This is a genomic window from Pseudomonas sp. No.21, from assembly GCF_054558415.1.
This window is the reverse complement of the sequence record NZ_BAAJNO010000023.1, coordinates 1-47709: the sequence shown is the minus strand read 5'-3', so window position 1 is coordinate 47709 and position 47709 is coordinate 1. Positions and strand designations below refer to the sequence as shown.

Sequence of the window (47709 nt, the reverse complement as noted above, 5' to 3'; positions counted from 1 at the left end):
TTTCCATCCACCAGGGGGTTGCCGGCAGCTCCGATGGTGGGCTGAAGCCCACCCTACGCTCTAAGAATACCGGCCGTAGCCCGGGCTTCAGCCCGGGAAGGCGGCCATCAGAACCCCAGGGTCGCCGACACCAGCCAGGTGCGTGGGGTGGAGAGGGTGAGGCCGGTGGCGGTGCCGTCGGGGACGTTGGCGGAGGCCCAGTAGGCCTTGTCCATGACGTTCTCCACGCTGGCGCGCAGGGTCACGTCCGTCTCGCCGACGCTGAAGGCGTAGCGCGCGCCCAGGTCGTAGCGCTGCCAGGCGTCGGCCTTCTGGGTGTTGGCCGGGTCCAGGTACTGGGCGCCGGTGTGGATGGCCCGCGCGGTCAGGGTCAGCCCCTGCACCTGGGGCAGGTCCCATTCGACGCCGAGGTTGGCGTTGAGGACCGGCGCGCCGATGGCGCGGTTGCCATCGTTGCTGCCATTGGCGGTGCGGGTCAGCTCGGCGTCCAGCAGCATGGCGCCGCCGAGGATGCGCACGCCTCCCAGCGGCTCGCCGAACAGGTTCAGCTCCAGGCCCTGGTTGCGCTGCTCGCCGTCGGGGCGCAGGTAGCCGTTCTCGGTGTAGTAGGCGGGCTTCTCGATGCGGAAGACGCTGAGGGTGCTGGTCAGGTTGCCCATGTCGTACTTGATGCCGGCTTCCACCTGCTTGCTGCGGTAGGGCGCGAACACCTGGCCGGCGTTGCTGGCCGTCTCCGGGGCGGTCTGGCCCTGGGTCAGGCCTTCCATGTAGTTGGCGTACAGCGACAGCGCCTCGGTGGTGCGCCAGACCACGCCCAGGGCCGGCGAGGTGGCGCGCTCGTCATAGCGCTGGTCGGGCTCGCCCGGCTCGGAGCTGTCCACCTCCACCCGCTGCAGGCGCGCCCCAAGGGTCAGCAGCACGCTGTCACCGGCGAAGCTCAGAGTGTCGGCCAGCGCCAGGCTGGAGAGCACGCTCCGGGTGTGGGTCGGGTTGTCGGCGGCCGTGGGCGTGACCGGCTCCGGCAGGGTCGCCGGGTCGAACAGGTTGCTCACACCGTTGGCGTAGCGCGCACCGCTGTTGTCGAAGGTCATGTCGAAGCGGTTGAGGCTGAGGTTGAGGGTGTGCCCCACCGAACCCGTGGAGAACCAGTTGCGCAGGCCGACCGTGGCGGTGCGTACCTCCTCCTCGCGCTGGAAGGCGCGCGGGCTGACCACGAAGCGCCCGGCGTCGTTGGTCAGTTGCACCGCGTGGCGGAGGAAGTCGTAGTCGCCCCGGCGCGCGCCGGCGGCGGCATAGACCATCAGCGACTCGCTCAGGTCGTACTCGCCGCGCAGGGCGCCGAAGGTGTCCTTGGCCCGGGAGTAGGTCCAGGGCTGGGCGAAGTTGTGGTGGATGTCCTCGGCGTCCGGCACCTTGACCCCGGCGTTGAGGCCGACCCGCTCCATGGGCCCGTCGACGTCGCGCTCCTGTCGTCCGAGATCGAGGGACAGGCGCACGCGCTCGGCGCGCAGGTCCAGCCCGAGCACGGCGGAATCACGCTCCAGGCTCTGGTGGTCCCACTCGGTGTCGCCGGATTGCTTGACGCCGTTGAAGCGCAGGCCGAAGCGCTGGTCGTCGCCGAAGCGCCGGCCGATGTCCACGTGCCCACCCAACTGGCCGGAAGAGGCGTGCATGGCGGTGAACTCGGTGGTCGGCTCGTCGCCCGCGCGCTTGGGCTCGATGTTGACGCTGCCACCGACGCTGCCGTTGGGTGCGAGGCCGCCGAGCAGGGCACCCGGGCCCTTGAGGATGTCGACGCGCTCGGCCATCTCCATGTCGTTGGAGTAGGTCGGCAGTACGCCGTAGAGGCCACCGTAGGCGACATCGCTGTTGTAGAGGCTGTAGCCACGGATGGAAAACTGCTCGAAGCGCCCTGCCGACGGGTTGGTAGTACGCACCGAGGGGTCGCTGGCGACCACGTCGGCGAGGGTACGGGCCTGCTGGTTCTTCACCGCTTCGCTGGTGTAGGAGGTGAGGTTGAAGGGCGTCTCCATGAAGTCGCGCTCGCCCAGCATGCCCAGCCCGCCACGCCGGGAAACCTGGCCGCCGGCGTAGTGATCGGCGGCGGCGCCACTGCCCTGCCCGGTGATGGCGATCGGTTGCAGCTGCTGCACGCGGCTCCCCTCCTCGGGCATCGGCAGCAGGGTGTAGCTGCCTTCTCCGGCCGGCTGCAGCATCAGCCCGGAGCCCTGGAGCAGGCGGGCGAAGCCCTCTTCCACGCCGAAGTCGCCGTTCAGCCCGGCGCTGCTGCGCCCTGAGACCAGCGCCGGGTCGACGGACAGGCTGACGCCGGCCTCGCCGGCGAAACGGGTCAGCGCCGCGCCGAGGCTGCCGGCGGGGATCTCGTAGCTGCGACGCGTGCCGTCATCGGCCCAGCTGGGCGCGGCAAGGCCGGCGCAGCCCAGGGCCAGGAGCAGGGGCATCGCGAAAGGACGGAAGGAGGGGGACGAGGACATCGGAGGCTCTCTTTTTTCGTTCTGTTGCCTGTGATGACAGGCGAGCCGGAAAAAAGGGACAGCCTTCAGCCAACGGAGGGCCGCGGCACCAGCGACACCCAGTAGCGGGTACGGTAGTGCACCTCGATGGGCAGGCTGGCGGCCAGCAACGCCAGGGCCTTGTCGGTGTCTTCCAGGCGGAAGGTGCCGGTCACGGCGAGCCTCTCCAGCACCGGGTCCCAGCGCAGCACGCCGGGTCGGTAGCGATCCAGCTCGCGCAGCACGGCGCCCAGGGCGCGGTTCTCGACGATCAGCACCCCCTGCTGCCAGTCGGGCTGGCGCGTATCGAACGCCTCTACCCGGCCCACGCCCGATGCGCTCATGCCGGCGCGCTGGCCCGCCTGCAGGGTGACCGGGCCGCCCTGGGCGGGCTCCAGGCGCACCACGCCGCGCGCCACCGAGACCAGGCAACCCTGGTCGAACTGGCGCACGCAGAAGCGCGCCCCGGAGGCCAGCAGGCGACCGTCACGGGTCTGCACCCGCAGGCCGCCCGCGCCGTCCACGGCGATCTCGCCTTCGACCAGGGCGAGCCGGCGGCGGCCTCCATCGAAGTCGAGGTTCACCGCACTGGCGGTATTGAGCTGCAGCCGCGTGCCGTCGGGCAGGTCCAGCGAACGACGCTCGCCGGTGGCGGTGCGCAGGTCGGCGCTCCAGTGGGCGATGGGCATCTGCCGCCAGGCGAGCCAGCCGGCAGGAGCCAGGGCGCCGAAGGCGAGCAGGCGCTTGAGACTCTTGCGTCGCGCGAGGTCCGGCCGGTCGAGGCTGGCCAGGGCCAGGGCGCCGGGAAGCTGGGCGAAGCGCTGGCGCAACGCCTGGGCCTTCTGCCAGGCCTGCTCGTGGTCACTGCTGCGGGCCCGCCAGCGTTGCAGCTCGGCATGGTCGGCCTCGCGGGCACCGCCGGATTCCAGCAGCGTCAGCCAGTGCGCTGCTTCCCGCGCGACCTGGCGCGCCAGGGGCGATGGCTGGCCGCTCACAGGTCCACCAGCAGGCAGTGTTCGTAGGCCTTGGCCATGTAGCGCTTCACCGTGCGTTCGGACACCTCCAGGCGCCGGGCGATGCTGGCGTAGTCGAGGCCTTCGAGCTGCGCCCAGAGGAAGGCGCGGCGCACTGCCAGCGGCAGGCCGTCGAGCAACTCGTCCAGCGCTTGCAGGGTCTCCAGCAGCAGCCAGCGCTGCTCGGGCGAGGGCGCTTGCGCCTCCGGCAGGCTGGCCAGGGCGTCCAGGTAGGCGCGCTCCAGGCTGCGGCGCTGGTGGTGGTTGATCAGCAGGCGCTTGCCAACGGTGAGCAGGTAGGCGCGGGGCTCCTGCAGGCGCGGCAGCGGCTTGTCCTGGTGGGCGGCGAGGACGCGGACGAAGGTGTCCTGGGTCAGGTCGGCGGCATCCCAGGCGTTGCCCAGGCGGCGCCGCAACCAGCCTTCCAGCCAGCTGCGGTGTTCGCGATAGAGGGTGTTGAGGGTGGGTTCGGGTGCCGCGGCTGCATCGTTCATGGGTGGCACGCCGGAAGGTAAATGGAATCAAATGCGAGTGATTCTATTTACTTTTCATTGACATTCCAACTGCCGAGCGCGGCGCTCCCTCAGGCCTCAACCTCGGCGAAGCCGGCGCGGATGCGCGCTTCCGGCAGGTTGTCGCCGATGAACACGATCACGCTCTCGCGTGCCTCGCCCTCCGCCCACTCCTTGTCCCAGTCGAAGCCGTAAAGGCGCAGCACGCCCTGGAACACCATGCGCCGGTCCTCGCCGGCGATATCCAGCACGCCCTTGTAGCGCAGCAGGGCGTTGCCGTGCTCTTCCAGCAGGCCTTCCATGAAGGTGCTGAGCTTGTCGAGGTCCAGCGCCCTGTCGCTCTTGAGCACCAGGGTGGCGATGCGGTCGGTGGAGCCGGCCGGGGTCAGCGGACGCAGGCTCAGGGCCGGGCCGATGTCGGCATTGAGGTTGAAGCCGCGCACGTCGAGCAGCTCGGCCAGGTCGATGCGGCCGTGGTCGACCACACGGATCGGCGCGCGGCGGTTGATCCGCGACAGCCGCTGGCTGAGGGCCTCGAAGTGGGCGTCGTCCACCAGGTCGCGCTTGCTCACCAGGATGCGATCGGCGAACCCGACCTGGGCCTGGGCGATGGTCTCGGCCAGGTGGCGCTCGGCGTTGGCGGCGTCCACCAGGGTGATGATGCCGTCCAGCACGTAGCGCTCGCAGAGCTCCTCGTCGGCGAAGAAGGTCTGCGCCACGGGCGCCGGGTCGGCCAGGCCGGTGCACTCGATCACCAGGCGGTCGAAGGCCAGCTCGCCGGCGTCCAGGCGTTCCAGCAACAGGAACAGGGCCTTTTCCAGCTCGACGTGGATGGAGCAGCAGACGCAGCCGTTGGCCAGGGTCATCACCTGCACCGGCTCGCTGCCGAGCAGTTGGCCGTCGATGGGCGTCTCGCTGAATTCGTTTTCGATCACCGCGATCTTCAGGCCGTGCTCGGCCTTGAGGATGTGCTTGAGCAGCGTGGTCTTGCCGGCGCCGAGAAAGCCGCTGAGCACGGTGACGGGGATGGGGGTCGGGTACATCGTGATCTCCAAAAGACACGCGCCACGACGAGTCGTGGCGCGTGGGTAACTGTCAACCTGTCTCGCCAGGCGTCGCGAGCGCAGCAGCCTGGTGGCGACCAGCACGCAGGAACCGCAATGTACTCCAGTACATGAGGATTACTCGCGTGCGCTCGCCCTTCAGGCCGAACTGAAGTTCGTTCAGCGGGCAAGCCCGCTGTCCGAGCACTGCCCGCTTCCAAGATGCCAAGCGCAGCAGCCTGGCGGGTCAGGTTTCAACAGCAGCGGATGGGTCGCCCCTTCCCGCCTCCGTAACGCGCCTCCTGGCGCTCGCGGAAGAACTCCTCGTAGCTCATCACCGGCTTGTCCGGGTGCTTGCCACGCATGTGCTCGACGTAGTTGTCGTAGTCGGGCATGCCGACCAGCATGCGCGCGGCCTGCCCCAGGTACTTACCCATGCGGCTCAGGTCATTGAACATGCGCGTTCACTCCTCAGGCATCCGGGATCGGCTGGAAGGGCGATTCCTTGTCGGTGCGCTCGGGCTTGGCCCAGGCCGCGCGTCCCACCTTGATGGCGTAGAACAGGATGCTGAGCACCACGAAGAGGAAGAGCACGGTCAGGGTCGAGTTGGTATAGGCGTTGAAGATCACGTGCTGCATCTGCGCCATGTCCTTGGCCGGGGCCAGGATCTGGCCGGCGTCGGCGGCGTCGCTGTACTTCTTGGCCAGGGCCAGGAAGCCCACCGCCGGATTCGGGTCGAGCAGCTTGATCAGGCCCGCGGTGGTGGTGCAGATCAGCAGCCAGGTGGCCGGCACCAGGGTGACCCAGACGTAGCGCTGGCGCTTCATCTTGATCAGCACCACGCAGCCGAGCATCAGGGCGATGCCGGCGAGCATCTGGTTGGAGATGCCGAACAGCGGCCACAGGGTGTTGATGCCGCCCAGCGGGTCGATCACGCCCTGGTACAGCAGCCAGCCCCACATGGCCACGCAACCGGCGGTGGCGATGACGTTGGCGGTCCAGGACTCGGTGCGTTTCAGCGCCGGCACGAAGTTGCCCAGCAGGTCCTGCAGCATGAAGCGCCCGGCACGGGTGCCGGCGTCCACCGCCGTGAGGATGAACAGCGCCTCGAAGAGGATCGCGAAGTGGTACCAGAACGCCATGGTGTTCTCGCCCGGCAGCACCTGGTGGAGGATCTGCGCGATGCCCACGGCCAGGGTCGGCGCACCACCGGCACGGGCCAGGATGGTGTGCTCGCCGATGTCACGGGCGGTGGCCTCCAGCACTTCCGGGGTGATGGTGAAGCCCCAGCTGCTGACGGTGGCCGCCACGGCGGCGACGTCGGTGCCGACCACGGCCGGCGGGCTGTTCATGGCGAAGTACACGCCCGGCTCGATCACCGAGGCGGCGACCATGGCCATGATGGCGACGAAGGATTCCATCAGCATGCCGCCGTAGCCGATGTAGCGGGCGTGGGACTCGTTGGCCAGCAGCTTGGGCGTGGTGCCGGAGCTGATCAGCGCGTGGAAGCCGGAGACGGCGCCACAGGCGATGGTGATGAACAGGAAGGGGAACAGGCCGCCTTTCCACACGGGGCCGGTGCCGTCGACGAACTGGGTCAGCGCCGGCATCTTCAGCTCGGGCATGGTCACCAGGATGCCGATGGCCAGGGCGATGATGGTGCCGATCTTGAGGAAGGTCGACAGGTAGTCGCGCGGCGCCAGCACCAGCCACACGGGCAGCACGGCGGCGACGAACCCGTAGCCGATCAGCATCCAGGTGATCTGCACGCCGGTGAAGGTGAAGGCCGGCCCCCAGACCGGATCGGCGGCGACCTGGCCACCCAGCCAGATCGACAACAGCAGCAGCACCACGCCCACCAGCGAGATTTCGCCGATGCGGCCCGGGCGGATGTAGCGCATGTAGATGCCCATGAACATCGCGATGGGAATGGTCGCCATCACGGTGAACATGCCCCAGGGGCTCTCGGCCAGGGCCTTGACCACGATCAGCGAGAGCACCGCGAGGATGATGATCATGATCAGGAAGGCGCCGAACAGCGCGATGGTGCCGGGGATCTGGCCCATCTCCTCGCGCACCAGTTCGCCCAGGGAGCGGCCGTTGCGGCGGGTGGAGATGAACAGGACCATGAAGTCCTGCACCGCCCCGGCCAGCACCACGCCGGCGATCAGCCACAGCGTGCCGGGCAGGTAGCCCATCTGCGCCGCGAGCACTGGCCCCACCAGCGGGCCGGCGCCGGCGATGGCGGCGAAGTGGTGGCCGAAGAGGATGTGCTTGTTGGTCGGGACGTAGTCCAGGCCGTCGTTGTTGAGCAGCGCGGGGGTCGCGCGGGTCGGGTCCAGCTGCATCACCCTGGTGGCGATGAACAGGCTGTAGTAGCGGTAGGCGACCAGGTAGAGGGCAACGGCCGCGACCACGATCCACAAGGCGTTGATCGCCTCGCCGCGGCGTAGCGCAACCACACCCAAGGCACATGCGCCGACCACCGCCAGCACTGCCCAGGGCAGGTGGCGCGTGACGCTATTGTTATTGTTCATAGGGAACTCCGAATGGATAGACAGACAAGCTGCCGCACAAGCTTAGCCGCTCCCCGGCGAAACTGAAGTCAGACCTTGGTCTAGAGCCTTCGGCCGCTGTCGTCGGGGTGGTCGGACGCTGTCTATCCGGGGCATGGAGTGTGCCCTGCCAGCCCCCGTGCACGGGCATGACCGCTGTGTAGGGTGGAGGTCGCTTTTCTGCCTCCACCAGGCGGTGTGGAGGACGGGGAGAGCGGTGGGCTGAAACGGAGCGCCGCCCGGCCCACCCGGTGCCCAGACAGGTCCACCTGCGAGCCTGGGTCCGCTGCATGGGTAGGTCGGGTGCACGCCGACATTGCGGCCAGGCCGCCTGATCACCGGGCATGAAAAAGCCGGGCATCGCCCGGCTTCCTCGTTACCGCTGCCGATCAGGCCGGCTGCTTGGCGTAGCGCGCCAGCTGCTGGTCACGGCTCATCACTTCCAGGGTGTTGGCCAGTACCTGCTCACCGGTCACGTCCGGGGCGGAGAAGATGGTGGAGAAGTTCTCCTGGGCGACCTTGGCGAAGTGCGCGCGGTCGGATTGTTCGACCCCCAGCAGGGTCGCGTAGGCGTCCAGCGCCTCGCCCTGGCCCTGGGCCATGTCCTCGGCGATGTTGTCGAGCATGCCGTTCATGGCCAGCATCGAGCGGCCGCCATAGCCGATCTTGGCGTTCACGTCGCAGCCGTTGGTGCCGGAGGTCATGCCGAAGGTGGCGTTACCCGAGGTGCCGTTGGTGGTGGTTGCCAGGAAGTGCGGGGCGAAGCCTCGCTGGCCGTCGAAGAGCATGTTGCCCCAGCCACATCCGTTGCCACCGGCAGCATCGGCATGCGCCGCCACGCTACCCACGCTCAGAAGTCCCACAATCAAGCCTTTGACCAGCAGTCGGTTGTCCATTAGCTGCACTCCAGAAATCAACAAAGGGGTTAAATCGCCTAAGCAGCTTTGGCGACACTTGGCGAACTGTCAAACCGCAACGGACCGACGCACCGCCCAATGGCGACGCCGCTTGCACGGATGTGAACGGGTTGACGCGCGCCCCTTGCCGGGCATCGGGATTGGGAGTCTAATCCGCCGCGAACGAGCCCCGGCGCCCAGTCCCTCCCTGATGACGACCATGTACGGCCTCCCCCGCCGCAGGATCGCGGCCCTTTTCTGTCTCCTCGCCCTGGCCACCGGTTGCCGCGAAGCGGTGTCCCCGCCTCTCGATCAGCAGCTCTACATCTGGCAGCGCCAATGGCTGCCCGCCCATTCCGACGCCCTGGCCCGCAGCCGCAACGACTTCTCCACCCTGCGCGTGCTCGCCCTGCAGGCCCACCCCGGTGCCGGCTGGTCGCGCATCCGCGTCGACGCCCCGCTGCTGCGCGCCGATGGCCGGCCACTGGTGGCCGTGGTCCGCCTCGACGGCCAACTGCCACAATTGGACGCGCAACGGGCACGGGAGGAAATCACCGCGCTGCTGGCCCACTGGCAGGCCGCCGGCCTCACCCCCCAGGCGCTGGAGATCGACCACGACTGCGCCAGCGCGCGCCTGCCCGGCTACACCCGCTTCCTCGCCGAGCTGCGCCAGGCCCTGCCACCGGGCCTGCGCCTGGGCATCACCGCCCTGCCCGCCTGGCTGTCCAGCCCGGAGCTTGACGCACTGCTGGCCCAGGTGGACGGCAGCGTGCTGCAGGTCCACGGCGTCAGCGCTCCCGAGCAGGGGCTGTTCGATGCCGACAAGGCGTTCGCCTGGGCACAGCGCTGGGCCGAACGCAGCGAGCGCCCCTTCCTGCTCGCCTTGCCCGCCTACGGTGCCGGCCTCATCAGCAGTGCCAGCGGCACCCGGGTGGAAAGCGAAGCGCCGCTGAGCCTGGCCGGCGAGCGCCGCGAACTCAGCGCCGATCCGCAGCAGGTCGCCGCCCTGGTCCATCGCCTGCGGGATGAGCGCCCCGCCCACCTCGCCGGGCTCATCTGGTTCCGCCTGCCCCTGCCGGGCGACCGCCGCGCCTGGCCCCTGGCGACCTTGCGCGCCGTGGCCCGGGGCGAGCCGCTGGCGGCGGCACTGGCCGTCCAGGTGGAACGCCCACGGGGCGATGACTTGCGCGAACTCAGCCTCACCAATAGCGGCAATGCCCCCGCGACGCTGCCGCAACGCCTGGAGATCGCCGCCCGCGACTGCCAGGCCTTCGACGCCCTGCCCGGCTACCGCATGCAACGCAGCGACACGGGCCTGGTGCTGGAGCGCCAGGCCGCCGCCGACCTCGCCGCCGGCCAGCGCCGTGCGCTGGGCTGGGCCCGCTGCTCCGAACTCGATCAAGGAGGAATCCATGTACGCCCCTGAGCGTCGTCCCGCCCGTCTTGCCCTGGCCATCGCCCTCGCCCTGCCGCTGGGCAGCGCCCTGGCCTGCGGCCCGGACTTCTCCATGCGCCTGCTGGACGACCGCGCCAACAGCCTGGCCGAGCTGCCCGAGGGCAACTTCGCCTTCGAGATCACCCGCCTGGCCCCGCCCATCCCCGGGCTCAAGCCGGTCACCGAGGTCAGCCTGGTGCCACGCTGGGAAGAGGACAACGGCGCCTACCTGCAGCAGCGTGACGAGCGCGAGAAAAGCGAACTGGGCGAAGCGATGTGGCAGCGCGTGCAAACCCTGCGCGGCCTCGATGACGCCCAGCGGGCCGAAGCGGAGGGCCAGGACCTGCCCGCCGAAATCCGCCTCTACACCGCCGGCGCCGTAGCCTTCCAGGGCGACCCTGCGCTGGCCGTCGACTACTTCCGCCGCGTCCTCGCGCTGCCGGAAGCCGAGCGTCGCACCCGCAGCACCTGGGCCGCCTACTCCATGGGCCGCACCCTGGCCGCCAGCAGCCGCGCCCTGCCTGCCAGCGACGAAGTGCTCAGCGACGAGGAAATCACCCAGCGCCTGCACGCCAATGCCGAAGCCGCCAGGGAGGCCTTCCGCCTCACCCGCAAACTGGCCATCGAGGGCTTCGACGACCCGCTGGAGCTGGCCGCCGCCAGCCTGGGCGAAGAAGCCCTGCTGGCCAGGGAAGCCGGCGACTGGGGCGAGGCCATCCGCCTCTATTCCAACCAGGCCGCGCTGCACGCCAACACCGGCTACAGCTCCCTGCGCCAACTGAGCGGGGAGCTGGCGCGCATGCCCGACGAGCAACTGGTGCCGCTGCTGGCGGTGCCCGAGGTGCAACAACTGCTGACGGTGCGCTTGCTCACCCGCATCGGCTGGTTCTACGACGACCAGCCCAGCGGCGAGCAGCACCTGGCCGAACTGCTGATGGACCTCGACGCCGCCGAGCTGCCCAACGCCGATCGCCTCGCCGCACTCGCCTACCGCTTCGGCCGCTACGACAACGCCGAGCGCTTCCTGGCGAAGGCCGGCGACAGCGGCCTCGCCTGGTGGCTGAGGGCCAAGCTGGCCCTGCGCGCCGGCGACACCCCGCGCGCCACCGAAGCCTATGCCCGCGCCGCCAGGGCCTTCCCCGAGGACGAGCAATGGGGTGCCCGGCGCACCGAGAACTGGGAGTGGGAAACCGTCAGGCCGCGCTGCCGGGTGGAGGGCGAGAGCGCCATCCTCGCGCTGCAGCGCGGCGACTACCTGGAGGCTTTCGACAACCTCTACCGCAGCGGCGAGATCTACTGGATGGATGCCGCCGCCGTGGCCGAGCGGGTGCTCACCCTCGACGAACTCAAGGGCTATGTGGACGCCAAGGTGGACGCGCCGCCGGCACAGACCCAGGAAGACCGCGACGCCTACCGCCCGCGCCCGGTAGCCGCCTCCCTGCGCGAGCTGCTGGGCCGTCGCCTGCTGCGCGAAGGCCGCTACGACGAAGCCCCGGCCTACTTCGAGAGCGACGAACTGCGCGCCGCTGCCCGTGAATACGGCCAGGCCCGCGAGCAGGCGCAGGGCCGCTGGACCGGCATCGGCCGCGCCGAGGCCTACTACGCCGCCGCGCGCCTGGCCCGCTGGAAGGGCATGGAGCTGCTGGGCTACGAGATGTCACCGGACTTCCATGCGCTGGGCGGCTACTTCGCCCTCACCCAGGTCGGCACGCTGAAGGCGGAGGGTCTGTTGTCCGAGGGCGAGGTGCAGCGACAGAACGCCCATATGGCGCAGCCCAACTCGCGCTATCACTACCGCTGGGTCGCCGCCGACCTCACCGAGCGCGCCGCCGACGACCTGCCCCATACCAGCCAGGCCTTCGCCGCCGTGCTGTGCAAGGGCAGCGGCTGGATCCAATACACCGACCTTCCCCGCGCCCAGGCCATCTACCGGCGCTACGTCGAGCACGGCCCCTTCGTGGAGTGGGCGGGCAACTTCGGCATGAACTGCGAGGAGCCGGACTTCGAGAGCGCCCACGGCCGCCTGTGGGAAGAACGTGAACAGGCCGTGCGCGACGGGTTCTACTCCATCAGGTACGGCCTCGTCGCCGGCGCCGCGCTGTTGCTGGGTGCTGCCGGAGCCTGGCTGTGGCGCCGCCGTTCCCGATGAGCGGCAGCCCCGAGCCTTGTCTATAGTTGTGTGAATTGAGCAGGAGCCATGCCATGAGTGACACAGACAACGAGCGCCGACGCTTCCACCGCATCGCGTTCGATGCCGCCACCGAGATCGCCCAGGACGAGCGTCGCTGGAACGTCGAGCTGCAGGACATCTCCCTGAAGGGCCTGCTGGTGGAACGCCCGAGCAACTGGAACGGCGATCCGGACCAGCCGTTCCTCGCCACCGTCCGCCTCAGCGGCGACACCCAGGTGCGCATGGAAGTCGTGCTGACCCGCGTCCAGAAGGACCAACTGGGCTTCGTCTGCCAGCACATCGACCTGGACTCCATCGCCCACCTGCGCCGCCTGCTGGAGCGCGACCTCGCCGCCCTGGTGGAGAAGTAGCCGCTACTCGAACAACGCGTCCAGCGCCTGCTCCAGGCGTGTCACCGCGATCACCCGCAACCCGGGCGGCGCCTCCTTGGGGGCGTTGCCCTTGGGCACGATGGCCCGCTTGAAGCCGTGCTTGCCCGCCTCCTTCAGGCGCTCCTGGCCGCTGGGCACGGGACGCACCTCGCCCGACAGCCCCACTTCGCCGAACACCAGCAGGTCATGCTCCAGCGGGCGGTTGCGCAGGCTCGACATGATCGCCGCGATCAACGCCAGGTCGGAGGCCGTCTCCAGCACCTTGACCCCGCCCACCACGTTGAGGAACACGTCCTGGTCATGGGTGGGGATGCCGCCGTGGCGGTGCAATACCGCCAGCAGCATCGCCAGGCGGTTCTGGTCCAGGCCCAGGGTCACGCGACGCGGGTTGGCCAGGTGGCTGGTGTCCACCAGGGCCTGCACCTCCACCAGCATCGGCCGCGAGCCTTCCCAGGTGGCCATGACCACGCTGCCGGGCACCGCTTCCTGGGCGCGGGTGAGGAAGATCGCCGAGGGGTTGGAAACCTCCTTGAGGCCCTTGTCGGTCATGCCGAACACGCCCAGCTCGTTGACCGCGCCGAAACGGTTCTTCACCGCCCGCAGCAGGCGCAGGCGGCCATCGGACTCGCCCTCGAAATACAGCACCGTGTCGACCATGTGCTCCAGCACGCGCGGCCCCGCCAGGGCGCCTTCCTTGGTCACGTGGCCGACCAGGAAGATCGCCGTGCCGCTCTGCTTGGCGTAGCGCACCAGCAACGCCGCGCTCTCGCGCACCTGGGCCACGCCGCCGGGGGCGGACTGCAGCTGCTCGGTGAAGATGGTCTGGATGGAGTCGATCACCATCACCTTGGGCTTCTCGACCCGAGCGGTGGCGATGATGCTTTCGATGCAGGTCTCGGTCATCACCTTGAGCTTGTCCTCGGGCAGCCCGAGGCGGCGGGCGCGCATGGCGACCTGCTGCTGGGATTCCTCACCGGTGACGTAGAGCGCGGGGAAGCGCGCGGCGATGTTGCACAGGGTCTGCAGGAGGATGGTGGACTTGCCGATGCCCGGGTCGCCGCCGATCAGCACCACCGAGCCGTCGACCAGGCCGCCGCCGAGCACGCGATCCAGCTCGGCGGAAGCGGTGGAAAAGCGTGGCATCTCCTCGACGCTGACCTCGGCCAGGGTCTTGATCTGCGCCTGGCCGCCGGCCCAGCCGGCGCGCCCGCTGGGGGGCGCGGCGCCGTCGATGACGGTTTCAACCAGGGTGTTCCAGGCCCCGCAGTCACCGCATTGGCCGGCCCATTTGGGGAAGGTCGAGCCGCACTCGGTGCAGCCGTACATGCGCTTGGCCTTGGCCATCAGCGGACTCCGTCAGAAAAACGAAGCCCGCATGATAGCGGATCAACCCCCGCAGGCGCGCCCGCAGCCGCAGCAGCCTTCCTTGCGCTCCGGCGCCTTGAGTGCCTGCAGGTTCTGCAGCAGGCCGTCGCGGCGCATGCGCAGGGCCTGGAGGCTGGAGCCGTCCAGCGGCTCGCTGCCCTGCTCGATGCGGCCGATGCGCTTCTCCAAAAGCTCGTACTGCTCGCGCAGGCGGGCGATGCGCTCCTCGGCGCGGCGCGCCTCGTACAGGGCCTTGCGGTCACGCTCGGGGGCGGTGCTGGGAAGGGTGTCGTAGACGGTCATGGCGACGGCTCCGGAAGGGGAAATGGGCGCCAGACTACCCAGCGCCGGCCTCCCCCGCGTTGACGCCGATCAAGCCGCCTCGCCGGCTACCGGGAACGGTTTCCTAGTGGTTCTTGAGCAGCTGGGCGATCTCGTCCTTCAGCGCCACCCGCTGCATCTTCAGGCTGTGCAGGGCGAGGTCGTCGAGGGCGTGCTTGCCGTCCTCCACTTCATAGATGCGTGCATCGAGACGCTGGTACTCCTGCGCCAGGCGGGAAAAATGCACGTTGTGTTGCAGCATCTCCTGCATCGTGTCGCGATATTCGGGGAACTCGCGATTGAGGGGGTGATGTTCGAGCGGCATGGTCGGGCTCCTCTCTCCGGAAACTTCCTTGAGGCTAGACCAAGCGGGGCCTTTGTTGGTGCCGGGCGGCCCGATGGCGTGTTCAGTGAACACTCGTGGCTGTGCGCCGCACGCGGGAAGTTCTAGGATTGTGCGCCTGACCGAGGAGAACCCCGATGCTGGAGCTGCGCCCTAGCTGCGAAGCCTGTTCCCGTCCCCTGCCCCCGTCGAGCACCGATGCGCGCATCTGCTCGTTCGAGTGCACCTTCTGCGCCACCTGCGCACAGCGCCTGGAAAACGTCTGCCCCAACTGCGGCGGCGGCTTCTACCCGCGCCCGGTGCGCCCGAAGGTCCTGCTGGCCCGCTACCCGGCCACCGGCGTGAAGGTGGAAAAGCCAGTCGACACGAGCGTCCACGCTGACTTCTGCCGCCTCTACCGCCATGTGGAACCGCAACATCGCTGAGATGGCGCGGTCAGAACACTCGGTTACACTTTCAGCCCATAACCAGAACCCGGGGAGCGGTACATGAGCCTACTGAACGAATTCAAAGCCTTCGCAGTGAAGGGCAATGTGGTCGACATGGCGGTGGGCATCATCGTCGGTGCGGCCTTCGGCAAGATCGTCTCGTCCTTCGTCGGTGACGTGATCATGCCGCCGATCGGCCTGCTGATCGGCGGGGTCGACTTCACCGACCTGGCCATCACCCTCAAGGCCGCCCAGGGCGACGTGCCGGCAGTGGTGCTGAGCTACGGCAAGTTCATCCAGACGGTGCTGGATTTCATCATCGTCGCCTTCGCCATCTTCATGGGCGTGAAGGCCATCAACAAACTCAAGCGCGAAGAGGCCGTGGCCCCTTCCGTCCCGCCGGCACCGACGCCGGAGGAAGTGCTGCTGACCGAGATCCGCGACCTGCTCAAGTCGCAGCAGCAGGACAGGCAGCCCTGACCGGATTGTCTTCGCAAACATGAAAACGGCGCCCGATGGCGCCGTTTCCGTTTCATGCCCCCGTAGCCCGGGCTTCAGCCCGGGACCTCCGGCCACTCCGTTCCCCGCGCTGAAGCACGGGCTACCACCGGGGGAACGCACCTCGTAGGGCGGGTGAAACCCGCGAAGCTCATATGAAAACGGCGCCTCGCGGCGCCGTTTTCGTTTTCAGGCTCAGCCCGTCTCCTCGACCGGCCTCAGCAGCAGGCGGTTGACCCGGCGCTCGCGCACCTCGGTCACCCGCAGCTCCCAACCTTCGACCTCGAGGCGGTCGCCGACCATCGGCAGGCGGTCCAGCAGGCTCATGGCCAGGCCCGCCAGGGTCTGGTAATCGTCCGTGGGGCGGGCGCGGAAGCCCACGCGCTCGCGCAGCACCGCCAGGTTCACCGCACCGCTGACCTTGTAGCCCTCGCCACTGGGCTCGATGTCCAGACCCTCGCTCTCGCTGGCGTCGGGCAACTGGCCGGCGATGGACTCCAGGATATCGGTCATGGTCACCAGGCCTTCGAAGCCGCCGAACTCGTTGACCACGAAGGCGATGTGGGTCGAGGCCTCGCGCATCTGCTCCAGGGCGCCCAGCACCGAGACGCTTTCCGGCAGGTTGACCGGTGAGCGCAGCAACGACTCCAGGTCCGGCTCCTCGCCGCGCAGCAGTTCCTTGAACAACTCCTTCTTGTGCAGGTAGCCCAGGGGCTCGTCCACCGCACCGCCACGGATCACCACCAGGCGCGAGTGCGGCGCCTGCAGCAGGGCCTGGTGGACCTGCTCACGGGAATCGTCCAGGTCGATGCGGTTGACCCGCGCGCGGTCGGTCATCACGGTGCGGATCGAACGCTCGGCCAGGTGCAGCACGCCACTGATCATCACCCGCTCGCGGCGGTCGAACACCGCGGTATCGCCTTCGCCGTCCCTGAGCATGTCGGCGATGTCGTCGCCCACCTCGCCGGCATCCACGCCGCGCCCGCCGAGCAGGCGCAGCACCGCGTGGGCGGTACGCTCACGCAGGCCACGGCTGCCCTGCAGCTGGCGCTTGCGGCGCCAGCGCACCGTCTGGTTGGCCAGCTCGATGAGGATCGAGAAGCCGATGGCCGCGTACAGGTAGCCCTTGGGAATGTGGAAGCCCAGGCCTTCGGCGGTGAGGCTGAAGCCGATCATCATCAAAAAGCCCAGGCACAGCATGATCACCGTGGGGTGGGCGTTGACGAAGGCGGTCAGCGGCTTGCTGGCGACGATCATCAGGCCGATGGAGATCACCACGGCGATCATCATCACTTCCAGGTGCTCGACCATGCCGACGGCGGTGATCACCGCGTCGAGGGAGAACACCGCGTCGAGCACCACGATCTGCGCGACCACCGGCCAGAACATCGCATAGGTGCGGCTGCCGCCCTGGTGGTGGACCCGCCCCTCGATGCGCTCGTGCAGCTCCATGGTGGCCTTGAACAACAGGAACACACCGCCGAACAGCATGATCAGGTCACGCCCGGAGAAGGCCTGGCCGAACACCTCGAACAGCGGCTCGGTCAGGGTCACCAGCCAGGAGATGCTGGCCAGCAGGCCCAGGCGCATGATCAGCGCCAGCGACAGGCCGATCAGGCGGGCGCGGTCACGCTGCTCGGGGGGCAGCTTGTCGGCGAGGATGGCGATGAACACCAGGTTGTCGATGCCGAGGACGATCTCCAGCACGATCAGTGTCAGCAGTCCCAGCCAGGCGGTGGGGTCGGCTATCCATTCCATGTTCAGGCACTCCTGGGCGAAAGACGGGCAGGCGCGAAGGCTGCATCGGCGCCATGGAAGCGCTGCAGGCGGATCGGCATGCGGGAAGATCGCGCGGCGGAGTGCCACGCTCGGATCGGGCGCTCGGCGGCGCCGGGTGAGGAAGGGGCCACGCCCACGCTGCTGGGGGGTGGTTTGCTACTGTCGCTGTCCATTGGGTCCCGGATCGAAAAAACGGACGTGCATCCTAGGACATGAATGCACGCCGTTTAATCCGGGAATTTTTACCAATCGTGTACGAAGTCGCTTAGCGCCGGCGGAACAAGGGCCTCGGCTCGATCACCGAACGCCCGTAGAGCACGCTGACCCCGGCCAGCCCCTTGAGCGCGTCGACCACGGACTTGTCCGCGCGCACGGCGAAGGCATCGAAGCCGCACTGGCGCATGTGCGCGAGCTGGTCGCGCAGCACATCGCCCACCGCGCGCAGCTCGCCGTGCCAGCCGAGCCGGCTGCGCAGCAGATAGGCCTGGCTATAGCCACGGCCGTCGCGGAAGCTGGGGAAATCCACGGCGAGGAGCGGCACATCGGTATCCAGCAGCGGCCCCAGCGTCTCCACCTCGTCATCCGGTTGCAGCAGCAGGCCGTCGCGGCCATCACGCTCGCGCCACAGGGCCAGCGGCAGGATCAACGGACCGTCCGGCAGGCCTTCGCCCACCTCGCGCACCAGGGTCCAGGGGTCGTCCGGCACCAGCTGCGGTTCTCCCTCCAGCAGGCGGATGAGGTTGTTCATGCCGGCACCTGTGCGCGGGCATAGACCCGCTCCTTGAAGGGCTCGATGCCAATGCGCCCGACGGTGTCGACGAAGCGCTCCTCCAGCTCGCGGTAGTCGAGGTAGGTGGCGACGATGCGCTCGATCACCTCCGGCACCTCGGCGGCGCTGAAGGACGGGCCGATCACCTTGCCCAGCGCCGCCGCCATGCCCTGGGCGCCGCCGAGGGTGATCTGGTACCACTCGCTGCCCCCCCTTGTCGACGCCGAGGATGCCGATGTTGCCGATGTGGTGATGGCCGCAGGCGTTCATGCAGCCGGAGATGTTCAGGCTCAGCTCGCCCAGGTCGTGGAGGTAGTCCAGGTCCTCGAAACGCTGCTGGATGGCCTGGGCGACGGGGATCGACTTGGCGTTGGCCAATGCACAGTAGTCGCCACCGGGGCAGGCGATGATGTCGGTCAGCAGGCCGATGTTCGGCGTCGCCAGGCCGGTATCGCGGGCGGCGTTCCAGAGCGCGTACAGGTCGCGCTTGCGCACGTCGGGCAGCACCAGGTTCTGTTCGTGGGCGATGCGGATCTCGCCGAAGCCGAAGCGCTCGGCCCAGTCGGCCACCGCCTCCATCTGCGCGGCGGTGACGTCCCCCGGCGGCGCGTCGATCCCGGGCTTGGTGGACAGCACCACGGCGACGTACCCCGGCACCTTGTGCGGCTGCAGGTTGCGCGAGCACCAGCGGGCGAACTCGGCATCGGCGGCCAGCTGGCTGCCGAAGGCCAGGTCGATGTCATCGAGCGTCTCGTAGCTCGGCGCGTCGAAGGCGGCGGCCACGCGCTGGTACTCCGCGAGGGTCAGCTGGGCCGGGCCGTCGCGCAGGTGCTGCCACTCGGCCTCCACCTCGCGGGCGAAGGCCTCGATGCCCAGCGCCTTGACCAGGATCTTGATCCGCGCCTTGTACTTGTTGTCGCGCCGGCCGTGGCGGTTGTACACCCGCAGGATGGCCTCGACGTAGGACAGCAGGTGCTGCCACGGCAGGCCCTCGCGGATCTGCAGGCCGAGGATCGGCGTGCGCCCGAGGCCACCGCCCACCAGCACCCGCAGGCACATCTCGCCCGCCGCGTCGCGGTACAGGTAGAGGCCGATGTCGTGCATCTGGATGGCCGCGCGGTCCTCGCCGGACGCGGAGATGGCGATCTTGAACTTGCGCGGCAGGAACAGGAATTCGGGGTTGATGGTGGACCACTGGCGCAGGATCTCGGCCAGCGGGCGCGGGTCCAGCAGCTCGTCGGCGGCCACCCCGGCGAAGGCCTCGGTGGTGATGTTGCGCACGCAGTTGCCGGAGGTCTGGATGGCGTGCATCTCCACCTCGGCCAGGCGTTCGAGGATGTCCGGCACCTCGGCCAGCTCGATCCAGTTGAACTGGATGTTCTGCCGCGTGGTGAAGTGGCCGTAGCAGCGGTCATGGTCGCGGGCGATGCCGGCCAGGGTGCGCAGCTGCCGCGACGACAGGGTGCCGTAGGGGATGGCCACGCGCAGCATGTAGGCGTGCTTCTGCATGTACAGCCCGTTCTGCAGGCGCAGCGGCAGGAACTCCTCCTCGCTCAGCTCGTCGCTGATGCGCCGCGCCACCTGGTCGCGGAACTGCGCCACGCGCTCGCGTACCAGCGCGTGGTCATAGTCGTCGTATCGATACATGCAAGGCTCCTCGGTCTGGCGCCGCCCCTGCACCGGGAGCGGAACAACGAGGTGCCACTATGGGCGGCCACGCCCCTCATAAACAGCCGCAGATGTGAACGCGAAAAGCAGATCAGATTTCGCGCCCGCTCAACGTCGCCGCTGTTTCCCTGGCATGCCCGCGCCTGGGATCTGATCTCTAAAAACCTCAATGATCTGAGCCTGTTTTGTTCAGACCCGGCTTTCTAGAGTGGCGAGCCTGCCAGCCCCGGTGCTGGCGCCTTCTTCCGCAATCGAAAAGGTTCCGCCATGAACACCGCACTACAGGAGCCCACCTACAACTACCGGGTGGTTCGTCAGTTCACGATCATGACCCTGGTCTGGGGCGTGGTCGGCATGGGGCTGGGCGTGTTCATCGCCGCCCAGCTGGTCTGGCCGCAGCTCAACCTCGACCTGCCCTGGACCAGCTTCGGCCGCCTGCGCCCCCTGCACACCAACCTGGTGATCTTCGCCTTCGGCGGCAGCGCGCTGTTCGCCACCAGCTACTACACGGTGCAGCGCACCTGCCAGGCGCGACTGTTCGGCGACGGCCTGGCCGCCTTCACCTTCTGGGGCTGGCAGGTCCTCGTGGTGATGCTGCTGGTCACCCTGCCCCAGGGGCTGACCACCACCAAGGAATACGCCGAGGTGGAATTCACCGGCGCCGTGTGGATGGGCATCGTCTGGGTCGCCTACGCGGTGGTGTTCTTCGGCACCGTGATGAAGCGCCGCACCCGGCACATCTACGTCGGCAACTGGTTCTTCGGCGCCTTCATCGTGGTCACGGCCATGCTCCACGTGGTCAACCACATGGCCATCCCGGTCAGCTGGTTCAAGTCCTATCCGCTCTACAGCGGCGCCACCGATGCCATGGTGCAGTGGTGGTACGGGCACAACGCCGTGGGCTTCTTCCTCACCACCGGCTTCCTCGGGATGATGTACTACTTCATTCCCAAGCAGGCCGGGCGCCCGGTCTACTCCTACCGCCTGTCCATCGTCCACTTCTGGGCGCTGATCACCCTGTACATCTGGGCCGGCCCGCACCACCTGCACTACACCGCGCTGCCGGACTGGGCGCAGAGCCTGGGCATGGCGATGTCGATCATCCTCCTGGCGCCGAGCTGGGGCGGCATGATCAACGGCATGATGACCCTCTCCGGCGCCTGGCATAAGCTGCGCGACGACCCGATCCTGCGCTTCCTCATCGTCTCGCTGGCCTTCTACGGCATGTCCACCTTCGAAGGCCCGATGATGGCGATCAAGACGGTCAACGCCCTCTCCCACTACACCGACTGGACCATCGGCCACGTGCACGCCGGCGCCCTCGGCTGGGTGGCGATGATCACCTTCGGCTCGCTCTACCACCTGATCCCGAAGATCTTCGGCCGCGAGCGGATGTACAGCACCCGGCTGATCAACGCGCACTTCTGGCTGGCCACCATCGGCACCGTGCTCTACATCGCCTCGATGTGGGTCAACGGCATCACCCAGGGCCTGATGTGGCGTGCGGTCAACGACGACGGCACCCTCACCTACTCCTTCGTCGAGGCCCTCGAAGCCAGCCACCCGGGATTTCTGGTGCGCTTCATCGGCGGCGCCTTCTTCCTCACCGGCATGCTGCTGATGGCCTGGAACAGCTGGGTCACCATCCGCGCGCCACGCAGCGAAGCCGCCGCCATCGCGGCCCGCACCTGAGGAGGCGGCCATGGACCTGGATGGCTTCTACGGGCTGCTGTCCCTCGGCGCCCTGGTGTTCTTCTACGTCGCCACCCAGCTCAGCCTGGGCGGCAAGGACCAGCGGCAGATCGACGAAGCCACCATGCTGCCCTTCGCCGACGACGAACCCGTGGCCCGGCGCATGGAACGCGCCACCGGGCGCAGCAGCACCGGTTGCAGCTGCCCCGGGCGCTGCGACGGCGCTTGTGCGAATCGTGGGGATGTGGAGATGTGAGGGGTAAGGCGGCGCTCCGCGAACCATGCGAAGCCCCGTGCCGCAGGATGGGTAGAGCCGTGCGAAACCCATGCTGACAGCCCGGCACCGATCCCATGCCCTACCTCGCATCGATGGGTTTCGCTTCGCTCTACGCCATCCCACGGGGCTCGCTGATGCGGTGTCGTAGGATGGGTCGGGCGACGCTCCGCGAGCCGTGCGAAGCCCCGTGCCGCAGGATGGGTAGAGCCGTGCGAAACCCATGCTGACAGCCCGGCACGGAGCCCTGCCCTACCTCCCATCGATGGGTTTCGCTTCGCTCTACGCCATCCTACGGGGCTCGCTGATGCGGTGTCGTAGGATGGGTCGGGCGGCGCTCCGCGAGCCGTGCGAAACCCCGTGCCGTAGGATGGGTAGAGCCGTGCGAAACCCATGCTGACAGCCCGGCACGGAGCCCTGCCCTACCTCGCATCGATGGGTTTCGCTTCGCTCTACGCCATCCTACGGGGCTCGCTGATGCGGCGTCGTAGGATGGGTCGGGCGGCGCTCCGCGAGCCGTGCGAAGCCCTGTGCCGCAGGATGGGTAGAGCCGTGCGAACCCCACGCTGACAGCCCGGCACGAAGCCCTGTCCTACCCCGCATCGATGGGTTTCGCTTCGCTCTACCCATCCTACGGACGCTCGCAGGGCCAACGTCTTCTACCAGTAATTCTCCACCGCCACCTGCCCGGGTCGGCGGGTGAGGGCCAGGTTCATGTCGCGGGCCTTCAGCACCGCTCGGATGTCTTCGATCATCTGCGGGTTGCCGCAGAGCATCACCCGCGAATGCTCGGGGGCCAGCGCCAGGCCGGCTGCGCGCTCCAGCTCGCCGTTCTCGATCAGCGTGGTGATGCGCCCGTTCAGCGCACCGGGCACCTGCTCGCGGGTCACCACCGGGATGTAGGTGAGCTTGTCGGCGACGCCTTCCAGATGCTCCAGGCCCTTCAAGCCCCCGATCAACGGCTGGTAGGCCAGTTCGCGCTCATGCCGTGCGCTGTACACCAGCACGATGCGCTCGAAGCGCTGCCACACCTCCAGGTCCTGGAGGATGGACAGGAAAGGGGCGATACCGGTGCCGGTGGCCAGCAGCCAGAGATCGCGGCCGTCATTGAAGCGATCGAGGGTGAGGAAGCCGAAGGCCTGCTTGTCGACCAGCAGGGTGTCGCCCACGGCGAGGCGGCTCAGCTCGCTGGTGAATTCGCCGCCGGGCACCACGATGGAGAAGAACTCCAGGTGCTCGTCATGGGGCGCGGACACCATGGAGTAGGCGCGCCACACGGTGCTGCCATCGGCCCTGGTCACGCCCAGGCGGGCGAACTGGCCGGCGCGGAAACGGAAACCGGGGTCACGGGTGGTGCGCAGGGTGAACAGGCTCGGCGTCAGGGTCTGGACGTCGAGCAGGGTCTGGCGGGTGAACTTCTCTTCGCTGGCGCTCATTGCGGGCTCCTGTCGCTGGAACCCCGCCAGTGTCCCGCAAAGCGCGCGCGGGAAACACCCGCGCGCATTGTGGCTATAGACCGATCAGTGCTTGCGGTTGACGGTCTGGGCCGCGCGCAGCACGTCGGCACCGATCTCCGCCTCGTAGGTCTTCCACAGCGGCATCAGGGCCTGGCGCCAGGCGTCACGCTCCTCGGGGGTGAGGGTGATCACCTTGGCCTTGCCGGCGGCGATGACGCGCTCGCGGTCCTTCTGGTTCATCGCCTCGGCGTCCTTGTTCACCGCGAAGGTCACCTCTTCGATGATCGCTTCCAGCTCGGTGCGGGTCTGGTACGGGATGCTGATCCAGAATTTCTGGTTGGTGATCAGCATGTAGTTCAGCGAACCGTGGTTGGTCTCGATGACGTAGGGCTGGACGGTGTCGATCTTCTGGCTGGCGATGTTCGACCAGGGGCCTTCGGTGCCCTGGATGGTGCCCGCCTGGAGCGCCTTGAAGGCGTCGGCGAAGGGCATCTTCACGGTCTTGGCGCCGAGCAGGCCGAACTGCGCGTCGAGCACGGAGGAGGGCTGGATACGGAAGGCCAGGCCCTTGGCGTCCTCGGGCTTGCGCAGTTCGCGGCTGGAGGTCAGCTCCTTCATGCCGTTGTTCCAGTAGCCCAGGCCATAGATGCCCTGCTTGGACATCGAGCGCAGCAGCTCGCGGCTCTTGTCGCGCTTCTGGAAGCGCTTGACGGCTTCGAGGTCATCGAACAGGAACGGCAGGTCGAACACCTGCAACTGCTTGGTGTACGCCTCGAACTTGGACAGCGAGGGCGCCAGCATCTGCACCTGGCCGCTCTGCAGCGCCTGGATCTCGTCGGCATCGCCATAGAGGCTGGAGTTCGGGTAGACCTCGACCTTCACCTTGCCCGGCAGGCGTTCTTCCACCAGCTTCTTGAACAGCAGCGCGCCCTTGCCCTTGGGCGTGTCCTCGGCCACGACGTGGGAGAACTTGATGAGGATCGGCTCCTCGGCCAGCGCGGAGCTGGAAAGGACCATGAGCGAAGCGAACAGCGCCCCGAACAGAGACTTGTACATGTATGCACCTGTGCAAATGGCAACGGCGAAGCCCGCGCCATGCGCGTCGGCTCCGTCTGGAATAAGGTTTTTTTCGGTGGAACGCCCGCTCCCAACCAGCGGGTACGCACCGTTTTTTACGGCGTACCAGGTCGTTCAGGGCAGAGAAATGCCAGATGCCTGGTTATTATTGGAGCTGTCCCGGCGCAGAGAATCGCCATGGGATGGCGGGCCGAAATCAGAGGCGCGGATTCTTAGGCAAAACTGATCAATAAACAAGCACCGCTAATCCCAACCAGCTCTCACTTCCAGCACAATCTTCGCCTTCACCCGAGTCCAGAGTTCCCGATGCCCCCACTGCTCACACCTTTCGGCCAGCTCGACCTGGTCCGCGTTCCCGACCAGCCGAACGACCCGCTGCAGGCCTTCGACGCCGCCGACGAGTACCTGCTCGGCCACCTGCACGAGCAGGCGCCCGACGCCGCCACCCGGGTGCTGGTGCTCAACGACAGCTTCGGCGCCCTGGCCGCCAGCCTGGCCCCGCATGTCCAGGTCACCAGCAGCGGTGATTCGCACCTGGGTTTGCTCGGCCTGCACCGCAACCTCGCGCGCAACGGCCTGGCCGCCGACGCGGTGCGCTTCGTGCCGGCCAGCGAACCGATGGGCGGCACCTTCGACCGCGTGCTGGTCCGCGTACCCAAGACCCTGGCGCTGATGGAAGAGCAACTGATCCGCCTGCAGGGCCACCTGGCGCCCGGCGCCACGGTGGTGGCCGCCGGCATGGTCAAGCACCTGCCCCACGCCGCTGGCGACCTGCTGGAGAAGTACATCGGCCCGATGCAGGCCTCGCTGGCGGTGAAGAAGGCCCGCCTGCTGGTGGCCACGGCAGCGGACCGAGCGGCCGCCCGCTCGCCCTACCCGACCCGCTACCAGCTCGACGAACCGCGCCTCGAACTGCTCAACCACGCCAACGTGTTCTGCCGCGAAGGCCTGGACATCGGCACCCGCGCCTTCCTCCCGCACCTGCCCAGGCGCCTGGACGCCACCCGCGTGGCCGACCTGGGTTGCGGCAATGGCGTGCTCGGCATCGCCTACGCCCTGGCCAACCCGCACGCGCAGCTGACGCTGGTGGACGAGTCGTACATGGCCGTGCAATCGGCTGTGGATAACTGGCGCGCGGCCCTGGGCGAGCGACCGGTGGAGATCCGCCCCGGCGACGGCCTCGCCGAGCAGCCGGCCGGCTCGCTGGACCTGGTGCTGTGCAACCCGCCCTTCCACCAGCAGCAGGTGGTGGGCGACTTCCTCGCCTGGCGCATGTTCGTGCAGGCGCGCGATGCGCTGGTCACCGGCGGCGAGCTGTGGATAGTCGGCAACCGCCACCTGGGCTACCACGCCAAGCTCAAGCGCCTGTACCGCGGCGTCGAGCAGATCGCCGCCACGCCCAAGTTCGTGATCCTCAAGGCCACCAAATAGGGCCGCGATTCAAGCGGGCGCCGCCGGGGGTCGGGTGCAACCCGACAGCCCCGTCTCAGGGATTCGCGGGTTCCACCCGCCCTGCACGAGGCGACCGTTGCGTAGGGTGGACCCCGCTTCATCGGTCCACCATCGGAGCCGGGCCGGGCACCGCTGGTGGATGTAAAAAGCGACATCCACCCTACCGTCCTGCGCTCCCTGGTGCTGCGGGGAGTCGCTCAACCGTAGGTCGGGGGACCCGCTTCACCGGTCCACCCTCGGAGCCGGGCCGGGCACCTTGCCCTTCACAACAGGCATCGCGAGCAGAGCTCGCTCCTACGGGAGCGAGCCCGGGCCCGGCTCAGGGCGTGCTCAGCCCCGCCGCATTCATGAACAGACGCAGCAGGTAGGACACCACACCCAGGGCCAGTACGCTGGCGGTCCAGATCGCCAGCAGCCAGCCCAGGCGCTGCCACAGGGGTTTCTTCTCGGGGTTGTCCACAGCCATGGTCGCTCTCCTGGCCACTAGTGGTAGCCCTGGTCCGGGGTCACCTTGCCGCGGAACACGTAGTAGCTCCAGGCGGTGTACACGAGGATGAAGGGGATGATGAACAGCGCCCCCACCAGCGCGAAGCCCTGGCTCTGCGGCGGCGCGGCGGCCTGCCAGATGCTCAGCGAGCCCGGCACGATGTTCGGCCAGAGGCTGATGCCCAGGCCGCTGTAGCCGAGGAAGATGAGGATCAGGGTGAGCACGAAGGGCTTGATGTTGTCGTAGTTCGCCACCGATCGCAGCAGGTAGAAGAAGGTCACCAGCACCAGCAGCGGCACCGGCATGAACCAGAACAGGTTGGGCAGGCTGAACCAGCGCTGGGCGATCTCGCCATGGGACAAGGGCGTCCAGATGCTGACGATGCCGATCACCGCCAGCAGCACCAGGGCCAGCGGGCGCGCCATGTCGTGCATCTGCTCCTGCAGGCGGCCTTCGGTCTTCATGATCAGCCAGGTGCAGCCGAGCAGCGCATAGGCCGCCACCAGCCCCAGGCCGCTGAAGATCGGGAAGGGCGCCAGCCAGTCCAGCCCGCCGCCGGCGAACTGGCGGTTCTCCACCGGGATGCCCTCGATGAAGGCCCCCAGGGCCACGCCCTGGAAGAAGGTCGCCGCCAGGGAGCCGCCGATGAAGGCCTTGTCCCAGATGTGGCGCTTGTGCTCCTTGGCCTTGAAGCGGAACTCGAAGGCCACGCCACGGAACACCAGGCCGATGAGCATGAACATCAGCGGCAGGTAGAGCGCGCTCAGCACCACCGAGTAGGCCAGCGGGAAGGCCGCGAACAGGCCCGCCCCGCCCAGCACCAGCCAGGTCTCGTTACCGTCCCACACCGGCGCGACGGTGTTCATCATCACGTCGCGCTCGGAGTCGTCCTTGACGAAGGGGAAGAGGATGCCGATGCCCAGGTCGAAGCCGTCCATCACCACGTACATCATCACGCCGAAGACGATGATGATCGCCCAGATCAGAGAAAGGTCGATGCCCATGTTCAGTTCCTCGCGCCCAGGTCGTCACCCGAGTTGTCGTCGTCTTCCATATTCTCGTCGGCCGCCGAGATGGGCCGCGCCGGCGTACGTTTCTGGCCGGGACCGCCGATACCCTGCTCCTTGCCCTCGTCGGTCTTCGGTCCCTTGCGCACCAGGCGCAGCAGGTAGCTGAAGCCGGCGCCGAACACGGCGAAATAGACCACCACGAACATGATCAGGGTGAGGCTCATCTGCGCGAAGCTGTGGTTGGACGAGGCGTCGGCGGTGCGCATCAGGCCGTACACGACCCAGGGCTGGCGGCCGATCTCGGTGGTGAACCAGCCGGCGAGGATCGCGATCAGCCCGGACGGCCCCATCCACAGGCATAGGTGGAGGAAGGGCCGCGAGGTGAAGAGCCCGCCGCGCCAGCGCAGCCACAGGCTCCAGACGCCGACCAGGATCATCAGCAGGCCCAGGGCGACCATGATGCGGAACGACCAGAAGACGATGGTGGAGTTGGGCCGGTCTTCCTTGGGGAACTCCTTCAGCGCCGGCACCTGCTTGTCCAGGCTGTGGGTGAGGATCAGGCTGCCGAGGTAGGGGATCTCCACCTTGAAGCGGGTTTCCTCGCGCTCCATGTCCGGCCAGCCGAAGAGGATCAGCGGCGTCGCCTCGCCGGGCGGGTTCTCCCAATGGCCCTCGATGGCGGCGATCTTCGCCGGCTGGTGCTTGAGGGTGTTGAGGCCGTGCATGTCGCCGATGAAGGCCTGCACCGGCGCCACCAGAAGGGCCATCCACATGGCCATGGAGAGCATCTGGCGGATCGCCGGGTTGTCCCGCCCGCGCAGCAGGTGCCAGGCCGCCGAGGAGCCGACGAAGAACGCCGTGGCGAGGAAGGCCGCGGTGGCCATGTGCGCCAGGCGATAGGGGAAGGACGGGTTGAAGATCACCGCGAACCAGTCGGTGGGGATCACCCGGCCATCGACGATCTCGAAGCCCTGGGGCGTCTGCATCCAGCTGTTGGAGGCGAGGATCCAGAAGGTGGAGATCAGCGTGCCGATGGCCACCATCACCGTGGAGAAGAAGTGCAGGCCCGGGCCGACGCGGTTCCAGCCGAACAGCATCACGCCGAGGAAGCCGGCCTCGAGGAAGAACGCGGTGAGCACCTCGTAGGTCAGCAGCGGCCCGGTGACCGAGCCGGCGAAGTCGGAGAACGCGCTCCAGTTGGTGCCGAACTGATAGGCCATCACCAGGCCGGACACCACGCCCATGCCGAAGTTGACGGCGAAAATCTTCGACCAGAAGTGATAGAGGTCGCGGTAGACCTCCCGGTTGGTCTTCAGCCACAAGCCTTCCAGTACCGCCAGGTAACTCGCCAGGCCGATGGTGATGGCCGGAAAGATGATGTGGAAGGAAATGGTGAAGGCGAACTGGATTCGGGCGAGATCAAGAGCCTCCAATCCGAACATTACGACGTCCTCTAGCTGGTTCACGGGCACGGCCCTGGGCGGGTCACTCCGGCAATTGGAGCGCGGGCCCTGGGAATTCGTTCTTTTTATCTGGAGTTTCAGGGAGATGGCGGCTCACTCAGCCGCAAGCGCAAGCCCAAGGTGCGGGCATTGACGCAGATCAATCAGCAGCTAAAGAGTAGCGCTTCGCTTGAGGAAAAAAGCTGTGGTCGATTGCCACGCGGCAGGTTGCCGCAGCGAGTGGATAGCCCTGGACAAACACGGAGCCGGACCGGAGCTCCGCTACAAGGTCACTGGACAGTCCTGAGCAGCCCGCTAACCCGCCTGGTGGATGGATGAAGCGTCATCCACCCTACACCCCTGGAAGCCGGTGCACGCCTACGGCCGTGGCGCGTGCCCCGAATCAAGGGCCTTGGGCGTGTCCACGTCCAGCACCACGCCAGGGTCGTCCACCTCCAGCGCCAACCAGGCCTCGCGATGGGCGGCGAGCACCGCACGGGCACCTTCGTCGCCCTGGAGGCGTTCGAGTTCAGGCCAGAAGGCGCGGCCGAAGATCACCGGGTGGCCGCGCCGGCCCTGGTGCAGCGGAAACAGGATGCGCCGGGCGTCGGCCCGCGCCAGCAGCCCGCCCAGGGTCGCCTCGGCCAGCCAGGGCATGTCGCCCAGCAGCACCGCCAGGGCATCGCCCCGGGCTGTGGATAACCCGCGCACGCCGGCCGCCAGGCTGTGGCCCATGCCCAGGTCGGCGTCCGCGCAGCGGATCACCGGGCAATCGGCCGGCAGGCCCAGCGCCGCCGGGTCGTCCTCCGGGCGTAGCACCACATGCACCTCATCGAACACCGCCCGCACCCGCGCCACGCTGGCCGCCAGCAGGGTGCGCCCATCGGCCAGGCGCGCCTGGCGCTTGTCGCTGCCGAAGCGGGTACCACGGCCAGCGGCGAGGATCAGGGCGATGACGGGGGGCATGACAACTCCTGGGGCATCAAAGAATGGGTGGGAGCGAATTCATTCGCGAAAGGGCCGCGCAGCGGTCCCAGCAGCAAACCGATACAGAGCAGCAGCCTGTCGGCCGCCATCGCGAATGAATTCGCTCCCACAGAGAGCCGCCCATGTATTCCGTCCAGGGAATCAAACCCGCTCGCGCGGTATCGCATTGCGCACCCGCAGGATGTCGGCAAGCACCGCCAGGGCGATCTCCGCCGGGGTCTTGCTGCCCAGGTTCAGGCCGATGGGGGCGATGATGCGGGCCATGTCCGCTTCGCTCAGGCCGCCCACGCGGCGCAGGCGCTCCCGGCGCTTGGTGCTGGTGGCCATCGAGCCCATCACGCCGATGTAGAAGGCCTCGGTGCGCACCGCCTCGATCATCGCCAGGTCGTCGATGCGCGGGTCGTGGGTCAGCGCCACCACGGCGGTGTCAGCGTGGCAACCACCGTTGCGGATCACTTCGGACGGCAGCTCGCGACGCACCTCGACGCCCGGCAGCTCGACGCCCTCGAGCACCTCCTCGCGGGGGTCACAGAGCACCACCTCGAAGCCCAGCGGCTGGGCGAACTCGGCGCACACCTGCGCCACCGAGGAATACCCGGCCAGCAGCAGGCGCTGGGCGGCCCCTACGCGCAGGCGGATGACCTGCTCGTCGCGCTCGACCCGGGCGCCCTGCTCGCGGTCCTCCCGCAGGGTGCGGCTGCCGCCGTCGATGCGGATCTCCCGCAGCAGCCGGCGCTGGCCGGCCAGGGCGCTTTCCAGCTCGCGCAGGTGCGCCTGCACCTCGCAATCGGCCGGCAGGTTCTCCACCAGCACGTCCAGCACCCCGCCGCAGGGCAGGCTGATCTTCGAACGCTCGTCGCTGCCGTCGCCGTAGCGCACCAGCGCCAGCGGCTCGGGGAAGGCGCCTTCGGCGACACGTTCGAGGAAGTCATCCTCGACGCAACCACCGGACAACGACCCCACCCACTGCCCCGCCTCGTTGGCGGCCAGCAGCGAACCCGGCGCGCGGGGCGCCGAGCCGTAGGTGGAAAGCACGGTACAGAGCCAGACACGCTGGCCGGCCCGGGACCATTCGAGGGCCTTGCGCACGACGATGAGGTCGAGGTGTTGCATGGTCAGTGAACCTTTTCGCTTCGCAGTTGGGAGACGCTCTCCATGCCGATGTCCCCGGGCGATCCTCCCCAGGTCTGGCGCAGGTAGTTGAGCAGATCGCGCATCCGCGCGTCATCAAGATCGTGCTGGAAGCCCGGCATCGGCTGCATCCGCTCGAAGCCGGTGAACTGCTGCTCGCGGATGCCGTCGTCGATCACCCGCAAGAGGTTGCGCGAATCCTCCTGGCGCAGGGTGGTGTTGCCGGCCATGGCCACCGCCACGTGGGGGATGCCCTGCCCCTGCGCGCCATGGCAGCCGGCGCAGAGGTTCAGGTACTCCTGGCGACCGGCCTGGGCGCTGGCGGTGAGCTCGGCCAGCGGGCGGGTGGCGATGGTCGCCGGAGCCGGCGGCTGGTCACCCATGAGGAACACCGCCATGGCCTGGTGATCCACCTCCGGCAGGTATTGCAGGCTGTGGTGCAGCACCGGGTACATCTCGTTGAACACCGAGCCCTGGGCGCTGATGCCGTGCTTGAGGAAGGTCGCCAGGTCGTTGGTGGTCCAGCCACGGGCGGCCAGCGCCTCGGCCTTCAGGCTCGGCGCCAGGTAGCCCAGAAGCACACCGCCTTCCATGCGCTGGTCCTGCTGCAGGGCACCGAGCGCGTTGCGCGGGGTGTGGCATTCACCGCAGTGGCCGAGGGCTTCCACCAGGTACTGGCCGCGCTGCCACTGCTCGCTCTTGCCCTCCGCCGGCTGCATCTGCACGCGGTTCTTGTAGAGCATGTTCCAGAACGCCAGGCCGAAGCGCAGGTTGAACGGGAAGGTCAGGCTGGTCTGCGGGCTCGCCTTGGGGATCGGCTCGCGGCTCATCAGGTAGGCGTAGAGGGCGTCGGAGTCCTCGCGGGTGATGAGGTGGTAGGAGGTGTAGGGCATCGCCGGGTAGAGCTTGCTGCCGTCGGGCTTCTCGCCCTGGGTCAGCGCGCGGTAGAGGTCATCGGCGGTGTAGTGGCCGATGCCGTGCTCCTTGTCCGGGCTGATGTTGGTGCCATAGATGGTGCCGAACGGCGACTCCAGGGGCAGGCCGCCGGCATAGGGGGCGCTGCCCTCGATGCTGTGGCAGGCCACGCAGTCGGCGGCGCGGGAAATGTAGCGGCCGCGCTCGATCAGGGCCTTGTCGGCGGGCGCTTCGGGCGCGGCGGTGGCGGCCAGGGGCAGGAACAGCCCGGCGGCGATCAGCAGTGCTTTCATCATCAGCCTTCCTTCACCAGACCCAGTTCCTCGACCACATCGCGCGCGGCGCTGTAGTAGCGGACGTAACCGGTGCAGCGGCAGATGTGCTTGCCCAGGGCGTTGTCGATCTCGCCCTCCAGCTCGCTGCGCTTGACCGGCTGGCGCTGCAGCTTCTCCACCAGCACGGTGGCGGCGTTGACGTAGCCCGGGGTGCAGTAGCTGCACTGGAAGGCGAACTGGTCGACGAACTTCTGCTGGATGGGGTTGAGGCTCTTCACCTCGCCCTTGTCGTCGAGCTGGGCGTGGCCCTCCACCGTGCGCACCTTCTTGCCGGCGAAGAAATGCGCGCCGGTGATGCAGGTGCGGATCTCCTCGCTGGTGCCGTCGGGCTTGTCGAGGATGGCCACGCAGGCGTGGCACACGCCCTGGCCGCAGCCCAGGCGCGAACCGGTGAGGTTCAGGTACTCGTGGAGGAAGTCGATCATCATCAGGTCATCCGCCACCTCGATGGGGCCGACGGCCTGGCCGTTGATGTTCATGCTGAGCGCGCGGTTAGCCATGGAGGGCCTCCTTGATGCGGGCCGGAGTCAGGGGAAGGTCGCGCAGGCGCTTGCCGGTGGCGTGGGCCACGGCGTTCACGATGGCGCCGACCACGGGGATCATCACCACTTCGGCGATGCCCTTGGCCGGGTCGCTGGGCGACAGCGGCGGCAGGATCTCCGCCGTCTGCGACCACACGGCGACGTCCTTCGCCCGGGGCAGCTGGTAGCGGTTGAAGTTCCAGGTGCCCTCGCCCGGGCCCCCTTCGTAGAGCGGCATCTCCTCCATCAGCGCGTGGCCGATGCCCATGGCGATGCCGCCTTCCAGCTGGCCGAGCACCAGCTCGGGGACGATCACCCGGCCGCACTCCATCCAGGAATGGTGGTTGATCACCCGGGCCTCGCCGCTGCCCTTGTTGACCTTGATCTCCACCAGGGTGGCCACCGGGCTGTAGTAGGTGACCATGGCGTTGTTGAGCTGGGTTTCCGGGTAGCTGACCGAGACGCGGTCCAGCAGGTGGTAGCCGTTGCGGGTCATCAGGGCGCGCTTGCCGGCGTCGGCACCGGCGCCGTACTTCACCGCCACCGCGTCCAGCGGCAGGCTCTCGCGCACGCCGTTGATCTCGAACTCGGCCGAGGCCCACTTCCAGCGGTTGAAGCCGTGCACGCTGGCCGCAGTGACCAGGCCCAGGTCGTGGGCCTTCCTGGCCAGCAGCTCGAAGGGGATCGGCGGCATGCCGCCGGCGCTCAGGGCGCCGTCCTTCCAGTGGGCGTCCTCGCGGCGCACCACGTAGGGGTTGAGCGAGCCGTTGTACTCGCCACGGCCCCAGATGCTCAGCGCCGCCGGCCACAGGCCGTGGTTGAAGAGGATGCGTGCGGCCTCGCGGGTGGCGTGGCCGGAGTAGTACGCGGAGTTGGTGGCCGAGGACGGCGAGGCCAGCTTGCCCACCCAGCGCGGGTTCTTCAGCGCGGCGTCCTGGTCGGCCTGGCTGATGATGTAGGGGTTGCCGCTGGTGACCAGGCCCAGCTCGTGCCAGTCGGTCTCCCCGGTCTTGATCTCGTGGGCCGGCTGTCCCAGGTGGTCGGCGGCCAGCAGTGCCTGGGAGGTGGCCATGCCGGTGCCCATGTCGATGGCCACGTGGCGCAGCAGCACGCGCCCGTCGGCGGTGATCTCCAGGCTCGCCAGGGGCGCCTCGGAGCCGGTGCCGAAGTCCTTCTGGCACATGGCGAAACCGACGCCGTAGAGGTTGTCCGGGTCCTCGGCGTCGAAGCGCTGCTTGCGCTCCGCGCGGGTGCGCCAGATTTCATGCTGGGCGGCCTTGTCGAGGATCTCGTCGAGGCGCAGGGCACCGGCGGGAATCGCACCCTGGGTGTTCTTCATGCCGGTCTTGAAGACGTTCTTCCTGCGCAGCTCGATGGCGTCCAGGCCCAGGCGGCCGGCCACCTCGTCCACCATCATCTCGGTGGCGGCCATGGTCTGCAGGGTGCCGTAGCCGCGCATGGAACCGGCCTCGACGCCGCGCGAATGGTACGCAGTGGCGGCCAGGTCGCTCTGCGGCAGGTAGTAGATGGACTGCGCCGCCGTGGCGCCGACCGCCGCCACCGAGGAGCTGTAGTTGGCGCGGCCGCCGCCGTCGACGTCCATGTGCGCGCGGAAGATCTGGAAGCTGTGGTCCCGCTTGTTCACCGCCAGCTGGTAGTGCATGTCGAAGGGGTGGCGCTTGATGCCGCTCTGGAACTGCTCGTAGCGGTCGTTGGCCAGGCGCACCGGCACGCCCTCGCCGTACATCGCGGCGAGCGCGGCGTAGAAGACGAAGATGTTGTTGTCCTTGGAGCCGTAGCCCACGGTGTAGCCCGGGTGCAGGTTGAGCTTGGCCACCTTGAAGCGCGACGGCGCCAGCATGTGCGCGGTCTGCTCGGCCACCTCGAAGGGGCACTGGGTGGCGACCACGAAGTGCAGGGTGCCGCTTTCGGCGTCGTACCAGCCGTTGCCGTTGTCGGCTTCCAGGGCCGCCGGCTCGATGGACTGGGTGGTGAAGCGCTCGTCGAACACCAGCCAGTCTTCCGGCGGCGCCTTGAGTTGCTGCTCCATGCGTTCGGCGTAGTAGAGGCCCTGCTGGGTCAGGTCGCCGTTGATCCTGGCCTGCTGGCTCCACACCGGTTTGCGCTGGCGGATGATGGGGAACAGCATGCTGTCCTTGAGGCTGGAGAACACGTCCGGCTCGAAGGGCGTCTCGCCGCCCACCCGCACGAAGCGGAAGCTGCCGTAGGGGTCGGCCTGGTACAGCTCGGCCTTGGCGCCGTAGCGCACCACCTTCTCGTTGAACTTGAGGATGTTCTTGGCCCGGCGGTAGCGGTCGAAGTCGGTCCAGATGGCCATCGCCACCGGGTGGCCGATGAACATCGGCACCTGGCCTTCCGGCAGGAAGGGGTCGAGGTTGTGGCCTTCGGGGAAGCCGATGCCGTCACGGGCGAGGTCCGCCGCGGTGACCAGGCGATCGGGCTTGAGCTCGTCGCCGAGCATGGACAGGTCCAGGCCGGCGTAGAGGTGATCGGCGCGGGTCGCCTTGATCAGCAGCGCATGGCCCTGGCGCTGGGGCCAGCCGGGCATGTCCTTGGCGCGGATGTCACGGGCGAAGACCTTGGCCCCGCAGGCCTTGGAGACGCCGTCGATGCGCGCTCGCGCCTGGCCGCCCGGCGTGTACCAGGGCTGTGGCGAGGCGGTGACCCGGTCTTCGAACAATGCAGCAAAGGCCTTGCTGCCCAGCGGTGCCAGCGTGATGCCGATACCTGCGATGACACTGCCCTGCAAGAAGGCGCGTCGGGATAACTCACGGTTGGACATACCCGTTCCTCGGAGCCTTGGCGGACGCCGACTCCTGTTTTCTGAGCGTAAAAACGGTTGTCGGCCACTCTCGGGAGTGGTCGATTCAAGCGTAGTCGAAAGGATTTTTTGACCTCGAAGTCAAATTCTAACCAAGGCGGTCTGGCAGAAAAAGAAAAATTTGCCCAGTCAGTCAGGAAACGAGCTCGTCGGGTCGCTGACGAAACCCCGGGAGCCCCATTCACCCGCGCCCGAGCGAGGTGATAGGCTGCGCTTCCGATAGCTCCCTAAGCATTTTTCCATGCCCCAGGCCCAGCTCCTGCGTCACCACCGCCCGTTCCTCGCGTTCTGGCTCGCCCGCGTCTGCACGGCCAGCGGCTTCCAGATGCTCACCGTGGCCATCGGCTGGCACCTCTACGCCCTCACCGGCAGCGTGCTCGACCTGGGCCTGGTGGGCCTGGCGGAATTCCTCCCGCGCGTGCTGTTCATGCTGCATACCGGGCACGTTGCCGACCGCTACGATCGGCGCCGGGTCGCGGCGCTGTGCCAGACGGCCCAGGGCCTGATCGCCGCCGCACTGGCGTTCGGCAGCGCCACCGACAACGTCAGCCGCGAGATGATCTTCCTCCTCGCCTTCGCCCTTGGCGCCGCGCGGGCCTTCGAGATGCCGGCCACCCAGGCGCTGCTGCCGAACATCGTCCCGGCCCAACTGTTCCCCCGCGCGGTGGCCGCGGCCGCCTCGGCGATGCAGGCGGCGACCATCGTCGCGCCCGCCCTCGGCGGCCTGCTCTACGCCGTCGGCAGCCTCTGGGTCTACGGCCCGGTGACGGTGCTCTACGGCCTCGCCTGCTGCCTGATGCTGAGCCTTTCCAGCCGCCAGCAGGTGCTGCGCAAGGAGCCCGCCTCCCTGGACTCGCTGCTGGCCGGCATCCGCTTCATCCGCAGCCGCCCGGACATCCTCGGCGCCATCTCCCTGGATCTGTTCGCCGTGCTGCTGGGTGGCGCCACTGCGCTGCTGCCGGTGTTCGCCAAGGACATCCTGCTCACCGGCCCCTGGGGCCTCGGCCTGCTGCGCTCGGCGCCGGCGGTGGGCGCGCTGGCCATGTCGTTCTGGCTGGCGCGCTTCCCCATCGAGCGCAACGTGGGGCGGATCATGTTCACCGCCGTCGGCGTGTTCGGCGTGGCGACCATCGCCTTCGGCCTGTCCACCTCGTTCTGGTTCTCCCTCGCGGTGCTGGCGGTGCTCGGCGCGGCGGACATGATCAGCATGGTGATCCGGGGCGCCTTCGTGCAGCTGCACACCCCGGACGAGATGCGCGGCCGCGTCAGCGCGGTCAACGGCCTGTTCATCGGCGCCTCCAACCAGCTCGGCGAGTTCGAGTCCGGGGTCACCGCCGCCTGGTTCGGCACCGTGCCGGCGGTGGTGATGGGCGGCGTCGGCACGCTGCTCATCACCGGCCTGTGGATAAGGCTCTTCCCCACCCTGGCCAACCGCGACCGCCTGCACGGCGGCGACTGATCAGAGCAGCTTGTCGGGGGTGATCGGCAGGTCGCGGATGCGCTTGCCGGTGGCATGCCAGATGGCGTTGGCAACCGCCGCCGCGACCCCGACGATGCCGATCTCGCCGACCCCCTTGGAACCCAGGGCATTGACCACGCGGTCCTCCTCCTCGACGAAGATCACCTCGACCTCGCCGATGTCCGCGTGCACCGGGATGTGGTACTCGGCCAGGTTGTGGTTCATGTGCCGGCCCAGCGCGTGGTCGGTCTGGGTCTCCTCCTGCAGGGCCATGCCGATGCCCCACACCACGCCGCCGAGGATCTGGCTGCGCGCGGTCTTCGGGTTGACCAGGCGCCCGGCGGCGATGGCGCTGACCACCCGGGCGACGCGCACCACGCCCAGCGCCTCGTCCACCCGCACCTCGACGAACACCGCCGAGTGGGTGGCGGTGGAATAGGCCTCGCGTCTCTCGTCGGGCCTGGCCTCCACCTGCGCCTCCAGGGCCGCGCCGCCGCTGGCGCGGACGATCTCGCCAAAGCCCAGCGCCTGCTGCGGCGCGCCGATGACCCGCAACTGGCCGTCGACGAACTCCACCTGATCGCGCGCAAGCCCAGCGAAGGGCGAGCCCTCCCGCTCGGCGGCGGCCTTCAGCAGCTTCTCCTGCAGCGCCACGCAGGCCTGCTGCACCGCGCTGCCCACCGAGGAGACGGTGAAGGAGCCACCCTGCAGCGGGGCCTTGGGCAGGTGCGAGTCGCCTAGGCTGAAGGTCACCCGCGCCATGTCCAGCCCCAGGCTCGCGGCGGCGATCTGGGTCATCACCGTGTAGGTGCCGGTGCCGATGTCGGTGGTCGCGCTGCTCACGTGCAGGTGGCCCTCGCCGTCGATCAGCGCGCGGGCGCTGGCCGGGCTCTGCATCGCCTCCCAGACGCCGGTGGCCAGGCCCCAGCCGATCAGCTCGCGGCCCTCGCGCATGCTGCGCGGCTGCGGGTCTCGCGCCGCCCAGCCGAAACGCTCGGCGCCCTGGGCGTAGCACTCGCGCAGGGCCTTGCTGGAGAAGGGCTTGCCCTCGTTCTGGTTGCGCTCGGCGTAGTTGATGAGGCGCAGTTGCAACGGGTCGATGGCCACGGCGGCGGCCATCTCGTCCATGGCGCACTCCAGGGCGAAGACCCCCAGGGTCGCGCCCGGGGCGCGCATGTCCAGCGGCGTGTAGACGTCCAGCGGCGCCAGGCGGTAGCCCAGCTCGACGTTGTCGCACTGGTAGAGCATCCCGGACCACTCCACCACGTGCTCGGTGAAGTCCTCGAAGCGCGAGGTCTGCGCCACCGCCTCATGGCGCAGGGCGCGCAGCTCGCCGTTGGCGGCGGCGCCCAGGGCCAGGCGCTGCACGGTGCGCGGGCGGTAGCCGAAGCTGAACATCTGCTGCCGGGTCAGGGTCACGCGCACCGAGCGGTGCAGCTTGAGCGCCGCCATCACCGCCAGCACCAGCTGGTACTGCGGGCGCAGGCCGGAGCCGAAGGCGCCGCCGACGAAGGGCGCCATCACCCGTACCCGGCCCGGCTCCAGGCCGAACACCCCTTCGATGTACTGCTGGCTGTTCTGCGTGCCCTGGGTCTTGTCGTAGACCAGCAGCGCGCCGTCGGGCTGCATGACCACGGTGGCGGCATGGGGCTCCATGGGGTTGTGGTGCTCGATGGGCGAGCTGTACTGCACCTCGATGCGCAGCGCCGCCCCCGCCAGGGCGCCTGCGCAATCGCCGCGCGGCTCGGGCAGGGACGCCGGGGCCAGGTGGGCGTCGTCGAGGGCGGCCAGCAGGTCGGTCTGGTGCGGCTCCGTTTCATACTCCACCGCCACCAGGGCGGCGGCGTGGCGCGCCTGCTCCAGGGTCTCGGCCACCACCAGGGCTACCGGCTGGCCGCTATAGAGGATGCGGTCGTTGTACAGCGGGCGGAACGGCGAGCCGTCGGCGGCGTCGGCGTCCTCGTAGGGCTCGTCGTAGCGGGCGACCGGCGGCCGGTTGGCGTGGGTCAGCACCAGCTGCACGCCGGGCGCCGCTTCCGCCGCGCGGCTGTCGATGGCGAGGATGCGCCCGCGCGGGATGCCGGCATTGACCACCCAGCCATGCAACAGGCCGGGCACTGCGAAGTCGGCGGCGTAGCGGGCGCGACCGGTGACCTTGTCGCGACCATCCACCCGGTCATGGGCCTTGCCCAGTGGCGATGCACTCATACGCGCGGCCCTCCCTTGGCGGCGTCGGCCAGGGCGCGGATCACCGCGCGGCGGGCCAGCTCCACCTTGAAATTGTTGCGCCCCAACCCCTCGGCCCCCTGCAGCAGCAGATCGGCGGCGACGCGGAAGGCCGCCGGCGTGCAGGGCTTGCCCACCAGTGCCGCCTCGGCCTCGGGCTGGCGCCAGGGCTTGTGCGCCACGCCGCCCAGGGCGATGCGCGCCTCGGCGATGGCGCCCTGGTCCAGGCGCAGCGCCGCCGCCACCGAGACCAGGGCGAAGGCGTAGGAGGCACGATCACGGATCTTCAGGTAGGCGCTGTGGCGGGCGAAGGACGACGGCGGCAGCTCGACCTCGGTGATCAGCTCGTCCGCCGCCAGGTGATTGTCGCGCTGCGGCTCGTCGCCCGGCAGGCGGTGGAAGTCGGCGAAGGGGATCGCCCGCGTGCCGCCGGGGCCGGCGACGTGCACGACGGCCTCCAGCGCCGCCAGGGCCACGCACATGTCGGAAGGGTGGGTGGCCACGCAGTGTTCGCTGGCGCCGAGTATCGCGTGGTTGCGGTTGAGCCCCGTGCGCGCCGGGCAGCCGCTGCCAGGCGCGCGCTTGTTGCAGGGCGTGGCCACGTCGTAGAAGTACTGGCAGCGGGTGCGTTGCAGCAGGTTGCCGCCGACGGTGGCCATGTTGCGCAGCTGCGGCGAGGCCCCCGCCAGCAGCGCCTCGGCCAGCAGCGGGTAGTGGCTCTGTACGCGCGGGTGCCAGGCCAGGTCGGCGTTGCTCACCAGGGCGCCGACGCGCAGCCCGCCGCCCTCGCCGACCAGCACGCCGTGCAGGGGCAGCGCGGTGATGTCGATCAGCCGTTCGGGGCGCTCGACGTTCTCCTTCATCAGGTCCACCAGGTTGGTGCCACCGGCGATGAAGCGTGCGTGGGGGCCGGCCAGCGCCAGGGCCTGGTCCAGTTCCTCGGGGCGCTCGAAGCTGAAGGGCGTCATGCGGCGTCCCCCCTGGCAGCGCCGCGGCAGGCCGGCAGCGCCTCTTCGATGGCGTCGAGGATGTTGGCGTAGGCACCGCAGCGGCACAGGTTGCCGCTCATCTGCTCGCGGATGGCATCGCGGTCGTGGGCGCGGTTCTCGCTGGCCAGGGCCACCGCCGAGCAGAGCTGCCCCGGCGTGCAGTAGCCGCACTGGAAGGCATCGTGGCGGATGAAGGCGGCCTGCATGGGGTGCAGCTCGCCGCCGCGTTCCAGGCCCTCCACCGTGGTGATCTCGGCGCCGTCCTGCATCACCGCCAGGGCCAGGCAGGCGTTGATCCGCACACCGTTGCGCAACACCGTGCAGGCGCCGCACTGGCCGTGGTCGCAGCCCTTCTTGGTGCCCACCAGGTCGAGGCGCTCGCGCAGCAGGTCGAGCAGCGTCGTCCAGGGCTCCACCTGCAGCCGATGGGGCTCGCCGTTGATGACCAGTTGGATCGGGTGGCCGATGGCAGCGGGGCCACGGCGTGGGCTGGATAGGGCACTCATGTCGACCTCAGGCTTGTCTGGTCCGGCCCCGAAGGGCGGTGCGCGGGTGTGGATACCCGCATCTTTGAGGTGGACTGGCCGCTCTTCCCCGAGGTTCAGGGTTTCTGCCCCGACGGGCGGATGGACGAAACCGAAGCTGCCCGTCTGGTCATAAATTCACCGCCCCCGGGGGAGCTGGTATGATGCGCGCCTTTTTTGCCGGGCTGGCAGAAACGGCGCCCAACCGCAGGCGCTGTGCTTGACTGCTATCCAGTCCGGGCCAACACGACGCGCAGACGTCACGGGGAGCACACATGCTGGAAAAACTGTTCCAACTCAGAGCGCACGACACCAACGTACGCACCGAAGTCCTGGCGGGGATCACCACCTTCCTGACGATGGCCTACATCCTCTTCGTGAACCCCGACATCCTCGGCGAGACCGGCATGGACAAGGGCGCGGTGTTCGTCGCCACCTGCCTGGCGGCCGCCATCGGCTCGGCCATCATGGGCCTGATCGCCAACTACCCCATCGCCCTCGCCCCAGGCATGGGCCTGAACGCCTTCTTCACCTACACCGTGGTGCTGCACATGGGCCACACCTGGCAGGTGGCCCTGGGCGCGGTGTTCATCTCGGCGTGCATGTTCTTCGTACTGTCGATCTTCAAGATCCGCGAATGGATCATCAACAGCATCCCGCTGGAGCTGCGCTCGGCCATCGCCGCCGGCATCGGCCTGTTCCTGGCGCTGATCGCCCTGCAGAAGGCCGGCATCGTCGCCGCCCACCCGGTGACCATGCTGACCCTGGGCGACCTGGCCAAGCCCGAGCCGGTGCTGGCGGTGCTCGGCTTCTTCCTGATCGTCGCCCTGGAGGCGCGCAAGGTGACCGGCGCGGTGCTGATCGGCATCCTCGCCGTCACCCTCGCCGGCATCGGCCTGGGCGTGTCGAAGTTCGGCGGCATCGTCTCCATGCCGCCGTCCCTGGCACCCACCTTCCTGCAGCTGGACATCAAGGGCGCGCTGGAAATCGGCCTGGTCAGCGTGATCTTCGCCTTCCTCTTCGTCGACCTGTTCGACAACTCCGGCACCCTCATCGCCGTGGCCAAGAAGGCCGGCCTGATGCGTGCCGACGGCCACATGCCGAAGATGGGCCGCGCGCTGATCGCCGACTCCACCGCCGCCATGGGCGGCTCGCTGCTGGGCACCTCCACCACCACCAGCTACATCGAATCCGCCGCCGGCGTCAGCGCCGGTGGCCGCACCGGCCTCACCGCCATCGTCGTCGCCATCCTGTTCCTGCTGGCGCTGTTCCTCTCCCCGCTGGCCGGCAGCGTGCCCGCCTTCGCCACCGCCCCGGCGCTGTTCTTCGTCGCCGTGCTGATGGCCTCGGGCCTGGCCGAGATCGACTGGAACGACCTGACCACCGCCGCCCCGGTGCTGATCACCGCCCTGGCGATGCCCTTCACCTACTCCATCGCCGACGGCATCGCCTTCGGCTTCATCGCCTGGGCCGCCATCAAGACCCTGGCCGGGCGCTACAACGAACTGAGCCCGGCGCTGGTGATCCTCGCCGTGCTGTTCGTGATCAAGATGGGGTTCTTCCACTGATGAGCCGCCCGCAGTTCGATCCCACAGGCTACGCCGCGCAGCTCGCCGACAAGGCCGAGCGCCTGAAGGCCCTGCTGGCGCCCTTCGACGCACCGCAACCGGACGTCTTCGACTCGCCCCGCGAGCACTACCGCCTGCGCGCCGAGTTCCGCCTGTGGCGCGAGACCGGCAGTGAAACCCGTCACTACGCCATGTTCGAAGCCGGGGACAAGTTCACTCCCGTGCTGATCGAGGACTTCCCCATCGCCAGCCGCCGCATCAACGAGCTGATGCCGCGCCTGAAGGCCGGCTGGCAGGCCAGCCAGGTGCTGTCGTTCAAGCTGTTCCAGGTGGAGTTCCTCACCACCCTGTCGGGCGACGCGCTGATCACCCTCTGCTACCACCGCCCCCTGGACGATGCCTGGAAGGCCGAGGCCGAGAAGCTCGCCGCCGACCTGGGCGTGAGCCTGGTGGGCCGCTCCAAGGGCAAGCGCATCGTCATCGGCCGCGACTACGTGGAAGAAGAGCTGACCGTCGCCGGCCGTGCCTTCCGCTACCGCCAGCCCGAAGGCGCCTTCACCCAGCCCAACGGCGAGGTGTGCCAAAAGATGCTGGCCTGGGCCTTCGAAGCCATGGGCGAGCGCAGCGACGACCTGCTGGAGCTGTACTGCGGCAACGGCAACTTCACCCTGCCCCTGGCCACCCGCGCGCGCAAGGCGCTGGCCACCGAGATCAGCAAGACCTCGGTCAACGCCGCCCTGGCCAACCTCGCCGACAACGGCGTGGACAACGTCACCCTGGTGCGCCTCTCCGCCGAAGAGCTGACCGAAGCCCTCAACGAAGTGCGCCCCTTCCGCCGCCTCGCCGGCATCGACCTCAAGGCCTACGAGTTCGGCACCGTGTTCGTCGACCCGCCCCGCGCCGGCATGGACCCGGACACCTGCGAGCTGACCCGCCGCTTCGAACGCATCCTCTACATCTCCTGCAACCCGGAGACCCTGGCCGCCAACATCGCCCAGCTGCACGACACCCACCGCATCGAGCGCTGCGCCCTGTTCGACCAGTTCCCCTACACCCACCACATGGAATCGGGTGTGTTGCTGGTCAGGCGCTGATTCCGGCCGCGAGCCACCGCACGGACATGACCGCTGCGTAGGGTGGAGGTCGCTTTTTACCTCCACCAAGGCGGAGGTGAGGCGCGCCCGGAAACGGGCTGGAGACCGAGCTGGCCGAAGGAAAACGGTGGGCTGAAGCCCACCCTACGCCCACCCTGTGCGTGACCGCCTGGTACCCCGATGCGAATGAATTCGCGCCTACCCAGCCGGCCCCTCCCCCATCACCCCACGAACAGGCGATACGCCGGGTTGTCGCTCTCGTCCCACCAGGGGTAGCCGATGGCGTCCAGCGCCCCGGGCAACAGGTGCAGCTCGTGGTCGGGCACCTGCAGGCCGGCCACCACGCGGCCATCGGCGGCGCCGTGGTTGCGGTAGTGGAACAGGCTGATGTTCCAGCGCCCGCCCAGCTTGTCGAGGAAATTGAGCAACGCACCGGGGCGCTCGGGGAATTCGAAGCGCAGCAGGCGCTCGTGCAGGGCGCCGTCCGCGCGCCCGCCGACCATGTGGCGGATGTGCAGCTTGGCCAGCTCGTTGTCGGTCAGGTCCAGCACCGGGAAGCCCTGGTCGCGCAGGCCTTGCACCAGAGCCCCGCGCGGGTCGTTCTCCGGGTGGGTCTGCACGCCGACGAAGATGTGCGCCTCGGCATCGCCGTGGTAGCGGTAGTTGAATTCGGTGATCTGCCGCCGCCCCAGGGCCTCGCAGAAGGCGCGGAAGCTGCCCGGGCGCTCGGGGATGGTCACGGCGATGATCGCCTCGCGCTGCTCCCCCAGCTCGGCACGCTCGGCGACGTGGCGCAGGCGGTCGAAGTTGACGTTGGCGCCCGAGTCGATGGCCACCAGGGTGCGCCCCTCGCAGCGCTCGCGGGCCACGTACTTCTTGATCCCGGCCACGGCCAGCGCGCCGGCCGGCTCGGTGATGGAGCGGGTGTCGTCGTAGATGTCCTTGATCGCCGCGCAGATCTCGTCGGCGCTGACGGTGAGCACCTCGTCCACGTACTGGCGGCAGACCTCGAAGTTGTGCGCGCCGATCTGCGCCACGGCCACGCCGTCGGCGAACAGCCCGACCTGCTCCAGCACCACGCGCTCGCCGGCGGCCATGGCCGCCTGCAGGCAGTTGGAGTCGTCCGGCTCGACGCCGATCACCCTCACCTCGGGGCGCAGGTACTTCACATAGGCGGCGATGCCGGCGATCAGCGAACCGCCGCCCACCGGCACGAAGATGGCGTCCAGCCGCCCGGGATGCTGGCGCAGGATCTCCATGGCCACGGTGCCCTGGCCGGCGATCACGTCGGGGTCGTCATAGGGCGGCACGAAGGTCAGCCCGCGCGCCTCGGCCAGTTGCAGGGCATGGGCCAGGGCCTCGGGGAAGGCGTCGCCGTGGAGCACCGCGCGGCCGCCCCGGGCGAGCACGCCCTGGACCTTGAGCTCCGGCGTGGTGCGCGGCATGACGATGGTCGCCTCGATCCCCAGGTGCCGCGCCGCCAGGGCCAGGCCCTGGGCGTGGTTGCCGGCGGAGGCGGCGATCACCCCGCGCGCACGCTGCTCGGCGCTGAGCTGGGACACGCGGTTGTAGGCACCACGGATCTTGAAGGAGAACACCGGCTGCAGGTCCTCTCGCTTGAGCAGCACGGCGTTGCCGAGGCGCTGGGCCAGGCGTGGCGCCGGCTGCAGGGGCGTCTCGATGGCGACGTCGTAGACCGGCGCGCGGAGGATCTTCTGCACATAGCCTTTGAGCAGGGCGTCGGTCATGCCACGGCCTCCCCGGTGACGGCGTCGAGCAGGTCGGTGCCATAGGAGTTGTCCACGGCGCAGCGCCAGCTGTCGTCGGCCTGGCGGCGGAACACGTAGGTGGCCTTGCGTTCGAGGAAGGACAGGAAGCCGTCGGCGGACCGCCACTGGATGCGCGCACGCCCCATGACCAGGGCGGTGTCGCCGGTCTCCATCACCTGCAGGTCGCGCTGGCTGACCCAGAGGCTGTGCTGGAAGTGCGCGGCGATGGCATCGAAGGCGCGGCGGATGCCGTCGCGGCCCTGGACACTGAGGCCCGGGCGCACGACGAGCACGGCATCGTCGGTGTAGAAATCCATCAGCGCATCGAAGCGCCCGGCATTGATCAGCTGGTCCGCCCGTTGCACGGCCTGGACGAGAGGGGAGGGTTGCATGGCGTCTCCTGAGGTTCGCTTGGGGCCCAGGAGACAGAAAGAAGAAACCCGCCTCGAGGGCGGGTTTCTGTGTAGGTACTGGTCAACCCGCCAAGTATCGAATGGCGGTAATAATCTGTTGGCGCAGCATCTGGGTGGTCGGTTTCATGGTGCTGGAAATTATTCCTGCCGCTGCGCCAAGTCAAGCGGCGGTTTTCAGGTGAGCAGCTCGGCGAAGGCCTTGTCCGCCTCCAGCACGGCCGGCAGCGCGGCGAACAGCGCGTCCAGGTCCACGCCTTCCACCAGCGGGCCTTCCAGGGACTGCCGCGCCTCCTCGGTGGCACCGCCATGGGCCTGCAGCGCCTCGCTGACCAGCACCGCCTGGGCCAGGATGCGCGGCAGCAACGCATCGGCCGGCGCCTGCATCGGTCGCGCCTGGTAGGCGATGGCCTGCTGGATCACCGCCGGCAGCTGCCAGCGCCGCGCCAGCTCCGCGCCCACTTCCGGGTAGCCGAACCCCAGTTGCAGCGTCTCGCTGGCGGCACGCCCGGTGGCACCGCCCTTGCCGCTGTTGAGCTTCTCGGCGAACTCCGGGGCACCGGTCTGGATCAGCAGCTCGCCGATGTCATGCATCATCCCGCAGGTGAACGCCGTGTCCGCGTCCACGCCCTTCTGCTTGGCCAGCAGGCGGCTGATGCTCGCCACCTGGAAGCTGTGCAGCCAGAAGCCCTTCAGGTCGTAGTTGGGCGAGGCCTTGAAGGCGCCGGTCACGGCCGAGGCCATCACCAGGGTGCGCAGGGTGTTGAAGCCCAGGCGCATGGCCGCGTCCTCGATGCTGGTGGACTCCCGCGCCCCGCGAAAACGCGCGGAGTTGGCCAGGCGCAGCACCTTGGCGGCGATCACCGGGTCGAGGGCGATATTGCGCGCCACGCCATCCAGGCTGGAGGTCGGGCTGTCGAATTGCTGGATCAGGTCCTGCGCCACCTTGGGAATGCTGGGCAAGGTGTGCAGGTTGGAAAATAGGGCGTCTATATCCATGGGACCACCTCCTTCATCGGCTTGAAAACCAAAGGATAGGCAAGTTTCCCAAGCCTGCCCGGCAGGCCGTCGCCGCGCAGGCGAAGGCTCTGTTTCAAGGCCTTTCAGGTGGCAGCGGTGCCGCTTCGTCGATGCGTTCCACCAGGCCTTCACGCACGCCGCCCCGGCGCAGCGGCTCGTTGATCTCGTCGTCCAGGTCGCCGATCAGCGCGGTGTCCGGCTCCGGTTCCCGCTGGCGCGCCAGCTGCACCAGGGCCACGCCGGCCAGCAGCGCGGTGGCCACCTTGTAGGCCAGGGAGCTGATATCGAAATTCTGCAGGGTGCCGTCGTCCAGCCACAGCGAACCGATGCGCGCCAGGGCCAGGGCCGACTGCACCAGCAGCAGCATCATCAGTGCCGCACGCATCAGCTCGCGCCCACGCAGGGCCCACAGCAGGAACAGCGCCAGGCCGATCTGCAGGCCGCCGTAGTAGACGCGCACGTTGCTCACCGAGGCGGTCTCCATCAGCAGCATGCCGCTGAGGTTGGCCATCTCGTAGGGGCGGAACCAGTAGGCCAGGCCGAAACCCGCGAACACCAGGACCTGGACCACCAGAATCAGCCGGGCAAGTAGCATCGCCTTTCTCCTCCGATCGGCAGCGATCTGCAAAAGACCCGTCGCGGATCGTTTCGTTCGCCCAACCCATCGCAAGGTCGGGGCACCCTGGCAGCACCGCGGCTAGGCTCTGGAAAGGCCCATCCCAAGGAGTTCACCCATGCTGCCGCCCCGCCTCAGCCTGCCGCTGCTCGCCATGCTGCTGGGCGCCTGCGCCGCCCCGCACGACGACCAGGTGACCATCGCCCCCGCCGTGCGTGACACCCCCTACATGACCTTCACCATCCAGCCGGTGCGCGCCCCGGGCCACCGCCAGGACCTGGAGGAGCGCTTCGACAACGCCCTGCACAAGGCCATGGAAGCCAAGGGCTATCGCTACCAGGAAAAGGGCAGCGACCTGACCATCATCTACGCCCTGGGCCTGTCCCCCGAGCCCGGCGTGACCATGCGCCCGGTGATCACCCCCGGCGGCGCCGTCTACAACCAGACCGAACTGACCCAGGACGAACGCGCCCGCCTCGCCCTGCGCATCCTCGACGGCTTCGACGAACGGGTGCTGTTCGAAGCCCAGATCAGCCGCCAGCTGCAAGACCCCAAGCTGACCCAGCAAGGCTTCGACAAGGCCGTCGCCGAACTGCTGCAGGGCTTCCCGGCGCGGCCGGCGCCTTGAGGCGTCCAGCCCGCAACGGGACATGACCGCTGCGTAGGGTGGAGGTCGCTTTTCACCTCCACCAGGCAGAGTCGGGAGCGGCG

At 68.5% G+C, this 47709-nt stretch carries 40 protein-coding genes and 2 pseudogenes; 12 read left to right on the top strand and 30 right to left on the bottom strand.

Annotated elements, in window-relative coordinates:
• Positions 1-107: 107 nt before the first annotated feature.
• The 7 genes from ACYJSS_RS29495 to ACYJSS_RS29465 all read right to left on the bottom strand — a co-directional run bounded on the left by ACYJSS_RS29495 (position 108) and on the right by ACYJSS_RS29465 (position 8533).
• Positions 108-2495: a TonB-dependent receptor gene (locus ACYJSS_RS29495; RefSeq protein ID WP_236206511.1), complete on the bottom strand. Its 2388-nt coding sequence runs from the start codon at positions 2493-2495 to the stop codon at positions 108-110.
• A 65-nt stretch (positions 2496-2560) separates the two neighbouring features.
• Complete coding sequence (locus ACYJSS_RS29490; RefSeq protein ID WP_236206510.1) at positions 2561-3508, bottom strand: FecR domain-containing protein; 948 nt, start codon at positions 3506-3508, stop codon at positions 2561-2563.
• Positions 3505-4020 carry a sigma-70 family RNA polymerase sigma factor gene (locus ACYJSS_RS29485; RefSeq protein WP_236206509.1) on the bottom strand — a complete coding sequence of 172 codons (516 nt, stop codon included), beginning with the start codon at positions 4018-4020 and terminating at the stop codon, positions 3505-3507. The genes ACYJSS_RS29490 and ACYJSS_RS29485 overlap by 4 nt, the downstream gene beginning before the upstream one ends.
• Before the next feature lie 89 nt (positions 4021-4109).
• Positions 4110-5081, bottom strand: a complete 972-nt coding sequence (gene yjiA, locus ACYJSS_RS29480; protein ID WP_236206508.1) for a GTPase — start codon at positions 5079-5081, stop codon at positions 4110-4112.
• A gap of 254 nt (positions 5082-5335) precedes the next feature.
• The gene (locus ACYJSS_RS29475; protein ID WP_021218787.1) at positions 5336-5539 is read right to left on the bottom strand and encodes a YbdD/YjiX family protein; all 204 of its coding nucleotides are present in this window, start codon (positions 5537-5539) and stop codon (positions 5336-5338) included.
• A gap of 13 nt (positions 5540-5552) precedes the next feature.
• Positions 5553-7619 (bottom strand): carbon starvation CstA family protein, encoded by a 2067-nt coding sequence (locus ACYJSS_RS29470; RefSeq protein ID WP_111259700.1) that lies wholly within the window; start codon positions 7617-7619, stop codon positions 5553-5555.
• A gap of 407 nt (positions 7620-8026) precedes the next feature.
• Entirely contained in the window at positions 8027-8533 is a 507-nt protein-coding gene (locus tag ACYJSS_RS29465; protein WP_111259699.1) for a DUF3015 domain-containing protein, read from the bottom strand.
• A gap of 220 nt (positions 8534-8753) precedes the next feature.
• On the opposite strand from ACYJSS_RS29465, the gene ACYJSS_RS29460 reads away from it, so the two are divergent.
• From ACYJSS_RS29460 to ACYJSS_RS29450, 3 genes are read left to right on the top strand one after another with little or no spacing between them, the layout of a single operon-like run.
• Positions 8754-9959, top strand: coding sequence for a DUF3142 domain-containing protein (locus ACYJSS_RS29460; protein ID WP_236206507.1), 1206 nt, complete (start codon positions 8754-8756; stop codon positions 9957-9959).
• Positions 9946-12117: a tetratricopeptide repeat protein gene (locus tag ACYJSS_RS29455; protein WP_236206506.1), complete on the top strand. Its 2172-nt coding sequence runs from the start codon at positions 9946-9948 to the stop codon at positions 12115-12117. The genes ACYJSS_RS29460 and ACYJSS_RS29455 overlap by 14 nt, the downstream gene beginning before the upstream one ends.
• A 53-nt stretch (positions 12118-12170) precedes the next feature.
• Positions 12171-12509 (top strand): PilZ domain-containing protein, encoded by a 339-nt coding sequence (locus tag ACYJSS_RS29450; protein WP_459481174.1) that lies wholly within the window; start codon positions 12171-12173, stop codon positions 12507-12509.
• A 3-nt stretch (positions 12510-12512) separates the two neighbouring features.
• On the opposite strand, the gene radA is transcribed toward ACYJSS_RS29450, so the two are convergent.
• From radA to ACYJSS_RS29435, 3 genes are all read right to left on the bottom strand, one after another.
• Positions 12513-13874, bottom strand: a complete 1362-nt coding sequence (gene radA / locus ACYJSS_RS29445) for a DNA repair protein RadA (RefSeq protein ID WP_111259695.1) — start codon at positions 13872-13874, stop codon at positions 12513-12515.
• Between the two features lie 42 nt (positions 13875-13916).
• Positions 13917-14198 (bottom strand): DUF465 domain-containing protein, encoded by a 282-nt coding sequence (locus ACYJSS_RS29440; protein ID WP_111259694.1) that lies wholly within the window; start codon positions 14196-14198, stop codon positions 13917-13919.
• Between the two features lie 103 nt (positions 14199-14301).
• Positions 14302-14541, bottom strand: coding sequence for a YdcH family protein (locus tag ACYJSS_RS29435; protein ID WP_111259693.1), 240 nt, complete (start codon positions 14539-14541; stop codon positions 14302-14304).
• A 155-nt stretch (positions 14542-14696) separates the two neighbouring features.
• Between ACYJSS_RS29435 and ACYJSS_RS29430 the strand changes: the two genes are divergently transcribed.
• Both ACYJSS_RS29430 and mscL read left to right on the top strand, forming a co-directional pair.
• Positions 14697-14984, top strand: a complete 288-nt coding sequence (locus ACYJSS_RS29430; RefSeq protein ID WP_111259692.1) for a DUF1272 domain-containing protein — start codon at positions 14697-14699, stop codon at positions 14982-14984.
• 63 nt (positions 14985-15047) lie between these two features.
• Complete coding sequence (gene mscL / locus ACYJSS_RS29425) at positions 15048-15467, top strand: large-conductance mechanosensitive channel protein MscL (protein ID WP_111259691.1); 420 nt, start codon at positions 15048-15050, stop codon at positions 15465-15467.
• A 213-nt stretch (positions 15468-15680) separates the two neighbouring features.
• Here mscL and ACYJSS_RS29420 read toward each other — a convergent pair whose 3' ends face one another.
• The 3 genes and pseudogenes from ACYJSS_RS29420 to ACYJSS_RS29410 form a co-directional block, all read right to left on the bottom strand.
• Positions 15681-17243, bottom strand: a complete 1563-nt coding sequence (locus ACYJSS_RS29420) for a TerC family protein (RefSeq protein WP_236206505.1) — start codon at positions 17241-17243, stop codon at positions 15681-15683.
• A 286-nt stretch (positions 17244-17529) separates the two neighbouring features.
• Positions 17530-18012 (bottom strand): DUF934 domain-containing protein, encoded by a 483-nt coding sequence (locus ACYJSS_RS29415; RefSeq protein ID WP_111259689.1) that lies wholly within the window; start codon positions 18010-18012, stop codon positions 17530-17532.
• A pseudogene (locus tag ACYJSS_RS29410) lies at positions 18009-19680 on the bottom strand (nitrite/sulfite reductase). The gene ACYJSS_RS29415 and the pseudogene ACYJSS_RS29410 overlap by 4 nt, the downstream one beginning before the upstream one ends.
• A 288-nt stretch (positions 19681-19968) precedes the next feature.
• Here ACYJSS_RS29410 and ccoN point away from each other — a divergent pair.
• Together ccoN and ACYJSS_RS29400 are read left to right on the top strand one after the other, a co-directional pair.
• Positions 19969-21393 (top strand): cytochrome-c oxidase, cbb3-type subunit I, encoded by a 1425-nt coding sequence (gene ccoN, locus ACYJSS_RS29405; RefSeq protein ID WP_236206504.1) that lies wholly within the window; start codon positions 19969-19971, stop codon positions 21391-21393.
• 10 nt (positions 21394-21403) lie between these two features.
• Positions 21404-21649 carry a cbb3-type cytochrome c oxidase subunit 3 gene (locus tag ACYJSS_RS29400; protein ID WP_111259686.1) on the top strand — a complete coding sequence of 82 codons (246 nt, stop codon included), beginning with the start codon at positions 21404-21406 and terminating at the stop codon, positions 21647-21649.
• A gap of 677 nt (positions 21650-22326) precedes the next feature.
• On the opposite strand, the gene ACYJSS_RS29395 is transcribed toward ACYJSS_RS29400, so the two are convergent.
• Both ACYJSS_RS29395 and ACYJSS_RS29390 read right to left on the bottom strand, forming a co-directional pair.
• Complete coding sequence (locus ACYJSS_RS29395; RefSeq protein WP_236206503.1) at positions 22327-23103, bottom strand: ferredoxin--NADP reductase; 777 nt, start codon at positions 23101-23103, stop codon at positions 22327-22329.
• Positions 23104-23187: 84 nt separating this feature from the next.
• Positions 23188-24180: a TRAP transporter substrate-binding protein gene (locus tag ACYJSS_RS29390; RefSeq protein ID WP_111259684.1), complete on the bottom strand. Its 993-nt coding sequence runs from the start codon at positions 24178-24180 to the stop codon at positions 23188-23190.
• A 327-nt stretch (positions 24181-24507) separates the two neighbouring features.
• Between ACYJSS_RS29390 and ACYJSS_RS29385 the strand changes: the two genes are divergently transcribed.
• Positions 24508-25632 (top strand): methyltransferase, encoded by a 1125-nt coding sequence (locus tag ACYJSS_RS29385; protein ID WP_236206502.1) that lies wholly within the window; start codon positions 24508-24510, stop codon positions 25630-25632.
• 340 nt (positions 25633-25972) lie between these two features.
• Here ACYJSS_RS29385 and ACYJSS_RS29380 read toward each other — a convergent pair whose 3' ends face one another.
• From ACYJSS_RS29380 to ACYJSS_RS29345, 8 genes are all read right to left on the bottom strand, one after another.
• Positions 25973-26119 carry a DUF2474 domain-containing protein gene (locus tag ACYJSS_RS29380; protein ID WP_043244499.1) on the bottom strand — a complete coding sequence of 49 codons (147 nt, stop codon included), beginning with the start codon at positions 26117-26119 and terminating at the stop codon, positions 25973-25975.
• A 17-nt stretch (positions 26120-26136) separates the two neighbouring features.
• The gene (cydB, locus tag ACYJSS_RS29375) at positions 26137-27144 is read right to left on the bottom strand and encodes a cytochrome d ubiquinol oxidase subunit II (RefSeq protein ID WP_021218807.1); all 1008 of its coding nucleotides are present in this window, start codon (positions 27142-27144) and stop codon (positions 26137-26139) included.
• A 2-nt stretch (positions 27145-27146) separates the two neighbouring features.
• The gene (locus ACYJSS_RS29370; protein ID WP_111259682.1) at positions 27147-28592 is read right to left on the bottom strand and encodes a cytochrome ubiquinol oxidase subunit I; all 1446 of its coding nucleotides are present in this window, start codon (positions 28590-28592) and stop codon (positions 27147-27149) included.
• Between the two features lie 378 nt (positions 28593-28970).
• On the bottom strand, positions 28971-29558 hold the full coding sequence (locus ACYJSS_RS29365) for a nucleotidyltransferase family protein (protein ID WP_111259681.1): 588 nt from the start codon (positions 29556-29558) through the stop codon (positions 28971-28973).
• A gap of 162 nt (positions 29559-29720) precedes the next feature.
• Positions 29721-30692 (bottom strand): XdhC family protein, encoded by a 972-nt coding sequence (locus ACYJSS_RS29360; RefSeq protein ID WP_111259680.1) that lies wholly within the window; start codon positions 30690-30692, stop codon positions 29721-29723.
• Positions 30693-30694: 2 nt separating this feature from the next.
• Positions 30695-31918 (bottom strand): c-type cytochrome, encoded by a 1224-nt coding sequence (locus ACYJSS_RS29355; protein ID WP_459481179.1) that lies wholly within the window; start codon positions 31916-31918, stop codon positions 30695-30697.
• A gap of 2 nt (positions 31919-31920) precedes the next feature.
• On the bottom strand, positions 31921-32460 hold the full coding sequence (locus tag ACYJSS_RS29350; protein ID WP_111259678.1) for a (2Fe-2S)-binding protein: 540 nt from the start codon (positions 32458-32460) through the stop codon (positions 31921-31923).
• Entirely contained in the window at positions 32453-35284 is a 2832-nt protein-coding gene (locus tag ACYJSS_RS29345) for a xanthine dehydrogenase family protein molybdopterin-binding subunit (protein ID WP_236206501.1), read from the bottom strand. Before ACYJSS_RS29345 ends, ACYJSS_RS29350 begins: the two co-directional genes overlap by 8 nt.
• A gap of 280 nt (positions 35285-35564) precedes the next feature.
• On the opposite strand from ACYJSS_RS29345, the gene ACYJSS_RS29340 reads away from it, so the two are divergent.
• Positions 35565-36782 (top strand): MFS transporter, encoded by a 1218-nt coding sequence (locus ACYJSS_RS29340; RefSeq protein ID WP_111259676.1) that lies wholly within the window; start codon positions 35565-35567, stop codon positions 36780-36782.
• Here the strand turns inward: ACYJSS_RS29340 and ACYJSS_RS29335 are convergent, their stop codons facing one another.
• The 3 genes and pseudogenes from ACYJSS_RS29335 to ACYJSS_RS29325 all read right to left on the bottom strand — a co-directional run.
• On the bottom strand, positions 36783-38990 hold the full coding sequence (locus tag ACYJSS_RS29335) for a xanthine dehydrogenase family protein molybdopterin-binding subunit (protein ID WP_236206500.1): 2208 nt from the start codon (positions 38988-38990) through the stop codon (positions 36783-36785).
• Positions 38987-39976 carry an FAD binding domain-containing protein gene (locus ACYJSS_RS29330; RefSeq protein WP_111259674.1) on the bottom strand — a complete coding sequence of 330 codons (990 nt, stop codon included), beginning with the start codon at positions 39974-39976 and terminating at the stop codon, positions 38987-38989. The genes ACYJSS_RS29335 and ACYJSS_RS29330 overlap by 4 nt, the downstream gene beginning before the upstream one ends.
• Positions 39977-40503 (bottom strand): annotated as a pseudogene (locus tag ACYJSS_RS29325) ((2Fe-2S)-binding protein); the annotation flags it as partial.
• 293 nt (positions 40504-40796) lie between these two features.
• On the opposite strand from ACYJSS_RS29325, the gene ACYJSS_RS29320 reads away from it, so the two are divergent.
• Both ACYJSS_RS29320 and trmA read left to right on the top strand, forming a co-directional pair.
• The gene (locus tag ACYJSS_RS29320) at positions 40797-42089 is read left to right on the top strand and encodes an NCS2 family permease (RefSeq protein WP_111259672.1); all 1293 of its coding nucleotides are present in this window, start codon (positions 40797-40799) and stop codon (positions 42087-42089) included.
• Positions 42089-43183, top strand: coding sequence for a tRNA (uridine(54)-C5)-methyltransferase TrmA (gene trmA, locus ACYJSS_RS29315; RefSeq protein ID WP_111259671.1), 1095 nt, complete (start codon positions 42089-42091; stop codon positions 43181-43183). The genes ACYJSS_RS29320 and trmA overlap by 1 nt, the downstream gene beginning before the upstream one ends.
• A gap of 221 nt (positions 43184-43404) precedes the next feature.
• Here trmA and ilvA read toward each other — a convergent pair whose 3' ends face one another.
• From ilvA to ACYJSS_RS29295, 4 genes are all read right to left on the bottom strand, one after another.
• Positions 43405-44931, bottom strand: coding sequence for a threonine ammonia-lyase, biosynthetic (ilvA, locus tag ACYJSS_RS29310; protein WP_111259670.1), 1527 nt, complete (start codon positions 44929-44931; stop codon positions 43405-43407).
• Positions 44928-45344: a YybH family protein gene (locus ACYJSS_RS29305; protein WP_043244527.1), complete on the bottom strand. Its 417-nt coding sequence runs from the start codon at positions 45342-45344 to the stop codon at positions 44928-44930. Before ACYJSS_RS29305 ends, ilvA begins: the two co-directional genes overlap by 4 nt.
• Positions 45345-45539: 195 nt before the next feature.
• Entirely contained in the window at positions 45540-46361 is an 822-nt protein-coding gene (locus ACYJSS_RS29300) for an HDOD domain-containing protein (RefSeq protein ID WP_043244530.1), read from the bottom strand.
• A gap of 94 nt (positions 46362-46455) precedes the next feature.
• Positions 46456-46977, bottom strand: coding sequence for a DUF4345 domain-containing protein (locus ACYJSS_RS29295; RefSeq protein WP_111259669.1), 522 nt, complete (start codon positions 46975-46977; stop codon positions 46456-46458).
• Positions 46978-47116: 139 nt separating this feature from the next.
• Here ACYJSS_RS29295 and ACYJSS_RS29290 point away from each other — a divergent pair, with 139 nt between their 5' ends.
• Positions 47117-47626: a DUF4136 domain-containing protein gene (locus ACYJSS_RS29290; RefSeq protein WP_052351366.1), complete on the top strand. Its 510-nt coding sequence runs from the start codon at positions 47117-47119 to the stop codon at positions 47624-47626.
• Positions 47627-47709 lie beyond the last annotated feature (83 nt).

Excerpts from the sequence above, each read along its gene's own strand:
- ACYJSS_RS29365 (WP_111259681.1), bottom strand. The coding sequence starts at position 29,558 with ATGCCCCCCGTCATCGCCCTGATCCTCGCCGCTGGCCGTGGTACCCGC.
- trmA (WP_111259671.1), top strand. The coding sequence starts at position 42,089 with ATGAGCCGCCCGCAGTTCGATCCCACAGGCTACGCCGCGCAGCTCGCC.
- ACYJSS_RS29395 (WP_236206503.1), bottom strand. The coding sequence starts at position 23,103 with ATGAGCGCCAGCGAAGAGAAGTTCACCCGCCAGACCCTGCTCGACGTC.
- ACYJSS_RS29420 (WP_236206505.1), bottom strand. The coding sequence starts at position 17,243 with ATGGAATGGATAGCCGACCCCACCGCCTGGCTGGGACTGCTGACACTG.
- ACYJSS_RS29470 (WP_111259700.1), bottom strand. The coding sequence starts at position 7,619 with ATGAACAATAACAATAGCGTCACGCGCCACCTGCCCTGGGCAGTGCTG.
- ilvA (WP_111259670.1), bottom strand. The coding sequence starts at position 44,931 with ATGACCGACGCCCTGCTCAAAGGCTATGTGCAGAAGATCCTCCGCGCG.
- cydB (WP_021218807.1), bottom strand. The coding sequence starts at position 27,144 with ATGGGCATCGACCTTTCTCTGATCTGGGCGATCATCATCGTCTTCGGC.
- ACYJSS_RS29435 (WP_111259693.1), bottom strand. The coding sequence starts at position 14,541 with ATGCCGCTCGAACATCACCCCCTCAATCGCGAGTTCCCCGAATATCGC.
- ACYJSS_RS29495 (WP_236206511.1), bottom strand. The coding sequence starts at position 2,495 with ATGTCCTCGTCCCCCTCCTTCCGTCCTTTCGCGATGCCCCTGCTCCTG.
- radA (WP_111259695.1), bottom strand. The coding sequence starts at position 13,874 with ATGGCCAAGGCCAAGCGCATGTACGGCTGCACCGAGTGCGGCTCGACC.
- ACYJSS_RS29430 (WP_111259692.1), top strand. The coding sequence starts at position 14,697 with ATGCTGGAGCTGCGCCCTAGCTGCGAAGCCTGTTCCCGTCCCCTGCCC.
- yjiA (WP_236206508.1), bottom strand. The coding sequence starts at position 5,081 with ATGTACCCGACCCCCATCCCCGTCACCGTGCTCAGCGGCTTTCTCGGC.
- ACYJSS_RS29335 (WP_236206500.1), bottom strand. The coding sequence starts at position 38,990 with ATGAGTGCATCGCCACTGGGCAAGGCCCATGACCGGGTGGATGGTCGC.
- ACYJSS_RS29330 (WP_111259674.1), bottom strand. The coding sequence starts at position 39,976 with ATGACGCCCTTCAGCTTCGAGCGCCCCGAGGAACTGGACCAGGCCCTG.
- ACYJSS_RS29415 (WP_111259689.1), bottom strand. The coding sequence starts at position 18,012 with ATGAACAACCTCATCCGCCTGCTGGAGGGAGAACCGCAGCTGGTGCCG.
- ACYJSS_RS29460 (WP_236206507.1), top strand. The coding sequence starts at position 8,754 with ATGTACGGCCTCCCCCGCCGCAGGATCGCGGCCCTTTTCTGTCTCCTC.
- ACYJSS_RS29380 (WP_043244499.1), bottom strand. The coding sequence starts at position 26,119 with ATGGCTGTGGACAACCCCGAGAAGAAACCCCTGTGGCAGCGCCTGGGC.
- ACYJSS_RS29440 (WP_111259694.1), bottom strand. The coding sequence starts at position 14,198 with ATGACCGTCTACGACACCCTTCCCAGCACCGCCCCCGAGCGTGACCGC.
- ACYJSS_RS29465 (WP_111259699.1), bottom strand. The coding sequence starts at position 8,533 with ATGGACAACCGACTGCTGGTCAAAGGCTTGATTGTGGGACTTCTGAGC.
- ACYJSS_RS29390 (WP_111259684.1), bottom strand. The coding sequence starts at position 24,180 with ATGTACAAGTCTCTGTTCGGGGCGCTGTTCGCTTCGCTCATGGTCCTT.
- ACYJSS_RS29320 (WP_111259672.1), top strand. The coding sequence starts at position 40,797 with ATGCTGGAAAAACTGTTCCAACTCAGAGCGCACGACACCAACGTACGC.
- ACYJSS_RS29340 (WP_111259676.1), top strand. The coding sequence starts at position 35,565 with ATGCCCCAGGCCCAGCTCCTGCGTCACCACCGCCCGTTCCTCGCGTTC.
- ACYJSS_RS29305 (WP_043244527.1), bottom strand. The coding sequence starts at position 45,344 with ATGCAACCCTCCCCTCTCGTCCAGGCCGTGCAACGGGCGGACCAGCTG.
- ACYJSS_RS29400 (WP_111259686.1), top strand. The coding sequence starts at position 21,404 with ATGGACCTGGATGGCTTCTACGGGCTGCTGTCCCTCGGCGCCCTGGTG.
- ACYJSS_RS29455 (WP_236206506.1), top strand. The coding sequence starts at position 9,946 with ATGTACGCCCCTGAGCGTCGTCCCGCCCGTCTTGCCCTGGCCATCGCC.
- ACYJSS_RS29450 (WP_459481174.1), top strand. The coding sequence starts at position 12,171 with ATGAGTGACACAGACAACGAGCGCCGACGCTTCCACCGCATCGCGTTC.
- ACYJSS_RS29355 (WP_459481179.1), bottom strand. The coding sequence starts at position 31,918 with ATGAAAGCACTGCTGATCGCCGCCGGGCTGTTCCTGCCCCTGGCCGCC.
- ACYJSS_RS29300 (WP_043244530.1), bottom strand. The coding sequence starts at position 46,361 with ATGGATATAGACGCCCTATTTTCCAACCTGCACACCTTGCCCAGCATT.
- ACYJSS_RS29385 (WP_236206502.1), top strand. The coding sequence starts at position 24,508 with ATGCCCCCACTGCTCACACCTTTCGGCCAGCTCGACCTGGTCCGCGTT.
- ACYJSS_RS29350 (WP_111259678.1), bottom strand. The coding sequence starts at position 32,460 with ATGGCTAACCGCGCGCTCAGCATGAACATCAACGGCCAGGCCGTCGGC.
- ACYJSS_RS29290 (WP_052351366.1), top strand. The coding sequence starts at position 47,117 with ATGCTGCCGCCCCGCCTCAGCCTGCCGCTGCTCGCCATGCTGCTGGGC.
- ACYJSS_RS29345 (WP_236206501.1), bottom strand. The coding sequence starts at position 35,284 with ATGTCCAACCGTGAGTTATCCCGACGCGCCTTCTTGCAGGGCAGTGTC.
- mscL (WP_111259691.1), top strand. The coding sequence starts at position 15,048 with ATGAGCCTACTGAACGAATTCAAAGCCTTCGCAGTGAAGGGCAATGTG.
- ACYJSS_RS29360 (WP_111259680.1), bottom strand. The coding sequence starts at position 30,692 with ATGCAACACCTCGACCTCATCGTCGTGCGCAAGGCCCTCGAATGGTCC.
- ACYJSS_RS29475 (WP_021218787.1), bottom strand. The coding sequence starts at position 5,539 with ATGTTCAATGACCTGAGCCGCATGGGTAAGTACCTGGGGCAGGCCGCG.
- ACYJSS_RS29295 (WP_111259669.1), bottom strand. The coding sequence starts at position 46,977 with ATGCTACTTGCCCGGCTGATTCTGGTGGTCCAGGTCCTGGTGTTCGCG.
- ACYJSS_RS29370 (WP_111259682.1), bottom strand. The coding sequence starts at position 28,592 with ATGTTCGGATTGGAGGCTCTTGATCTCGCCCGAATCCAGTTCGCCTTC.
- ccoN (WP_236206504.1), top strand. The coding sequence starts at position 19,969 with ATGAACACCGCACTACAGGAGCCCACCTACAACTACCGGGTGGTTCGT.
- ACYJSS_RS29485 (WP_236206509.1), bottom strand. The coding sequence starts at position 4,020 with ATGAACGATGCAGCCGCGGCACCCGAACCCACCCTCAACACCCTCTAT.